The 45,991-nt window shown below is 34.9% G+C and carries 32 protein-coding genes and 3 tRNA genes; 15 read left to right on the top strand and 20 right to left on the bottom strand.

Features of this window, described 5'->3' with window-relative positions:
- Positions 1 to 286 precede the first annotated feature (286 nt).
- The 3 genes from O9307_RS07950 to O9307_RS07940 all read right to left on the bottom strand — a co-directional run bounded on the left by O9307_RS07950 (position 287) and on the right by O9307_RS07940 (position 2,669).
- Positions 287 to 913 carry a carbonic anhydrase gene (locus O9307_RS07950; protein WP_298297420.1) on the bottom strand — a complete coding sequence of 209 codons (627 nt, stop codon included), beginning with the start codon at positions 911 to 913 and terminating at the stop codon, positions 287 to 289.
- Positions 914 to 923: 10 nt separating this feature from the next.
- Positions 924 to 1,910, bottom strand: a complete 987-nt coding sequence (locus O9307_RS07945; protein WP_298297417.1) for a bestrophin family ion channel — start codon at positions 1,908 to 1,910, stop codon at positions 924 to 926.
- A 420-nt stretch (positions 1,911 to 2,330) separates the two neighbouring features.
- Complete coding sequence (locus tag O9307_RS07940; RefSeq protein WP_298297414.1) at positions 2,331 to 2,669, bottom strand: potassium channel family protein; 339 nt, start codon at positions 2,667 to 2,669, stop codon at positions 2,331 to 2,333.
- 945 nt (positions 2,670 to 3,614) lie between these two features.
- On the opposite strand from O9307_RS07940, the gene O9307_RS07935 reads away from it, so the two are divergent.
- The 3 genes from O9307_RS07935 (at position 3,615) to O9307_RS07925 (ending at position 8,293) form a co-directional block, all read left to right on the top strand.
- Complete coding sequence (locus tag O9307_RS07935) at positions 3,615 to 5,711, top strand: glycoside hydrolase family 97 protein (RefSeq protein WP_298297411.1); 2,097 nt, start codon at positions 3,615 to 3,617, stop codon at positions 5,709 to 5,711.
- Between the two features lie 861 nt (positions 5,712 to 6,572).
- Positions 6,573 to 7,943, top strand: a complete 1,371-nt coding sequence (locus O9307_RS07930; protein ID WP_298297408.1) for a M20/M25/M40 family metallo-hydrolase — start codon at positions 6,573 to 6,575, stop codon at positions 7,941 to 7,943.
- Between the two features lie 2 nt (positions 7,944 to 7,945).
- Positions 7,946 to 8,293, top strand: a complete 348-nt coding sequence (locus tag O9307_RS07925) for a DUF1801 domain-containing protein (RefSeq protein WP_298297405.1) — start codon at positions 7,946 to 7,948, stop codon at positions 8,291 to 8,293.
- Positions 8,294 to 8,351: 58 nt separating this feature from the next.
- Here the strand turns inward: O9307_RS07925 and O9307_RS07920 are convergent, their stop codons facing one another.
- Together O9307_RS07920 and O9307_RS07915 are read right to left on the bottom strand one after the other, a co-directional pair.
- Positions 8,352 to 9,587: a methyltransferase domain-containing protein gene (locus O9307_RS07920; protein WP_298297402.1), complete on the bottom strand. Its 1,236-nt coding sequence runs from the start codon at positions 9,585 to 9,587 to the stop codon at positions 8,352 to 8,354.
- Positions 9,588 to 9,724: 137 nt separating this feature from the next.
- Positions 9,725 to 11,686, bottom strand: a complete 1,962-nt coding sequence (locus O9307_RS07915) for a KUP/HAK/KT family potassium transporter (RefSeq protein ID WP_298297399.1) — start codon at positions 11,684 to 11,686, stop codon at positions 9,725 to 9,727.
- A 255-nt stretch (positions 11,687 to 11,941) separates the two neighbouring features.
- Here O9307_RS07915 and O9307_RS07910 point away from each other — a divergent pair, with 255 nt between their 5' ends.
- A complete protein-coding gene (locus tag O9307_RS07910) occupies positions 11,942 to 12,880 on the top strand; it encodes a type II CAAX endopeptidase family protein (RefSeq protein WP_298297396.1) in 939 nt (312 codons plus the stop codon).
- Between the two features lie 12 nt (positions 12,881 to 12,892).
- Positions 12,893 to 13,978, top strand: a complete 1,086-nt coding sequence (locus O9307_RS07905) for an AMP-binding protein (RefSeq protein ID WP_298297393.1) — start codon at positions 12,893 to 12,895, stop codon at positions 13,976 to 13,978.
- Between the two features lie 20 nt (positions 13,979 to 13,998).
- Here the strand turns inward: O9307_RS07905 and O9307_RS07900 are convergent, their stop codons facing one another.
- The 3 genes from O9307_RS07900 to prfB all read right to left on the bottom strand — a co-directional run bounded on the left by O9307_RS07900 (position 13,999) and on the right by prfB (position 18,076).
- The gene (locus tag O9307_RS07900; RefSeq protein ID WP_298297390.1) at positions 13,999 to 15,627 is read right to left on the bottom strand and encodes a carboxyl transferase domain-containing protein; all 1,629 of its coding nucleotides are present in this window, start codon (positions 15,625 to 15,627) and stop codon (positions 13,999 to 14,001) included.
- A 164-nt stretch (positions 15,628 to 15,791) separates the two neighbouring features.
- On the bottom strand, positions 15,792 to 16,790 hold the full coding sequence (lpxD, locus tag O9307_RS07895; protein ID WP_298297387.1) for a UDP-3-O-(3-hydroxymyristoyl)glucosamine N-acyltransferase: 999 nt from the start codon (positions 16,788 to 16,790) through the stop codon (positions 15,792 to 15,794).
- Positions 16,791 to 16,977: 187 nt separating this feature from the next.
- A protein-coding gene (gene prfB / locus O9307_RS07890) for a peptide chain release factor 2 (RefSeq protein ID WP_298297384.1) occupies positions 16,978 to 18,076 on the bottom strand; the annotation gives its coding sequence in 2 pieces (ribosomal slippage) (positions 16,978 to 18,012 and positions 18,014 to 18,076; 1,098 coding nt in all).
- 89 nt (positions 18,077 to 18,165) lie between these two features.
- Between prfB and O9307_RS07885 the strand changes: the two genes are divergently transcribed.
- Positions 18,166 to 19,194, top strand: coding sequence for a GntG family PLP-dependent aldolase (locus O9307_RS07885; RefSeq protein ID WP_298297381.1), 1,029 nt, complete (start codon positions 18,166 to 18,168; stop codon positions 19,192 to 19,194).
- A gap of 46 nt (positions 19,195 to 19,240) precedes the next feature.
- Here O9307_RS07885 and O9307_RS07880 read toward each other — a convergent pair whose 3' ends face one another.
- Positions 19,241 to 19,561, bottom strand: a complete 321-nt coding sequence (locus O9307_RS07880) for a YbaB/EbfC family nucleoid-associated protein (protein WP_064714713.1) — start codon at positions 19,559 to 19,561, stop codon at positions 19,241 to 19,243.
- Positions 19,562 to 19,705: 144 nt separating this feature from the next.
- On the opposite strand from O9307_RS07880, the gene O9307_RS07875 reads away from it, so the two are divergent.
- Positions 19,706 to 21,766, top strand: a complete 2,061-nt coding sequence (locus tag O9307_RS07875; RefSeq protein ID WP_298297438.1) for a S9 family peptidase — start codon at positions 19,706 to 19,708, stop codon at positions 21,764 to 21,766.
- A 70-nt stretch (positions 21,767 to 21,836) separates the two neighbouring features.
- Positions 21,837 to 22,877 carry a cysteine synthase family protein gene (locus O9307_RS07870; RefSeq protein ID WP_298297376.1) on the top strand — a complete coding sequence of 347 codons (1,041 nt, stop codon included), beginning with the start codon at positions 21,837 to 21,839 and terminating at the stop codon, positions 22,875 to 22,877.
- A gap of 302 nt (positions 22,878 to 23,179) precedes the next feature.
- Here the strand turns inward: O9307_RS07870 and O9307_RS07865 are convergent, their stop codons facing one another.
- A complete protein-coding gene (locus tag O9307_RS07865; protein ID WP_298297373.1) occupies positions 23,180 to 23,905 on the bottom strand; it encodes a bacteriorhodopsin-like in 726 nt (241 codons plus the stop codon).
- Between the two features lie 113 nt (positions 23,906 to 24,018).
- Between O9307_RS07865 and O9307_RS07860 the strand changes: the two genes are divergently transcribed.
- Entirely contained in the window at positions 24,019 to 24,930 is a 912-nt protein-coding gene (locus O9307_RS07860; protein WP_298297370.1) for a Brp/Blh family beta-carotene 15,15'-dioxygenase, read from the top strand.
- Between the two features lie 48 nt (positions 24,931 to 24,978).
- Here O9307_RS07860 and dnaK read toward each other — a convergent pair whose 3' ends face one another.
- A complete protein-coding gene (gene dnaK / locus O9307_RS07855; RefSeq protein WP_298297367.1) occupies positions 24,979 to 26,862 on the bottom strand; it encodes a molecular chaperone DnaK in 1,884 nt (627 codons plus the stop codon).
- Between the two features lie 368 nt (positions 26,863 to 27,230).
- Here dnaK and O9307_RS07850 point away from each other — a divergent pair, with 368 nt between their 5' ends.
- The 3 genes from O9307_RS07850 (at position 27,231) to O9307_RS07840 (ending at position 30,231) form a co-directional block, all read left to right on the top strand.
- A complete protein-coding gene (locus O9307_RS07850; protein ID WP_298297364.1) occupies positions 27,231 to 27,734 on the top strand; it encodes a hypothetical protein in 504 nt (167 codons plus the stop codon).
- Between the two features lie 61 nt (positions 27,735 to 27,795).
- Entirely contained in the window at positions 27,796 to 28,587 is a 792-nt protein-coding gene (locus O9307_RS07845; RefSeq protein WP_298297362.1) for a sulfite exporter TauE/SafE family protein, read from the top strand.
- Positions 28,588 to 28,812: 225 nt separating this feature from the next.
- Entirely contained in the window at positions 28,813 to 30,231 is a 1,419-nt protein-coding gene (locus tag O9307_RS07840; protein WP_298297359.1) for an adenosine deaminase, read from the top strand.
- A 244-nt stretch (positions 30,232 to 30,475) separates the two neighbouring features.
- Here the strand turns inward: O9307_RS07840 and O9307_RS07835 are convergent.
- The 3 genes from O9307_RS07835 to O9307_RS07825 form a co-directional block, all read right to left on the bottom strand.
- A tRNA-Arg gene (locus O9307_RS07835) sits at positions 30,476 to 30,549 on the bottom strand.
- A 7-nt stretch (positions 30,550 to 30,556) separates the two neighbouring features.
- Positions 30,557 to 30,631 (bottom strand) — tRNA-Pro (locus tag O9307_RS07830).
- 14 nt (positions 30,632 to 30,645) lie between these two features.
- Positions 30,646 to 30,729: transfer RNA gene (locus O9307_RS07825), tRNA-Ser, on the bottom strand.
- A 241-nt stretch (positions 30,730 to 30,970) separates the two neighbouring features.
- Between O9307_RS07825 and O9307_RS07820 the strand changes: the two genes are divergently transcribed.
- Positions 30,971 to 32,149: an acetyl-CoA C-acyltransferase gene (locus O9307_RS07820; RefSeq protein ID WP_298297356.1), complete on the top strand. Its 1,179-nt coding sequence runs from the start codon at positions 30,971 to 30,973 to the stop codon at positions 32,147 to 32,149.
- Positions 32,150 to 32,211: 62 nt separating this feature from the next.
- Entirely contained in the window at positions 32,212 to 32,973 is a 762-nt protein-coding gene (locus tag O9307_RS07815) for a C40 family peptidase (protein ID WP_298297353.1), read from the top strand.
- A 62-nt stretch (positions 32,974 to 33,035) separates the two neighbouring features.
- Here the strand turns inward: O9307_RS07815 and O9307_RS07810 are convergent, their stop codons facing one another.
- From O9307_RS07810 to O9307_RS07795, 4 genes are all read right to left on the bottom strand, one after another.
- Positions 33,036 to 34,046 (bottom strand): hypothetical protein, encoded by a 1,011-nt coding sequence (locus O9307_RS07810; RefSeq protein WP_298297350.1) that lies wholly within the window; start codon positions 34,044 to 34,046, stop codon positions 33,036 to 33,038.
- 470 nt (positions 34,047 to 34,516) lie between these two features.
- Positions 34,517 to 34,894 (bottom strand): PH domain-containing protein, encoded by a 378-nt coding sequence (locus O9307_RS07805; protein ID WP_298297348.1) that lies wholly within the window; start codon positions 34,892 to 34,894, stop codon positions 34,517 to 34,519.
- A 5-nt stretch (positions 34,895 to 34,899) separates the two neighbouring features.
- Positions 34,900 to 36,204, bottom strand: coding sequence for an amidohydrolase family protein (locus tag O9307_RS07800; RefSeq protein ID WP_298297344.1), 1,305 nt, complete (start codon positions 36,202 to 36,204; stop codon positions 34,900 to 34,902).
- 41 nt (positions 36,205 to 36,245) lie between these two features.
- Positions 36,246 to 39,245 (bottom strand): amidohydrolase family protein, encoded by a 3,000-nt coding sequence (locus tag O9307_RS07795; protein ID WP_298297341.1) that lies wholly within the window; start codon positions 39,243 to 39,245, stop codon positions 36,246 to 36,248.
- Positions 39,246 to 39,467: 222 nt separating this feature from the next.
- Between O9307_RS07795 and O9307_RS07790 the strand changes: the two genes are divergently transcribed.
- Entirely contained in the window at positions 39,468 to 41,003 is a 1,536-nt protein-coding gene (locus tag O9307_RS07790; protein ID WP_298297338.1) for a YifB family Mg chelatase-like AAA ATPase, read from the top strand.
- 194 nt (positions 41,004 to 41,197) lie between these two features.
- On the opposite strand, the gene O9307_RS07785 is transcribed toward O9307_RS07790, so the two are convergent.
- Together O9307_RS07785 and O9307_RS07780 are read right to left on the bottom strand one after the other, a co-directional pair.
- Positions 41,198 to 42,061 (bottom strand): neutral zinc metallopeptidase, encoded by an 864-nt coding sequence (locus tag O9307_RS07785; RefSeq protein WP_298297335.1) that lies wholly within the window; start codon positions 42,059 to 42,061, stop codon positions 41,198 to 41,200.
- Positions 42,062 to 42,094: 33 nt separating this feature from the next.
- Positions 42,095 to 45,616, bottom strand: a complete 3,522-nt coding sequence (locus O9307_RS07780) for a PAS domain S-box protein (RefSeq protein ID WP_298297332.1) — start codon at positions 45,614 to 45,616, stop codon at positions 42,095 to 42,097.
- Positions 45,617 to 45,991: the final 375 nt, after the last annotated feature.

The following is a 45,991-nucleotide window of genomic DNA, read 5'->3' as shown; positions in this document are numbered from 1 at the left end:
CACTTAATTTGCCACTTTCAAAAACAGAAACAATCTCTCGTTTAAAATCTTCTGAATAATGCCGTACTTTTCGAACATTCTTTAAATTTGCTTTCATATAAATTGACTTTTGTGGTCAACCTATATCAGGGACGTACATTGTTCTTTGTTCAGAAATAATAACACATTTTGTAGCTTTTTTTGTAATTCGAAGACAATTCACCTTGTATCGTCACCCAGCCGTATTCAATCTTAACGATAACTTTGTCTTCTAGAATTACCAATTCGATTTTAAGGTCATCATTATTTACTCCAATTTATATATTTTCATTATTTTTTCTAATTCTTTTCCAAAATCAATTTTCAAATCAATCAATTTTCCTGTGTGAATATCAAAAACCCACCCGTAAACTCTTAACCCTCTTTCTTTATGAGCTTCTTGTACAGCAGCAGTTTTAATGATATTGATACATTGTTCTTGTACATTTAACTCAATTAATCGATTATAACGTTTTGAATTTTCTTCAATTTCATCAAGTTCATCTTGATGCAAACGATATACGTCTCTTATATTTCTAAGCCAAGGATTTAGTATTCCTAAATCTGCTGATTGCATAGCTGCTTTTACCCCACCACATTCATAATGTCCACAAACTACAATATTTTGCACTTTTAAATGGCGCACTGCATAATTTAAAACTGACATTATGTTTAAGTCAATTGAAATTACCATATTGGCAACATTTCTATGAATAAAGACTTCTCCAGGATTAGCGCCCATCAAGTCTTCTGCTGTAACTCGGCTATCACTACAACCTATGTATAGGGTTTCTGGGGTTTGTCCTTTGGCAAGATTCTCGAAATAATTTGGATCTTGTGACAATTTTTCAGCAACCCATTTCTCATTATTTTTGGCAATTTGTTCAAAATTCATGTTTTGTTATTTAAAGTAATACATTTTCTATAGGATTTAACTTTTCTGGAAGATCGGTATCTCCAATTATTTCCTTGATATCAATTTCTATATTTACACAAATGGTAGAAATTGGAGTGTCATTTATCGAATTGTCAAAAGGATTTTCGGAATATTCACCTATTTGCTCCATTGTAAAAAATACCCAAGAGATTAATAACGAAAAGGGAAGTGTTAGCCAAATTCCCCAAGAAGCTAAGTTGTGTAGCTCTTTCATCAAACCGAAAGGGACTAGAGTAATAAAAATATTAACGAAAACTCTACTGAAAATTGAATACTGACGAAATAAGGGCGTTGATTTGATGCGTTCACATCCACCTTGGAGATTGAATAATTCGTTGATGTGTTTCACTAAATCACTATGCTCATATTCATCGATTTTATTTTCTCTTTTCAATTTTGTTAAATCAAAAATTTGACTTCTAAGTATGTGTGATGCAGCATTATTTTTTGCTCGAATGGCTTCATAATAATGCATTTTATTGTTTTTTTCTAAAATTTTCTTCAAACCTTCATCAAATGCTAATAATTCATCCCTCTCACCATGAAAAGTTTGATGAAAATTTTCTTTGCTTGTAGCCCACGGAATTGTTTTACGAAGTTGTAATCGCAGTATGTTAATGTATGCTATATGTCTGTATAGTAAATCTTTAGCTATGTCTTTGTCTTCCAATACTGCCATAAGTTGACAGGCATAATTTCGGCTTGTATTTGTAAATCCACCCCATAATCTACGTGCTTCCCAAAGACGATCGTAGGCTTGATTGTTTTTAAAACCTACATAAAAAGCAACGGCAGTACCAATAGAAGCTATTGGAATAAAAGGGATAGCAAGAAATTTAAAGCCACAATATTTGTATAAAACAACTGCTATGCTACTAATAATAAGTGTTTTAAATAAATTTTTTCTAGCAAAATGCCATAATATTTGAAAGGTAAAATCTTTTCCTGTGTACATAATTAATTTTAATATTTATTATTTATCAATTGCAGAACTACTAAAATTGCGCAATTTGAATATTTTGAAAAGCGCCATTAGCCTTGGCATTTTTTACTAAATCCTAGAGTTTTTCTTTTGAAATTTCATAAATCTTTGCAATTAAACTTAAATTATATTTAATTATTGTTTCAATTTAAAATTATTTTTCATGCTATATTCTATTCTTCGGCGTGAAATTTTCTACTTGAAAGGCATAACCAATTTCGTTAAGAAGTATTCTGCACGAACCAAATCGTTTAATTCTTATGAATTTGTTCTAATTCCGTCAATAAAACCTTACTGAACCCATATTACGTTTGATTTAAGTTACTACTTTTGGAAGTAGTCTACTTTTTTCTTTTGCCTTGAGATTCGTTTTTTTTTAACTTAAATTTGAATTTATTTTTTTGATGTAAATTTCGATATTATAATTCCGACAACAGCAACCATATAAAACTGTCCCGCCATACCAAAAAATGCAGTAACCAATCGGCTCATATCGGTTATAGGATAAATATCACCAAAACCAATACTGGTAAGCGTTATAAAACTAAAGTAAGACAACTCATTGTAAATTAAAGAAGGATTGCCTGTGCTAATGCCGTGGAATGAATTACTGAAATTATATTCAATTAATAAATAGGTAAATAAAGCAATCATACTCAAAAGCATGTAACCACAAAAAGAACCGATAATTACATTAATGCGAACTTCTTTAGAGTATGTTATTTGAAACATTACTTCGCTAAAAATAAAGCAATAGTAAATAATAAAAAATAAGGTTAGAATTTGTATAAACCAAAAATGTTGATTTAGGAAAATGAAGCCAAACGGCATTAAAATACTTATAATCGAAAGTATATTTCGAATTGTTTTTATTTTTTTATTGTGTTCTAAATATATGCCAAAACTTGCTATAGAGATTACTACCATATTTAATGGCCAAATGTATTTTAGATAAAAATCATTATTTGGAAAGAATATTTTATCGAAAATTAATAACAATAAAGCTGTCAATAAAAATTCAAATCGATAATTACCTAATTTGGTGTGTACTGTTTTATTTCCCATTTTTAAAATTCGTAACGAAAAAATCCGTCTCTATTATTTGTTTAAACAAAATTGATTTTTTCTTTTTTAGTTAAATCAAAGCCTATTTTAAAATAAAAATCTTCTAATTCTAGTCGAAATCTTCGCGCTAAATTTAGCTTATTTTTTTGAACTTCATTAATTGCTTAAAATAATCGTTTAAAATTCAAGTGGTTTTGCAAACGTAATTGGCCGAATCCGTTGCAGGTGCTATAAAAAGGTATCTTTGATATCATCTAATAATTGTTGACTTTTCTCCAATACCTGTAAAGACTAAAGCATCGAAATGTTTAAACCAGTTAGTCTTATTTTTATTTAAGCCAAACATTCCTTTAATCTCTTTATGTTCAAATAGTATTTGCATAGAATCTATTATCTATTCCATTTAATTGATACAAATTGCTTTCAATTTGTGAGTGTGAAATTGATCAATAATTTGAAATTATTGTACTGCTGAAGTATATCAAAAACTTATTAGCACGCAAACGTTAGAGTGGGATTTTTTACTTTCAAAGAGCATAAGTCTTACCTAATTACAGCTAAGGTTCGGGACTTTTTGCGTATTTTTATAGTTACAAAAAAAATAGAATCCAAATGAAACAATTATTTTCCTTACTGCTCCTTTGTTGTATGAACTTGGTGTCCGCACAAAGGGTGGAATCGCCAACGGGAACTTTGGCGCTTACGTTTCAGCTCACGCCCGACGGTCAACCTACCTATGCGGTGAGCTACAAAAATAAACCCGTTGTAGTACAAAGTGCTTTAGGAATAAGTCTTAAAGAGAAACAAGGTTTGGTCAATCATTTTGAAATTATTGACACAAAAACTAATTCGGTCAATGAAAAATGGACCCCCGTATTAGGTGAACAAGCCCAAATCGTGAATCACTACAATGAATTGATCGTTTCTTTACTAAATAAAGATTCAAAAGTGAAACTCAATTTGGTCTTTAGAGCCTTTGACGAAGGGGTGGCGTTTCGCTATGATTTCCCTAAACAAGAAAACCTGAACTATTTTATCATTTCGGACGAGAAGACGGAATTCAATTTGACCGAAAACAATAAAGTGTTCTGGATTCCGGGAGATTTTGACAGCAATGAATACGTGTACAACGAAACGAAATTCTCCGAAATTGACAACGAAAAACTGAACCTTAACAACGGGATAGGCGTAAAATCCATTCCCGGAAAATACACGGTGCAAACGCCTTTGCAAATGAAATCGCCTTCGGGTGTGTACCTCAATATTTTTGAAGCTGCTGTGGTGAATTATCCCGTGATGCACTTGGATGCTAACGTGCAAAAGTACACGCTAAAAGCCAATTTGGTGCCCAACGCCATTGGAGATAAAGCCTATTTGCAAGCGCCTTGCGTTTCGCCTTGGCGTACGATTATGGTCAGCGATGACGCTAGAAAAATTGTGAGCTCCAAAATGATTTTGAACCTAAACGAACCCTCTAAAATCGAAGATACTTCTTGGATAAAACCAATGAAATATGTGGGGATTTGGTGGGAAATGCACGTGGGGAAATCGACTTGGGATTACGCGGGTTCTCAAAATGCGCAAAACGCAGCGGGCAATCCAATTCCAACAGGCAAACACGGCGCAACTACCGAAAATACCAAACGCTATATTGATTTTGCCGCCAAGCACGGTTTTGATGGCGTGTTGGTCGAAGGTTGGAACGTAGGTTGGGAAGACTGGGTAGGCAACTGGAAAGAAGATGTTTTTGATTTTACGACACCTTATCCTGACTTTAATTTGGCAGAAGTTTCGGCATACGCCAAAGCCAAAAACGTAAAAATGATTATGCATCACGAGACTTCGGGGTCTGTGGGCAACTACGAACGCCACTTGGACCGCGCATTAGATTTGATGAAGAAATTCGACTATCCTGCGGCCAAAACGGGCTATGTGGGCAAAATCATTCCGCGTGGCGAATTCCACGATGGACAAGCGATGGTGAATCACTTTAATTTTGTGGCGCGTCGCTTTGCCGATAACAAATTGATGGTCAACTCACACGAATGTTCGCACCCAACAGGCTACAGCCGTACTTATCCAAACTACATCGCGGCGGAATCGGCTCGTGGAAACGAATTCAACGCTTGGAGCAACGGAAATCCGCCAGCACACGAAACCATTTTGCCTTTCACGCGTCAGTTGGGCGGCCCTATGGATTACACCCCGGGGATTTTTGAAATCAAAATGAGCTACTACGATAAAAACAAAATCGAGCAAGTACACACCACTTTGGCGAAGCAATTGGCCTTGTACGTGACGATGTATTCTCCCTTGCAAATGGCGGCCGACTTGATTGAAAACTACGAGAAATATCCCGATGCTTTTCAGTTCATCAAAGACGTGGCGATGGATTGGGACGAGAGTTTGTATCTAGAAGCAGAACCCGGCGATTATCTTACCGTGGCCAGAAAAACCAAAGGCAAAGACACTTGGTTCCTAGGCGCCATCACCGATGAAAATGCCCGAACCACCGAAATCAAATTGGATTTCCTAACCAAAGGCAAAAAATACAAAGCCATCATCTACGAAGACGCCAAAAATGCACATTGGGAGAAAAACCCAATCGCTTACACCATCAAAACACAAGTGGTAACATCGGCTAGCAAACTCAAACTGCAATTAGCCGATGGGGGAGGAACCGCCATTAGTTTCGAACCACTTCCTTAATTTTCAGGAGCATACGCAGGCGGAGCACCACACGCGTCGTCCCGCTCTCCGCTCTATCTTTTTTACATAAAAACCTAGTAGTGGGTTACTACTAGGTTTTTATGTAAAAAAGGATGCCACTGCGATTGGGGCTAGGGGACACGACTCTTTTTTATAAGAAGTTTTGAAAAAAGCTTATTTAAAAATGAAGTATCACTTACCAACCTGCGAGCTCTTTTTCGAGACCTTGTAGGTTTTCATAATTTCCCGCTTATACCTACAAGGTTAAAAAAAACCTAGCAGGAAATCTCAAAAAAAACATCGGATTAAAACCACAATCGATTAAATTCCATTCCAACAGAACTTGTACATCCGATAGAGATTCGTAGACTCGACTATTTTGTAAAGCTGGACTTGATTTAGTTTCGCTATACACCTGCAAGGTCTTTTTCTAGACCTTGTAGGTTTTGATAATTTCCCGCTTATACCTATAAGGTTAAAAAAACCTTGCAGGAAATCTCTAAAAAAACATCGGATTAAATTCCATTCCAACGGAACATATACATTCGGCAGAAAGTCGTAGACTCGACCCATTTTGTAGGACTGGACTTCAGTCTAGTCCACACAAAGCAAATCGAAAGAGCCGAAGGCTCGATGTACACCAATCACAACAACCTTAAACAATCTAAAACGACCATAAACCCTAAACAATTAACCAATTAAACTTTAAACAACCTTAAACAATTTTAAATTACCCTAAACTACCCTAAACTACCCTAAACCATAAACAATTAACCATAAACTTTAAACAACCTACCTAATATTTCATAAACTTTCCCGAAATTGCCACCAACTATAAAGTTCCAAAACCAACCTAAAACTATGAAGAAAACTTTTTTTACAGCCCTATTGCTAAGCCTTGGCGGAGTCGTTTTTTCGCAATCATCAGAGGAGTTGCAACTCAAAGCCATTTACCAATCCGCATTGACCAAAGGGCAAGGCTACCAATGGCTGGACTATCTTTCTAACCAAATCGGACACCGCTTATCAGGCTCTGATAATGCTGAAAAAGCAGTACAATACACCAAAGCACAATTAGAAACCTTAGGGTTAGATAGAGTGTTTTTACAGGAAGTAATGGTGCCAAAGTGGGTGCGTGGTGCTAAAGAAACCGCTTATATCAAAGATGGAAAAAACAAAATTGAAGTGCCAATTTGTGCTTTGGGCGGGTCGATTGCTACACCAAAAAAGGGTTTGCTAGCTCCCGTAATCGAAGTACATAGCATCAAAGAATTAGAAAGCTTGGGAACGGCTTTAAAAGGAAAAATAGTCTTTTATAACCGCCCAATGGACGCAGAACAAATCGAAACTTTTAAAGCTTACGGACATTGTGTAGATCAGCGTTCTTCTGGTGCGAGAGAAGCAGCAAAATATGGTGCAGTGGGAACGATTATACGTTCAATGAATTTACGTTTGGATGATTTTCCACATACTGGTAATCAAAGCTATGGTGATTTACCCCAATCACAATGGATTCCTACGGCAGCAATCAGTACCAATGGCGCTGAATTATTGAGTAAAAAGTTAAAAGAAAACCCGCAATTACAGTTTTACTTTAAGCAATCGTGTGAACAAAAGGCCGATGTGTTGTCTTATAATGTGGTAGGCGAACTCAAAGGAAGTACAACCCCCGAAAATATTATGGTGGTTGGCGGTCATTTGGATTCGTGGGATTTGGCTGATGGCTCTCACGATGATGGAGCAGGAGTGGTGCAAAGTATGGAAGCCCTACGTATCTTGAAACAGCTTAACTATAAACCTAAAAACACGATTCGTGTAGTATTGTTCATGAATGAAGAAAATGGCAACCGTGGTGGAAAAAAATATGCGGAACTGGCACAGCTAAACCAAGAAAACCACATTTTTGCGCTCGAAAGTGATTCGGGGGGCTTTTCGCCTAGAGGTTTCTCGTTCGAATGCAATGACGAGGAATTTGCTAAATTTAGCAGTTGGAAAGGGTTATTTGAACCCTATTTGATTCATAGTTTTGTAAAAGGACATAGCGGAACGGATATTGGTCCATTAGCATCCAAGCATATCGTCAAAGCAGGACTCAAACCCGATTCTCAACGCTATTTCGATTACCATCACGCGGCCAACGATACCTTTGATGCCATCAACAAAAGAGAATTGGAATTGGGAGCAGCTACTATGGCTTCTTTGTTGTATTTGATGGATCAAAAAGGCTTGTAACTATGAAACCCGCTGAAGCCTATATTTTCAATCAGCCGCACTTGTACCAAAGTATTATGTTGCATTTACTTCAGGTGATTCAGCAACAACTACCTGAGAGTGAAGTGATGTTCAAATGGGGCATTCCTTATGTGTATTATAAAAAGAAACCCTTTTGTTATCTCGCTCCCAATCATAAGAAAGGATTTGTCGATTTGGGTTTCGCCAAAGGATTTCAATTGCAACGCAATCAATCAGAGTTAGTGGACGAGAAGCGAAATACCGTAAAATCGCTACGTTATACTAGTTTAGAAACCATAGACCACGATGTTTTACTAGATGTGCTCGCTGAAGCCATCGATTTATACTAACGAAAAAGTCCTCGAAATGCTCGAGGACTTTTTTGTTTCACTAAAGAACTTTTTGATATTATTTGATTTCTTTCTCTTGGCTTTCTTTGCGCTCTAATAAAGCCATATAAAAACCGTCAAATCCAGATTCAGAAGCCAATATTTTATGGTCTTTGATAAAAGTAAATTCTTTTCCGATGTCTGTTCCCAAAAAGCGTTTCACCTGTTCTTGATTTTCAGAAGGTAAAATGGAACAAGTAGCATACACTAATTTACCTCCAGGTTTTACAATTTTAGAATAACTTTCCAAAACCTCCGACTGTACTTTTCGGATATTATCGATAAACTCTGGTTGTAATTTCCATTTAGCATCAGGGTTTCTTTTTAAAACTCCAAGTCCACTACAAGGTGCGTCAATAAGTACTCTATCGGCTCTTTGATGCAATTTTTTAATGACTTTAGTCGAATCAATAATGCGGTATTCAATATTGAAAGCTCCGTCTCTTTTGGCTCTTAGTTTTAATTGTTTGAGTTTACTTTCGTACAAATCCATGGCAATTAATTGTCCTTTGTTTTCCATCAAAGCGGCAATATGCAATGTTTTTCCGCCTGCACCCGCACAAGTATCTACTACTCGCATCCCAGGTTTTACATCTAGAAAAGCGGCTACAAGTTGTGAATTAGCATCTTGAACTTCAAACAAACCTTCTTTGAAAGCATCGGTCAAAAACACATTCGCTCTTTCTTTTAAGACTAAAGCTTCTGGTTGATCTTTCAACATTTCAGTATCAATGTTTAGATCCATTAAGATGGCTCTTAATTTTTCTCGAGTTGTTTTCAAGGTATTTACCCTTAGTACCACTTTGGCTGGTTGGTTTTGAGCGGTAATTTCTTTCGACCAAACTTTTTCTCCTAGTTCTTTAACACCAACTTCGTCCATCCAATCTGGAATCGATTCTTTGAAGGTTCTGATTTTGGAAAGTTCGTCAAAACGTCCTTTAATTTTACGTTCTGGTGTGCCTTCTAATTGTCTCCAATCTGGAATTGGATATCCTCTTAAAACCGCCCAAACGGCAAAAATTCTCCAAAGATTATCTCTGTCAAATGGTTCTTTTACTTCGGCAATCTCAGCATATAGTCGTTTCCATCGTACAATCTCGTAGATGGTTTCGGCAACAAATTTACGGTCTGCACTTCCCCAACGTTTGTCTTTTTTTAAAGAACGGGCTACTACTTTATCGGCATATTCTCCTTCATTAAATATGGCATTTAAGGCATCAATAGTAGTATAAACTAAATTTCTGTGTAATCTCATTTTGAATTATTGAACTGCAAAGGTACTATTTATTGATTGAAAGTTAAATTTTTAGTTGGTAATGTTGTTCTTAATGTTTTTTGAGGATAAAAAAAAGCACTGCTTTTACAGTGCTTTTTAAGGTATACCTAGAATTGTTATTTGATTCTTTTAAGTCCTAAACTTTCAGGAGCATGCAGTACCATTGGGAATTTTTCAATTTTTACAGAACTGCTATCCAATCCAAAAGCACTTTCTTCAGATAAACTCAACTTTTTGATTAAGAAATAAGAGTTCATGATGATTTTTTCATGCCATAACAAATCAGAATCATTGGATAAGAATTTTTCTGAAAGCACAAATTTGAAATCGCCTACAATATTGTTTTTATTAAGAGATTCATATCTACTAGTAACATCTACTTCACCTTTTTTTACCATGTCAACAATTACTTCACGGAACATTAGATTGATTTTTGTTGGTTCTCTGAAACCAAGATTAAAATCGACTCTGTAAATATCATCTTTAACAATTTCAGTGACTTTATATTCCTTTTTATAAGGTTCATTCAATACGTTTACATGAACAAACCAATAAATATCCGCTCTTTTGGGTCTTTTTTGAAGAATAGAATAAGTGACTTTTTCTTCAATCTCATCTACACGACCTGCATTAGTCATATACACCAAGTGTGTAGCATATTTTGGGATTGATAAGTCATGACTTAATTCCACCAATACTTTTTTAAAGTCTTCAATTTTGACAATTTTAGTATAGTTCTTGTTGATTTTTTTCGCTAAATACCAAATAGTCATTACAGAAATTAGGAGTATGGCTATAAATAATGTAACATAACCTCCTTCGGCAAACTTGGTAATGTTAGCAGCTAAGAAACTGAATTCTATAATGAGATAAATAGTAATCAACGGCATGAAAAAGTACCATTTTACGCGTTTCATGATTAAGTAATAATTCAGCAAAATAGTGGTCATAATCATGCAAAGAATAATGGCTAAACCATAAGCATGTTCCATGTTGCTAGATTCTTCAAAATGCAGTACAATACCTATACATCCTACTAATAATAGCCAATTGATAGATGGAATATAGAGTTGTCCTTTTAATTCCGTTGGGTATTTAATTCTTACTTTTGGCCAGAAATTTAATCTCATGGCTTCATTTATAAGCGTAAATGAACCACTTATTAAAGCTTGTGAGGCAATAACGGCGGCCAGTGTAGCTACCACAATACCAAAAGGTTGAAACCAACTTGGCATTATTAAGTAGAACGGATTTCCGTTTTCTCCACCTAAGGCTTGTAGTGTTACTCCTCCATGTTGAATTAGGTAGGCAGCTTGTCCAAAGTAGTTTAAGACTAATGCTGTTTTTACAAAAATCCAACTTATTCTGATGTTTTTTCTACCACAATGTCCCATGTCAGAGTATAAGGCTTCTGCACCTGTTGTACATAAAAATACAAAGCCTAGTACAAAGAAGCCATCGGGGTGAATGGATAGTAAATGATAGGCATAATAAGGATTTATTGCTTTAAAAACTTCTGGATGAGAAGTGATTTGAATAGTACCTAAAATGGCTAACATCAAAAACCAAATGGTCATCATTGGAGCAAAAAATTTCCCTACTAACTTTGTCCCAAATTGTTGTATCGTAAACAAAATCACTAAAATTCCTATTACAATGGGAACAGTATTGATTTCTGGATTAAACGTTTTGATACCCTCTACTGCCGACGAAACGGATATGGGTGGAGTAATGATTCCATCGGCTAGCAAGGCACTACCTCCAATAATTGCAGGAACGATTAGCCATTGAATTTTCGTTTTTTTGACAAGTGCATATAGTGCAAAAATCCCACCTTCTCCATGATTGTCAGCGCTTAGGGTAAGGATTACATATTTTAATGTGGTTTGAAGCGTAAGTGTCCAAAACACACAAGATACTCCTCCTAATACAACATCTGGGTCGATGATGTGTTCGCCAAGTATGGCTTTCATTACGTATAAAGGTGATGTCCCAATATCACCATAAATGATTCCTAATGAAATCAATAAACCACCTAACGTTAATTTGCTGTGTAGGTCTTTGTGCGATGTGCTCATGGATAATTTTTATAAAACTGCTTCAAATTTACTGCTTTTGTATAAAATAAAAGATGTATTTATTAAAAAGAAACATGGTGTTTCAAGAAATAATTTTAGAAAGTAAATTTTTCTTTATTTTTCAGTACTTTATAGAGTGTTGTTTTTGCTTTTTCATTTTTTTGTAAAATTATGAGAATTAAATAGGTACTTTTAAGGAGTATAAAATAGGTATACAAACTAGGCCATTAATTCATTTAACAAATTGTAAATACTATGTTTTTAGAACAAGGAGTTACTCCACAAAATCATTTTTATAAATATCTATTAGGATCATTGATTATATTCTTTATGGCTTTTGTTGGTCAAGTTCCTATGATGATTGCGTTTTTTTTTAAGGCAGCAAAAGATCATAAAACTGTTCCAATGACCAACGAGGGGTTGATGCATTTTTTTGAACCTAATACTACTTTATTTTTAATGTTACTCTCCTTTGTTTTTGCTTTAGTTGGTGTTTTTATAGTGATTAAATATATTCATAAACAAACCATTTTGTCAGTAACAACAGCGAGATCCAAAATGGATTGGAATCGTGTATTTTTTTCATTTGCGCTTTGGGCAATAGTTGGAATAGCGAGTACCTTAATAGAATGGTTTGTCACCCCAAATCATTTCGAAATTAATTTCAAACCTATCCCTTTTTTGATTTTAGCGATTATTGGTTTGTTGTTGATTCCCATTCAAACTACTACTGAAGAATACGTTTTTAGAGGCTATTTGATGCAAGGATTTGCTAATTTGTCCCGAAATAAATGGATTCCTCTCCTTATGACTTCTCTGATTTTTGGATTGATGCATTTGTCCAATCCTGAAGTTGTTAAAATGGGAAATGGTATTATGATTTATTATATTGGCACGGGTCTTTTTCTAGGTGTTATCACTTTGATGGATGATGGAATGGAATTAGCACTAGGTTTTCATGCTGCAAACAATTTAATTGGGGCTTTATTGGTGACTTCTGATTGGTCGGCTTTTCAAACGCATTCCATATTGAAAGATGTTTCAGAACCTACCTTTGGTTTTGATGTTATCTTGCCTGTAATACTTATATACCCAATACTTTTGATTATCTTTGGTAGGAAATACAATTGGAATAACTGGAAAGAAAAACTTACAGGAAATATACACAATAACGTCCTTACTATAAAAGAATAAATTACTACTACTATGAAAACAGTAACCTATAAGAATGTTCATAATCATTTTAAATTTAATGGTGTTCACTTAGATCGCGAACAACTATGCATGGTGGCCTACTCTTTTGTTAAAGAAGGTGCTGATTTTCAAAAATCTCTTGGTGATTTTTTAATTGATTGGTTTGATAACAAGTCATTTATCGAAATGAACACCTCTGGAACTACTGGAATTCCAAAATTGATTCAAATAGAAAAAGAAGCAATGGTTAATTCGGCTTTGGCTACAGGAGATTTTTTTGATTTAAAACCTGGCGATAGAGTTTTGCATTGTCTTCCTGCAGATTACGTTGCGGGTAAAATGATGTTTGTGCGTTCTTTTATATTAGGTTTGGATATGGATTTTGTAGAGCCGAATTCGAACCCTTTAGAATATAATGATGAAAAATATGATTTTGCTGCGATGGTTCCATTACAGGCCAAAAACGCTTTGGATAAACTAAAAAATATTAAAAAAATCATTATTGGTGGTGTGAAAATTAATAATTCTCTCGAGCAAGAATTAGTGAAATTGCCGAATGAAATTTATGAAACCTACGGAATGACCGAGACAATTACTCATATTGCTGCTAAACGAGTGGGGGAAAAAGCGTTTAGAGTACTTCCTAATGTAACGGTTTCTACTAACGAGCATAATTGTTTGATTGTTCATGCCAAAAATATTAGCACTGAACCCATTGTAACTAATGATATTGTAGAATTAATTTCAAATAAACAGTTCGTTTGGTTGGGGCGTTTTGATACTGTGATTAATAGTGGCGGAATTAAGTTAATTCCGGAGAAAATAGAAGAGAAATTATCTGCCCACATTCCAAGTCGTTATTTTGTGCATGGACAAGCCGATGATGTTTTGGGAGAAAAAGTGGTGTTGTATGTTGAGGGTGAACCAATGTCAATTAACGAAGCTGTTTTTACTTCATTAGACAAATATGAAAAACCAAAAAATATTGTTTTCATTCCAAAGTTTAAAGTGACGGCTACAGGCAAAATAGTTCGAAAAGAGAGTATCGATTCATTATTACTTGCTAAAACAATAGATAAAAAAAGAGCTGAAAAATAATCAGCTCTTTTTTTTATAGTTTATGTTTGAATCACGCCTAAATTAAATTTTTTCTCAATGGGAGCGTGATTGGCAGCTTCAATTCCCATCGAAATCCATGTTCGTGTATCTAAGGGATCAATGATAGCATCGGTCCATAATCTAGATGCGGCATAATAAGGAGAGACTTGTTCGTCATATTTTGCTTTAATCTTAGTAAATAATTCGGCTTCTTTTGCTTCATCTACCACTTCACCTTTTGCTTTTAAAGAAGAAGCTTCAATCTGTGCCAATACTTTTGCAGCTTGAGCGCCGCCCATAACTGCTAATTCTGCACTAGGCCATGCGAAAATTAATCTAGGATCATAAGCTTTGCCACACATAGCATAATTACCAGCTCCATAGGAATTTCCAACAATTACAGTGAATTTTGGTACTACAGAATTAGATACTGCATTAACCATTTTGGCTCCATCCTTAATGATTCCGCCATGCTCAGATTTTGAACCTACCATAAATCCAGTAACATCTTGTATGAAGACTAATGGGATTTTCTTTTGGTTACAATTGGCAATAAATCGAGTAGCCTTATCAGCAGAATCCGAATAGATAACACCACCAAATTGCATTTCCCCTTTTTTGGTTTTGACTACTTTACGTTGATTCGCAACAATGCCTACTGCCCAACCATCTATTCGAGCATATCCTGTAATAATCGTTTGTCCATAGCCGTCTTTGTAGGGTTCAAATTCAGAGTTATCAACCAATCGTTTGATAATTTCAAGCATATCATATTGTTCGTTTCTCGCTTTCGGAAGTATTCCGTAAATTTCTTTTTCATCTAAAGCGGGTTTTTCTCCTTTGATGCGATTAAATCCAGCTTTTTCAAAAGCTCCAATTTTACTAACAATGTTTTTGATTTTATCCAAAGCATCTTTGTCATCTTTGGCTTTATAATCTGTAACTCCTGAAATTTCGCAATGTGTTGTCGCTCCACCTAAGGTTTCGTTATCAATACTTTCGCCTATGGCAGCTTTGACCAAATAACTTCCGGCCAGGAAAATACTTCCAGTTTTATCTACAATTAAGGCTTCATCGCTCATGATAGGTAAATAAGCGCCACCAGCCACACAACTTCCCATTACTGCTGCGATTTGCGTGATTCCCATGCTGCTCATTTGGGCATTATTTCTGAAAATCCGACCAAAATGTTCTTTATCTGGGAAAATTTCATCTTGTAAGGGTAAATATACTCCTGCACTATCTACTAAATAAACAATTGGAAGTCTGTTTTCCATCGCAATTTCTTGTGCGCGTAGGTTTTTTTTACCCGTTATCGGAAACCATGCTCCCGCCTTAACAGTGGCGTCATTGGCAACAATAATGCATTGTTTGCCTTGAATGTACCCAATTTTTATAATTACTCCTCCCGAAGGACAACCGCCATGTTCAGTATACATTCCATCTCCGACAAAGGCGCCTATCTCAATGCATTTATTTGGGTCGTCTACTAAATAATCGATTCGTTCTCTGGCTGTCATTTTGCCTTCGGCATGCAGTTTTTCTATTCTTTTTTCGCCTCCGCCTAATTTTACTTTTGCAAATTTATGGCGTAATTGGGATAAAAGAAGTTTATTGTGATCTTCGTTTTGATTGAAGTTTAAATCCATAAGGGTTAGTTAGTTTTTTTAGTTAGCTAATTTACGAAAAGGATTGAAATCTTTTTAATTGGTCTTTTGCTTTGGGTGAAAAAGAAAATGTTTTTTTGTTTTTTACGCAAAAAAAGCAGAAAATTAATCCTGCTTTTTTGAGAATTTATTAAAAAATATAGCGTCTATTTTCTAGTTTCGTTCACTAATCGTTTAAGAATTGCCCATTGTCTGAGGGCATCTTTGGCAGCTATTGCTGGATAACCTAAAACTACTTTGCCAGCAGGGACATCGCAAGTAACGCCAGATCCAGCGCCAACAGTGGCTCCAGCACCAATAGTTGTGTGGTCTTTAATAGAGGCGCTTCCGCCAATTACAACGCCGTCTTCTAAGGTTACAGAACCAGCAAGGCCACTATGACCCGCCATAATGCAAAAACGTCCCAATTTACTGTTGTGACCAATTTGAACTAAATTGTCTATTTTGCATCCATCACCTACAACAGTTGAGCTGAATTTCCCTCTATCTACACAAGAATTGGCTCCAATTTCTACATTATTTCCGAGTACAACATTTCCAATTTGTGGAATTTTAACTAAACCCTTTTCATTACAAAAACTAAACCCAAATCCGTCTGCTCCTATAGTGGCATTGGGATGCAGGATACAATCATTTCCGATGTGGCAACGTTCTCTAACCACAACACCTGACCAAATCGTACTTCCGTTGCCTATGCTTGAATAATCTAAAAGTGTTACATTGGGATAAATGGTAACATTTTTTCCAATAACTACATTGGGTCCAAGATAACAGCCGGCTCCAATTTTGGTGCCTTCGCCAATTATGACTGTATCATGAATACAGGCTGTTGGATGTACATCTATATCAAATTGAGGTGGGGCTGGAGCAAAAAGTTCTAGCAATTGGGACATTGCTAATTCGGCATTTTTTACTTTTATAAATGCTCTATTGGTACCAGGTTCAATGCCTATATCTTCATTTACTATTGCAGCACTAGCTTTTGAACTGTTCCAGTATTTTTCATACTTTTTATTTCCTATAAAAGAAATTTGATTTTCTGAGGCAAGTTCTAATTGTTCTGGCGAAGTAATGTTTTGAGATAATGTGCCAATGAGTGTACCTTTTAGAACATTATTAATTTCTTGAATTGAGTATGATTTCATGAATTTGGGGGCAGTATTTATAATATTAGCCATCAAATTAAGCGAATTACTATTGAGTTACCTAATTTTTAACGTTTGAAAATGTAAAATAATATTTAAAAAACAGAAATTCTGTAAGTTGCTTTTTTTGAAAAAAAAAACGACTACTTTTTATAGTAGTCGTTAGATGGCTTATATGGATTTTCGTTTACTCTTCTTCTTTTTGCCCCATCATCATGAGAAAGGCTTTCAGAAATGGGTCTATATTGCCGTTCATTACACTGTCGACATCGCTTGTTTCATGGCCAGTGCGAACATCTTTAACCAGTTTATAGGGATGCATCACATAGTTTCTGATTTGTGAACCCCATTCAATTTTCATTTTTTTAGCTTCGATTTCATCTCTGAGTGCTTGCTTCTTTTTTAACTCAATTTCGTACAATTGCGATTTTAACAACTGCATGGCTTTGGTTTTATTATCTAATTGAGAACGTGTTTCTGAATTTTCGATAATAATTCCAGTAGGGTGGTGGCGCAAACGTACTGCGGTCTCTACTTTGTTTACATTTTGACCTCCAGCACCACTGGAACGCATGGTTTCCCACGAAATATCGGCAGGATTAATCTCAATTTGAATGGTATCATCTGCAAGGGGATAAACATATACGGAAGCAAAAGAAGTATGTCTTTTGGCATTGCTATCAAAAGGGGAGATACGAACCAAACGATGTACACCATTTTCTCCTTTTAAATAACCAAATGAATAATCACCTTCAAATTCTAAAGTAACGGTTTTGATTCCAGCGGATTCTCCCTTCTGGAAATTCAGTTCTTTAATTTTGTAACCGTATTTTTCGCCCCACATGATGTACATGCGCATCAACATTTCGGCCCAATCACAACTTTCGGTTCCACCAGCTCCAGCAGTAATTTGTAAAACAGCACTTAACGTATCTCCTTCATCCGAAAGCATATTTTTAAATTCTATGGCTTCGATGTGATTTTCGGCTAAAGTGTATTGTTCATCCAGTTCTTCAATGCTTAGTTCCCCTTCTTTATAAAAATCATAAGCAAGCTGTAATTCCTCGGTAAGAGAAGCGGCTTTATCGTAATCTTCAATCCACTTTTTCTTATTCCGTAAGTTTTTTACAATGATTTCAGCTTCTTTTGCATTATTCCAAAAGTCAGGAGCAAAAGTTTTTTCTTCTTCGTTGGTGATTTCAATGAGTTTGGCATCAACGTCAAAGATACCTCCTCAACGCACCAAGGCGCTCCACAATACCTTTAATTTGTTCGGTAGTTGTCATAAATTATTATTAATTTTGTTTTGCAAAAATATAAAAAAATTACCACAGCACAAGCTAAGGACTTGCTGTGGCTGATATAAATACTACTTATGGAAATTAATTTAGTGAGTGATACTGTGACCAAACCTTCTCCAGAAATGTTGCAATATATGTTTAGAGCAGTTGTTGGTGACGATGTTTACAAACAAGATCCTACAGTAATTGAATTAGAAGCTCGCGTAGCCGCTATGTTTGGAATGGAGGCTGGGTTGTTTTTTCCTTCAGGTACTATGGCGAATCAAACGGCTATAAAATTACACACCCAACCTGGTGAACAATTAATTGCTGATAAATATGCTCATGTTTATAATTATGAAGGTGGTGGAGTTTCGTTTAATAGTGGAGTTTCTTGTTGTTTATTAGATGGAAATCGCGGAATAATTACGGCAAACCAAGTTGCAGAAGCTATCAATGATCCCGAATTTTATCACAGTCCGAAAACAAGTTTGGTGTGTGTAGAAAATACAACGAATAAAGGAGGCGGAGCCTGCTATGACCTCGAAACCTTGCAACAAATCAAGCAAGTTTGTGATGGCAATAATTTAAAGTTTCACATGGATGGTGCTAGAATTTGGAATGCTTTGGTGGCCAAAAGACAAAATCCTAAAGAATATGGAAAGTTGTTCGATACTATTTCAGTGTGTTTGTCCAAAGGGTTAGGTGCGCCAATTGGTTCGGTTTTGTTGGCCGATAAAGAAACCATTCATAGGGCCTTGCGAGTGCGCAAAATTTTGGGAGGCGGAATGCGACAAGTAGGCTATTTAGCCGCTGCGGGGATTTATGCTTTAGAGAATAACATTATGCGATTGACAGAAGACCATCGCAGAGCCAAAGAATTAGGACTCTTATTGAGTAGGCTTTCTTGGGTAGAATCAGTAGAACCTGTTGAGACAAATATTTTGATTTTTAAAGTAATTCCAAGTTTAAGCGATGCACTTTTAATTGAAACATTACGTCAAAAAAACATAGCCATTAGTTCACTTGGAAAAGGGAAACTTAGAATTGTGACGCATTTGGATTATCGCGAAGTCATGCATTCTTATGTAATAGAGACTTTGCAGCGTTTATTTGTAGCATAAAAAAAAGGATTTAGAGTTTTACTTTAAATCCTTTTTTTATGACTTGTTATTTGAATAAATTATCCATTCCAGGTATCATCGGCATGTCCATTTTGGCTACAGCATCTAATTCTGTTTGATTTACTTGATTGGCTCTTGTGATAGCTTTATTGAGAACTAGTATCAAATAATCTTCAAGTTGTTCTTTGTCTTCTAGCAATTCATCAGCTATGTTTATTGATTTTATAGCAGTATTTGCGGTAACAGTAATTTGTAATAAACCATCAGAACTTTGTTCGTCAATCAAAATAGTATCTAGTCTTTTTTTAGTGTCTTCTATTTTTTGTTGGGTCTCTTTTAGCTTACCCATCATTCCCATTAAATCCATTTTTTGTTTTTTTTAAAATTATTGGTACAAAATTACTATATTGCTTATTGATAATCAACACAAAAAATAATGAAAAATTCTATTCGTTTGGTTTTGCTTTGTGTTATTTTTGCATTAACAATTACTAAGGCAAAAGCACAAAAAATGGCTGAAAATATACAAGCACCTGTAGCTAAAATTATTCCAAAACAACTAGTAAAGCACAACGATACTAGAATCGACAATTATTTTTGGTTAAACGAAAGAGAAAACCCAGAAGTGATTTCTTATTTGAATCAAGAGAACGATTATTACAACGCCAAAACAGCTCATACCAAACAGTTTCAAACCGAACTTTTTGAAGAGATGAAAGCGAGAATTAAAGAAGATGATCAGTCTGTTCCTTATTTTTATAATGGCTATTTTTATTTGACTCGATACGAAAAAGGTCAAGATTATCCTATTTATACCCGAAAAAAAGGAAGTTTGACCGCTCCTGAAGAAATTCTTTTTAATTGTAATGAATTGGCGAAAGGACATTCTTACTTTCAGCTAGGAGGGATGAGTATCAGTCCTAATAATAAGTATGCTTCTTTTGGAGTAGACACTAAAGGAAGAAGAATCTACACCATTCAAATTAAGAATTTAGAAACAGGTGAAATTCTTTCAGATAAAATAGAAAATGTCACCGGAGGGTCTGTTTGGGCCAATGATAATGCGACTATTTTTTATACCCAACAAGACAAAGTTACCTTAAGAGCTGATAAAGTATATCGACACAAATTAGGGACTGACGCCAAAAATGATGTGTTGGTTTTTGATGAAAAGGATGATACCTTTAACGTTTATGTAAGCAAAGAAAAGTCAAAAAAATACATTGTTATCGGTTCAGGAAGTACGTTAACTAGTGAGTATAGAATTTTGGATGCCGATAAACCAGAAGGGGAGTTCAAGGTGTTTCAACCAAGGGTTCGTGGTTTAGAGTATAGTATTTCTCATTATGGAGACTCGTTTTATGTTTTGACTAATAAGGACAAAGCAACCAATTTTAAATTGATGAAAACGCCGGAAAATGCTACTTCAAAAGAAAATTGGAAAGATTTAATTCCACATCGTAAAGATGTTTTATTAGAAGGCATCGAAATATTTAAAAACTACTTAGTTGTTGAAGAACGTTCTAATGGATTGAACCATATTAGAATCATACCTTGGAGCGGAAAAGGAGATTATTATCTTCCTTTTGATAACGAAACCTATAGTGCTTATACCACTACAAATGTTGATTTTGATACTGATATTCTCAGGTATGGTTACCAATCAATGGCAACTCCTTCTTCGGTTATTGATTTTAATATGACCACCAAAACCAAAGAGGTTTTAAAAGAACAACAAGTATTGGGGGGTAAGTTCGATAAAAGTAATTATATCGAAGAAAGAGTTTGGGCTACGGCAAACGATGGGACTAAAGTGCCAATTTCAATGGTGTACCACAAATCCATTAAAAAAGATGGTAAAAATCCATTGTTGCTCTATGCCTATGGCTCTTATGGGAATACGATGGAACCTTATTTTTCTTCTACACGATTAACTTTGTTAGACAGGGGTTTCGTTTATGCGATTGCTCATATTCGTGGAGGAGAGGATTTAGGAAGACAATGGTATGAAGATGGTAAATTGTTTAAAAAGAAAAATACGTTTACCGATTTTATTGACTGTTCTAAATTTGTAATCCAAGAAAAATACACCTCACCAGAACATTTGTACGCTGAAGGTGGTTCTGCTGGTGGATTATTAATGGGTGCAGTAGTAAATATGGCTCCTGAGTTATACAACGGAGTAATTGCTCAAGTCCCTTTTGTGGATGTTGTAACAACAATGTTAGATGATAGTATTCCGCTTACAACAGGAGAATATGATGAATGGGGGAATCCAAATGACAAAAAGTATTATGATTATATGCTATCGTATTCGCCTTATGATAATGTGAAAAAGCAAAAATACCCAAATTTGTTTGTTTCTACAGGCTTACATGATTCACAAGTTCAATATTGGGAACCGGCAAAATGGGTCGCCAAATTGCGCACAATGAAAAAAGATGAAACAGTTTTATATCTTGTTACTAACATGGATGCTGGTCATGGTGGGGCTTCAGGTCGATTTGAGTCATTAAAGGAATTGGCGAGGGAGTTTAGTTTTTTACTAGATTTGGAGAAAATTAAAAAGTAATTCGATTTTTTTTGTTAAGTTTGCAACCTATCTAGGTAGTTTATACTCAGCTTAGATTAACTATTTTTTTATGAAAGAAGAAATAAACGCTTATAATAATATTTTAGAATTAATAGGTAACACTCCACTTATTAAGCTAAATAGAGTTACTCAAGAATTTGAAGGTAATTTCTATGCTAAGATAGAAGCTTTCAATCCAGGACATTCTTCAAAAGATAGAATTGCATTATATATTATAGAACAAGCTGAAAGTAAAGGTATACTTTCGCCAGGTGATACAATAATAGAAACAACTTCTGGTAATACAGGATTTAGCTTAGCGATGGTAAGTATAATAAAAGGATATAATTGCATACTCGCAGTGAGTTCTAAATCTTCCAAAGATAAAATAGATATGCTTAGAAGTTTAGGTGCAAAAGTATATGTTTGTCCTGCTCATGTTTCTGCTGATGATGAACGTTCTTATTACAGTGTAGCCAAAAGATTGCACGAAGAGACCAAAGGATCTGTATACATTAATCAATATTTCAATCAATTAAATATAGATGCTCACTATTTGTCAACTGGTCCAGAAATTTGGAAACAAACCAATGGTAAGATAACACATTTAGTAGCCTGTAGCGGAACAGGAGGGACTATTTCGGGAACTGCAAAGTATTTAAAAGAACAAAATCCAAATATCAAAATTTTAGGTGTTGATGCGTTTGGTTCTGTTCTAAAAAAATATCATGAAACCAAAGAATTTGATAGTGCTGAAATTTATCCATACAGAATTGAAGGTTTGGGTAAAAACTTAATTCCAACAGCAACTGACTTTGATGTTATTGATAAATTCATGAAAGTAACAGATGAAGAAAGTGCACATTCTACTAGAGAATTAGCTAGGAAAGAAGGTCTTTTTGTAGGATATACATCAGGAGCAGTGATGCAGGCAATCAAGCAGTATGGCGAAGAAGGAGAGTTTGATAAAAATAGTAATGTAATTGCTATCTTTCCAGATCATGGTTCTCGTTATATGAGTAAAGTGTTTAGTGATGATTGGATGAATGATCAAGGTTTTTTTGATAGTGTAAATGAAGAAGAAGAGCAAAAAATTGAGTTTGTAAAATAAAATTTCAAGCAATTGCTAGATCTTGAATTTCAGGTATGTTTAATACTATTTAAGACTATATTTATTAAATAAAAGGAGTATAATTTTAGGATTTTACTCCTTTTTTTTATAACTAAATTTTTTGTTGTTTTTTTATACTCAAAAAAAATCTCTTCAATCTGTGGATTTAGAATGATGGTAAAGTGTTTTTTAGTGGGCGCTAAAGAGGGAAAGTATAAAAAAATCGAGTCAGAAATGACTCGATTTTTATTTATAAAAGAGCGCAAAAAGCTGTCTTTTATTATAATAGTTGAAAGGATTAATTATTCTTTCTGTGATTTAACCGCTAAATTATAAATAACTAAGCCAAATCCAATTTTATTGATGGCATCGGCAATGTTGTATACTACATCTATATTTCCGGAAGGAATTACTCCATTATACCAACCTTTAGTTCCCATCATGTAACCCAGTGGGTAAATAGCCCATCCTACCAATACAAACCAGCACAATATTTTGTGGGATTTTTGAATTTCACCACCAGCTGCTGCAGCTAATTTTGAAGCTTCACCTAACCAAATTTCATACACAATGGCAAAATATGCTGCTCCTGAAATCGCACCCCAAAATGCGGCGCTATCTGGTGCGACAACTTCTCCAAAATAACCTGTGATTAACATGACTAATGAATAAATAATCATTTTCCATAACAATGATGTTTTGGCTCCAGCCACTTTTAGAATTAAATAAAACTCAACACACATCAACGGTACAGTTAGAACCCAGTCTACATATCGAAAGAATGTAGGAGATTCTCCAAAAGATGCCCAATAATCTCTCATGTAGAAATAATGGACAGCTGCAATAAAAGTAATCAGCCCAGAAACCAATACTGATGTACGCCATTTTTTATCAAACTGACTTAATGATAAAAAGAAAAAGGCTGATGCAGCCATCATGGCCATGCAACCAACAAAAAAAGTAAAACCAACATAATCTGTAGGAGATAATTTTCCTATTAAACTAGAAATAAACATAAAATTTTTCATAAGTAAATAATTTTAAATTGTTATTTGTTTAATCAAATTTAATAAAAATTAAACAATAAATAATTCATTTTTTTTATTTTTTTGGTTAACTTTAAATTTATTAAAAAAAAATTATGAAAAAATACACGAAAATTGCAATTTTAGCCAGTTTCTTCGGGCTTTGGTTGGATTCTTTTTTGAATACAAATTTGCAGATTCTGTTAGGCTTTCTGTTGATTTTTTCATTTGGAATACTGCATGGTGCAAATGATTTGCTTTTAATAAAAAAAAGTAGCGCAATAAAATATTCTAATTCGACACTAAAGTGGTTAGGCTATTATTTAATTGTACTGCTAATGGGAATAGTCTTATTTTTTATTTTACCTCAAATAGCACTCATCCTTTTTATAATAGTTAGTGCCTACCATTTTGGTGAACAACAATGGCAAAATTTACAGAACTTTTTTCCGAAATGGCTTATCACGCTCTTTCAGCTTTCATATGGATTAGTCATTTTATTATTATTATTTACCATACACCTCCATGAAGTAAAAGAAATCATGTTTGGTATTACCAATAGCCTTGTTCCAAATCATTATTTTTACATAGTATTCTATTGCTTTAGTGCAGTTTTTCTTTCTCTTATTAGCTATTTCTATTGGAAAACCAATAAGATCAGAACACAAATACGCTTAGAATTGTTTCATTTGCTAATTTTTGCTATCATTTTCAAATCATCAAGTTTAATCTGGGGGTTTGCAATTTATTTCATAGTATGGCACAGTATTCCTTCAATTATTGATCAAATAAGCTTTATAGAGGGTACATTTTCATTGAAACATTTTACTACTTACTGCAAATCGGCATGGCTATATTGGTTGATTTCCATAATAGGAATAATCACTCTTTATAGTGTTTTTCGAGAGACACATTTATTCAACGCCTTATTTTTTTCTTTTCTGGCTGCCATAACTTTTCCGCATGTGATAGTTATAACCCGTATGTTCTATATTAAGAAAGCACAAAAAAAACCGAGCCATTACTGACTCGGTTTTATAACCATTCCCTTATTTCCCCTTTGGGGGCGAGGGGGATTATTTTACTTCTTCGAAATCAACGTCTTCAACATTGTCTCCTTGTGCTTGAGCTTGTGGCTCAGCAGCAGCTTGACCTTGTTCTCCTTGAGCGTACATTGCTTCAGTTGCTTTTTTCCAAGCAGCGTTGATGTTATCCAAAGCAGTTTGAATAGCTGGAATGTCTTGAGATTGGTGTGCCATTCTCAATTCAGTTAAAGCGTATTCTACAGCCACTTTGTTATCGTCAGATAATTTATCACCAAGCTCTTTCAATTGAGATTCTGTTTGGAAAATCATACTGTCAGCTTCGTTCAATTTCTCTGCTCTTTCTTTTGCAATTCTATCTGCATCAGCATTTGCTTCAGCATCTTTTTTCATTTTCTCGATTTCTTCAGCAGTTAATCCAGAAGAAGCCTCGATACGAATATCGTGAGATTTACCAGTTCCTTTGTCAGTAGCTGATACTTTGATGATACCGTTAGCATCAATGTCAAAAGTAACTTCAATTTGAGGAACACCTCTTGGTGCTGGTGGAATTCCGTCTAAGTGGAAACGACCGATAGTTTTGTTATCCGCTGCCATTGCTCTAGCTCCTTGCAATACGTGGATTTCAACAGATGGTTGAGAATCAGCAGCCGTAGAGAAAACTTGAGATTTTTTAGTTGGGATAGTAGTGTTAGCTTCGATCAAAGTAGTCATTACACCACCCATAGTTTCGATACCTAAAGATAAAGGCGTAACGTCAAGTAACAATACATCTTTTACATCTCCAGACAATACACCACCTTGGATAGCAGCTCCAATAGCTACAACCTCATCAGGGTTAACACCTTTAGACGCTTTTTTACCGAAGAATTTTTCAACTTCTTCAACGATTCTTGGGATACGAGTAGAACCACCTACCAAGATAACTTCGTCAATGTCAGAAGTGGACAAACCAGCATCTTTCAACGCTTGTGCTACTGGAGCCATAGAACGTTTTACTAAAGTATCTGCTAATTGCTCAAATTTAGAACGAGATAATTTTTTCACTAAGTGTTTTGGTCCTGAAGCTGTAGCCGTAACGTATGGCAAGTTGATTTCAGTTTCTGCAGAAGAAGACAATTCAATTTTTGCTTTCTCAGCAGCTTCTTTGATACGTTGTAATGACATTGGGTCTAAACGCAAATCAATACCTTCTTCAGCTTTGAATTCGTCAGCTAACCAGTCAATGATTACTTGGTCAAAATCATCACCACCTAAGTGAGTATCACCATTAGTAGACAATACTTCGAAAACTCCGTCTCCTAATTCCAATACAGAGATATCAAAAGTACCTCCACCTAAATCGTAAACAGCAATTTTTTGGTCTGTTCCTTTTTTATCCAATCCGTAAGCCAAAGCCGCAGCAGTTGGTTCGTTGATGATACGCATAACTTTTAAACCAGCGATTTCACCAGCCTCTTTTGTAGCCTGACGTTGTGCATCGTTAAAGTAAGCAGGAACAGTAATAACTGCTTCAGTTACTGTTTGACCTAAATAGTCTTCAGCAGTTTTTTTCATTTTTTGAAGTGTCATAGCTGACAATTCTTGAGCAGTGTACAAACGACCGTCAATATCCACACGTGGTGTATTGTTGTCCCCTTTTACAACTGTGTAAGGAACTCTTTTTGCCTCTTCTTGAGTTTCAGCAAAAGTGTGTCCCATAAAACGTTTGATAGAAGCAATAGTCTTAGTTGGATTAGTTACTGCTTGTCTTTTTGCAGGATCACCCACTTTAATTTCTCCACCTTCTACAAAAGCGATGATAGATGGCGTTGTTCTTTTTCCCTCTGCGTTAGGAATAACAACTGCTTCATTACCTTCCATTACAGAAACACAAGAGTTGGTCGTACCTAAATCAATTCCGATTATTTTACCCATTTTTATTATATTTAATTTTTATTGTATACTCGTTTTAACAACTCGAGGTCGTTAAGTCAAGGACTGTGCCAAGCCGATGTCAGTCTATAAATTGTCAGTTTGCCCCAAAAATGGCGGAAAAAAATATGACAAGATGACATTTCTAAATCCTAATTTCTAAATCCTATTTTTTTGGTCGCTCTTTCCCACCCGCAAAAAATAGTCACTCTAGCCAGAGCGTTTTCACTCCCATCAGCACTAAATTAATGCATAAAGACACGATTTTTGATCCTCTAATTCAAGGAATGATGCATAAAAATGTGCTAGATTACAGTCAATTAAAATAAATAGATAACTTTGTGCCTCTATAACTTTAAAACCCAAAAAAAATGAAAAAGAGTATCGTAAAAGTAGTAGCAATAGCAAGTTTCTTATTTATTGCTTGCCAAAGCAGTCCCAAGACGGATAATAAAGACGAGATTAACAACACAGAAGTTCTTAAAGCACAGGGTATCTCTAAAACAACCGATATTTCTTTTGTTTTAGCCAAGAATTATTTTGTAAAAAATACAATTGATAAATTAGATAATCCAAAGATTGAAACGGCTGAAAAGTTTAATGAAATCTTTGGTATGGCGACCACGATGGGCAGGGATGGAAAACCTACAGAAATTGATTTTAATAAGCAATATGTTATTGCAGTTGTTTTACCTGAAACGGACTTGATGACAACTATTGATCCAGTTAGTTTGCAAAAGGATGGTAATGGAAAAATCACATTGACCTATAAGAAAGTAGTAGGGCAAAAACAAACGTATACAATAAAACCAAGTTTTGAAATTATAGTAGACAAGACCGAAAATGGAACTATTGAGTTGAAAGAACAAAAATAATAAAGCTCAATCAAAAAGGTAAATAAGTAGTGGTTTGCTTTAAACAAATGATTATGATTTAATGATTCAATATCAAAACATGGATTATTTTTTGATTTGTTTGGTTGCGTTTTTGGGGTCTGGATTAACATTGTTCTCGGGCTTCGGCTTGGGGACATTGTTAGTGCCTGTTTTTGGTTTGTTTTTTCCTATCGAAATGGCTATTTTGTTAACTGCCATTGTACATTTTTTAAATAATATTTTTAAACTTATGCTATTAGGTCAAAAAGCGAACAAACAAGTACTGCTGTCTTTTGGGATTCCAGCAATCGTTTTTGCTTTGCTTGGTGCCTATTTTTTATCTTGTATGGACGGCATGCAGCCGATCGGAAGCTACGTTTTTGGGAATCATACATTTATTCTTTTACCTATTAAAGTTTGTATTGGCATTGTTTTGTTGTTTTTTGCCTTGTTCGAAATTATTCCAAGTTGGTCACGATTTACTTTTGATAAAAAGTATTTGCCATTGGGCGGAATGTTGAGTGGTTTTTTTGGCGGATTATCTGGTATGCAAGGGGCTTTGCGTGCGGCTTTCTTGATTCGATCAGGTTTATCAAAAGAATCTTATATAGGAACAGGTGTGGTTATTGCTTGTTTGATCGATCTTTCGAGAATGGGTATTTATGTGCAAAACTGGTCACAAAACACGGAAAAAATTGCCTATCCTTTAGTTCTTTGTGCTGTAATTTCGGCTTTTTTAGGAGCTTTTTTAGGGAATCGTTTGTTGGACAAAGTAACATTGAAAAGCATTCAATTGTTGGTAGCTGTGCTGCTGATGGTATTTGCAGTATTGTTGGGTTTAGGGGTTTTATAATCTACAAAAAAACGTTGATTATCAATTTGTAAATCAATACTATTATAAGAGATATGATACTCTTTGATGTGGGACTTTATCATCAAAAACAGATGTAGTTTGTGTTACTTTATTATGTTTTAGTTAACCATTTAAAAAGCAAATAGTTGCAATTTTAATATTTGCCTCATAAAACTGATGTTTTTTACCTATTTTTGCACCCCAAATCGACAAAATTTAAAAAGTATGAAAAAAATTTCGCTCTTTTTACTTCTCTTAAGTACTGTATTTGGAACCGCTCAAAGTATCGAAAACTATTTTGAAACCATACGAAGTAACGAAGCTCAACTCACAGCTTTTTTCTCTCAGATGCCCAAAGGGGGCGATTTACACCATCATTACTCCGGATCTGTTTACGCTGAACCCCTTATGGCTTATGCTATAAAAAGTAATTTCTATCTCAATCTAGAAACTTTAGAAGTACAGTCAGAAAAAGGCAAAGATGGGATTTGGGAGACCTTTGAAATGATTCAGAAAAAAGGGCTGCTGCCTGTGTATCAACAAAAAATCATCGAGAAATGGTCAATAAAAGACTTTAATGGTGTGAGTTATCCGTCAGACAAGCAGTTTTTTGAGTCTTTTGGGAAATTTCAGGCTACGATTATTCCAACTTTTGAACAAGGGTTGTTGGAGTTAAAAAATCGAGCCATTAAAGAAAATGTTAGCTATATCGAAACTCAATTGTCTACTATTCCGTGTGATATGAATACCGCTGACTTATTTTCTTTCAACGAACAACTACGCAGTTTGGTTGCTCAAAAAGAGGAGAAAAATGTTTTCAAAGTATTGGATCAATTGTATGATACTTTTGTAAAAAGAGACGCGGCAAAATATGCTGAAAAATTCAATACTGCTTTTGTGGCACGCATGCATAAAGACTTGAAGATGGATGACGCGCAATTTACGATGCGTTATCAAAATTTTGTATTGCGTTTTATGGAACCTGTAGATTTGTTTAAAAATTTGGTGATTGCTTTTATTTCCTCTGATACTAGTCCGCTCCTTACCGGAGTGAACATTGTTTCCCCCGAAGACGGAGCAACTTCGATGAAAGATTATGAATTGCATATGTTAATGTATAAATACTGTCACTCCAAATTTCCGAAGGTAAAATACAGTATGCATGCTGGCGAATTGACACTTGGGCTAGTTCAACCCGAAGAGTTAACTTGGCATATTAACTCGGCAGTATTTACCGCTGGCGCAAATAGAATTGGACATGGCGTAGATTTGGCTTACGAAAAAAATAATTATGAACTCCTACGTTATATGGCAAAGAATAAGATTGCTATTGAGATTAATTTGGTAAGTAATGAGTTTATTCTGAAAGTAAAAGAAAATCGACATCCGTTTACTTTATATAAAGAATTTGGTGTGCCTATCGTGATTAGTACAGACGATGCTGGTATCTTAAGAACCAATCTCATCGAACAATATGTGCTTTTGGCTAAAAGATATCCACAAGTTAGCTATAAAGACATCAAAGAATATGTGTACAACGGTATAAATTTTAGTTTTATAGAAGAGGAGGCTGTGAAGCAACAATTATTGAGCGATTTAGATCGTCGATTTAAAGTTTTTGAAGCACAATTTCCGTTGCGATAAGCTTAATCTAAGATAGAACTTGAGGTGTTTCCGACTTATTCGTGTTTAATCTAACTTCTATTTTCATAATTAAGTCGCAAAAAAGTTGCAAAAAATGCTTATTTTTGCTTAATCCCCAACTTTCGAACTTGATCCCTATTTTTGCTTAATTCCCAACTTTTGAACTTGATCCCTTGATCCCATAAAAGTAAAACAAAAAAAGTGTAGAAACAAAAAAACCCTTGAAAAATCAAGGGTTTTGAAGTGAACGCAGAAGGATTCGAACCTTCGACCGCCTGCTTAGAAGGCAGGTGCTCTATCCAGCTGAGCTATGCGTCCATTGTTGTCGGGGTGGCAGGATTCGAACCTGCGACCTCCTGCTCCCAAAGCAGGCGCGATAACCGGGCTACGCTACACCCCGAGTGCAAATATTTGCGGAGAGACAGGGACTCGAACCCTGGCGACGGTTACCCGTCGACAGATTAGCAATCTGCTCCATTACCGCTCTGGCACCTCTCCCAAACCAAGAAAGCTATCTTGTTTTGCGGTTGCAAATTTAAGTCAACTTTAGGTTTCTCGCAACTATTTCGATGCTTTTTTTTAAATAAAATTCAATATATTTATAAAAGACTTAACAATCAAATAAATACGATTAGCAACACTTAGGTTTCCTTTGGTTAAATACATATTATTTTATGAAAATATGAAATAGTTGCAAAAAAGATTAAATTTGCTAAATAAATCAACATATTTTTACATTATGAACAAGAAAGTAGTTATAGTTTCCGCTGTAAGGACTCCTATTGGGAGTTTTATGGGAGGATTATCCAATATTACCGCTCCAAAATTAGGAGCCATAGCTATAAAAGGAGCTTTAGAGAAAATACAACTAGATGGTAATTTAGTTGATGAAGTTTACATGGGTAATGTAATTCAAGCTGGTGTTGGTCAAGCTCCTGCTAGGCAAGCTGCCTTATTTGCTGGATTGTCTAATGAAGTGGCTTGTACAACTATCAATAAAGTATGTGCTTCTGGTATGAAAGCGGTTATGTTAGCTTCCCAAGCTATTCAATGTGGAGATGCAGAAATTGTTGTTGCCGGCGGAATGGAGAACATGAGTTTGATACCGCATTACATGAACCTGCGTACTGGAACAAAATTTGGCCCAAGCACTATGGTTGACGGAATGCAAAAAGACGGTCTTACCGATGCTTATGATAATACTGCGATGGGTGTTAGTGCCGATTTATGTGCCTCTGAATATGAAATCACACGTGAAGAACAAGATGCCTTTGCCATAGCATCATATAAAAGATCTTCTGACGCTTGGAGTCTGGGTAAATTTGATAATGAAATTGTTCCAGTTGCTGTTCCTCAAAGAAAAGGAGATCCAATTATAATTTCTAAAGACGAAGAGTTTACCAATGTTAATTTGGACAGAATACCTACTTTGAGTCCTGTTTTTACTAAAGATGGAAGTGTAACCGCAGCAAATGCTTCAACAATTAATGATGGTGCAGCTGCCCTGGTGCTTATGAGTGAAGAAAAAGCAGTATCTTTAGGACTTAAACCATTGGCTTATGTAAAAAGTTATGCTGATGCGGCTCAAGAACCTAAATGGTTTACGACAAGTCCTGCAAAAGCATTACCAAAAGCGCTTGAGAAAGCAGGTCTTGCTATAGAAGATGTTGATTATTTCGAATTCAACGAAGCTTTTTCGGTAGTTGGTTTAGCTAACTCAAAAATTCTTGGCTTAGATCATAATAAAGTAAACGTCAATGGTGGAGCGGTTTCTTTAGGACATCCACTTGGTTGTTCTGGGGCTAGAATTATAGTAACACTCTTAAATGTTTTGCAGCAAAATAATGCTAAAATTGGTGCAGCCGCAATTTGTAATGGTGGTGGTGGTGCATCAGCTATAGTAATTGAGAAAATTTAAAAAAACAAAATTGAATTGTTGTTCTTTAGCGGCTACAAATCTTAATTTGTAAATCAAAAATAATGTTTGGAATCTGTAATTTAGCCATCATACCGCTTCGCTTTGAGCCTAGTGATAGAAGTGAAATCGTATCACAAGTTCTTTTTGGAGAGCATTTCGAAATCATTGATAAGCAAAATCAGTGGTCTAAAATTAAACTCCAATACGATGAATATGAGGGCTGGGTTGACAGTAAGCAGTACCAATTAATTTCTGAAGAAAACTTCAAACGACTTTCTACGGATAGTATTGTTTTGAATGCAGACTTAATAGAATACATCACAGGACCTAATAATTTACTAATGCCTATTCCTTTGGGGGCTAGTTTGTCGTTTTTGAATAACGATGAAATAAATACAGCCCAATTTGATTTTGAAGGGGCCAAAATAAGTGGGGTTAAGGATAAAGCTAGTTTAATAAAAACGGCCTATATGTATTTAAATGCTCCTTATTTATGGGGAGGAAAAACGCCATTTGGTATTGATTGTTCTGGTTTTACACAAATGGTATATAAACTCAATGGATATAACCTAAAAAGAGATGCCTCACAGCAAGCGTTACAAGGAGATCCGTTAAGTTTTATTGAAGAAAGCGAACCTGGTGATTTAGCTTTTTTTGATAACGAAGAAGGGAAAATTATTCACGTAGGTATAATAATGTCTGATAATTACATTATTCATGCTAGTGGAAAAGTGAGGGTTGATCGTTTAGATCATTTAGGGATTTATAACATGGAAACTAGTAAGCATACACATAAGTTAAGGGTTATCAAGAAAATAATTTAGGAAAATACTTTTCCAAAAAAAAGTTGTTCTCTCGAACAACTTTTTTTTGGAAATGTTTGAAATTACCCTTTTGCCTTCAATGCATCATATTTATCCGTCATATCTAAAGAGCGATAAAGATTAAGAAGGAGCTTAGAAACGTCTTTATTATTTGGATCTAAAATTAGTGCTTTTTCAAGATAATTTACTGCAGTTTTTACTTCCGCATCTTTTTTTGCCTTTAATTCATCATACTTTTTCATATCTTCAGAAGAAGTTCCAAGCAGGCTCATTTTATCAGCTATTTCTTTTTTACGATCAAGCTTTACATAAGCTAAATCAATATAGGTTTCTATATCACTTGGATTGATATTAATAATTGCTTTATAGTTGCTTTCTGCACTTGCGATATCTCCTTTTTCTGTTTGGATATATGCCAGTCTTTTTAATATTTCAGCTTTCTTAGATTTGGATTTTGCATTTCTTGGTTTGTCATGTGAACCTTGTTTTACTCCTAAATCCCTATTTGAAGCCGAAACAAAAAGCTCTTCTTGATTGTTTTTTTTGTTTGTTGCATAATACTCCATGCCATTACCTGAATACTTTATGTTTTTTAGTACTTCATAACTTTTCAATGCTAAATCATACTGTTTTGCATTGAAAAAATTAGACGCTGCATTATATAAGTTGACAGTATCTTTTTTGTCCATTTCGTATAAATACATCATTTTATCTGCAGCTTCAGAAAATCGCTGTGCATTATTGTCTTCAACAGAACTACGCTCTAAAGCACTTTTGATTTCCTTTATTGATTCTCTAGCTTGAACTGCATATTTTAGATTTCCAGAATCAACTTCGGCAGTAATCAATTCATTATAACAAGCAACAGCTAATGACATGTTCTTAGAGCTGTCTATTTTTTTATTGGCTAGGGCTGTATAAGTTTTTGCCTTGATAAAATAATAATCAGATTTGTCTTCATCTTTAGCATTGGTGATCAAATACTCGATGTCATTCAAAATGGTTAAAGCTCCTTGAACATTTCCTTTGGTTAGTTCTGCTTGAGCAGTCTTGATTTGCTCTTTTTGAGCCATAATTGAAAACGTAACGCTAAACATTAGCAGCGTAAAAAAGTACAATTTCTTCATAGCAGGTTTTTTGGTAAGATTAGGTTTGATAATTTTGTTTTGTGTAAAAACTCAATAAATTAATAAAAAATTAACATGACCAAAATAGAATAATATTTTGATTTTACAAATACATTAGTAAAAAAAATATCTATTAAAATTGAAAATGCATAAATAAATGATATCATTTTTTATAGTATAACAAATGTATTTGTAGTAATGCAATCACTAGGAAGTATTTATGTAATTAAAGAAATAATATATTAATTCTTGTGATTGAAGTTTTTGCCAATAAAGAAAGGCTGTAAAATGGTTTAAACCTCTGATTGTAGCTGTTTTTTTTTTTTTTTTTGTAGTGATTGACTCGTTTTCTATAATCATATCAAAAGGAGGTGTCTTATAGTAGACACCTCCTTTTATGAAGATTAAGTTATTATTTATTTTAGTGTATGTTGACTTAAAATACGATACACCTCATTGATATTATTACTCCCTTTACCAAATTGTTTGGTAATAGGATTGGGTTCGTTGTTCAGCCAAATTTTTAAATCGGCATCCATGTCTAAGATTCCGGCACTTTCTTTAGAGAATTTTTTGATGTTTTGGTAGGGAATGGATAAGTAATCCACTTTTGAACCCACTAATTGTTTTTCGACTAGTATTAATCTTTTGTTGGTAAAAACAAACATATCTTTTAGTAATTTAAAGGCTTTTTCGATTACTTCGCCTTCAATTAATATTGGTTCAAACTCTTTAGAAGCACTTTCGATAGTTACTTCTGAGGCGTTTCCTAGAATGGCATTGAATAGTCCCATAGTGTTTATTTTTGATTGTATTTAGCTTTGTATTTATCGCTTAGTTTTGTTTGATGCGTCGCCAAACTAATCATTCTTCCTTGAATAAAGGCATGGGTTAGTTTGTTAGTTCTCATATCTAAAGCATCGCCTTCTGAGATGAAAAGTGTAGCATCTTTGCCTTCTTCTAAAGAACCACATTGTTGGTCAATTCCTAATATCTTAGCGGTATTCAAAGTGATTAATTGTAACGCTTTTTCTTTGTCTAAGCCATAAGCTACACAAGTTCCTGCTAAAAAAGGGAGATTTCTTGAACTCATTCTTTCTTTACTTCCGCTATTTTCTAGACCAACCAGAATTCCTTTATCAGTTAATATTTTGGCCATTTTATAGGGTAAATCGATATCTTGGTCTTCATTGGTTGGAAGGTCGTGAATTCTTCTTAAAAGTACACCAATATTGTTTTTAAGTAAAAGTGGCGCTGCTTTATAAGCTTCAAACCCTCCAACAATCACCATTTTTTTAATTCCGTTCTCAAGAGCTAATTGAATACCATCCGTTATTTGTTTTTCTTCATCAGCGTGAATGAACAAGGTTTGAGTTCCGTCAAATAAGCCTTTTGTAGCTTCAGTAACTAAATTTCTGCTGTCTGAGGTACCGCCCAAATAAGCTTTCGCACTTTTGAAAAAAGCATCTAATTCTTGAAGTTGTTTGTTGTACTCTTTATTTGGCTCGATAGAACCTGGTTCTGCCCACCAGCCCCCTCTTCTAAAAGTAGCAGGAAGATTAATGTGGATACCATCGTTCTCTTTTATTAGTGCTTCTTTCCAGTGCCAAGCATCTAATTGTACAATAGAAGAACTACCAGAGATTCGTCCTCCTCTAGGTGTGATTTGCGCCATCAAAATTCCGTTAGGACGAACGGTTTCAATTACTTTTGAATCGGCTGTGTAGGCCACAATACTTCTTACGTTGGGGTTAAAAGTTCCAATTTCTTCCTCGTCGTCCGAAGATTTTATCGCGTCTATTTCTACCAATCCCAAAGTAGAATTGGGTACTATAAATCCAGGGTAGACATGTTTTCCGCTTCCGTCTATGGTAACATCGTAAGCGTCTTTGGCTATTTTTATTTGTTGGGCATTGGCTACCAAACTAATTTTTCCGTTTTTGAAACCAATGGCTGCATTTTCTATGACTTCACCAGTTCCTAAATGAGCAGTAGCATTAAGAATTATTATCGATTGGGATTGTGCAGGTGCTGGAATTTGCTGTGCTTGACTAAGAGTCGAAAAACCTAGAGTGGCAAATAAAAGTGCTATTTTTATGTTCATCTTTTTTAAAATTTGGTGTTCGTAGTGCATACTAGATTGGATTACAATTCTTCCATTGTATCGCATTCGTACTCTGGTTTGATTGATTTTTTAGGAGCTTGTGTGGCCATTCCTTTGTTTTTTTCTAACAATAACTGACCAATCAATTGAGCTCTTTCTTTAGCATTTGCAGCTCTTTTGGCTTCATCTACTTGGCTGTCAAAATACACTACACCTTCGATTAACGTTTTTTCTGCTTTGGCATAAATAGACAAAGGATTGTTGTTCCAAAGTACCACATCAGCATCTTTTCCTACTTTAATACTTCCTACTTTGTCGTCTATGTGTAATAATTTTGCTGGATTTAAAGTCACAAATTTCCAAGCTTCTTCCTCCGAAATGTTACCATATTTAACTGCTTTTGCAGCTTCTTGATTCAATCTTCTTGACATTTCGGCATCATCGGAATTGTAGGCTACTACTAATCCGTGGTTATGCATAATCGGACCGTTTTGTGGAATAGCATCGTTTACTTCGAATTTATAAGCCCACCAGTCAGAGAAAGTTGAGGCTCCAACACCGTGTTCTTTCATTTTGTCAGCCACTTTGTATCCTTCAAGAATGTGGGTATAGGTGTTAACTTTGAAGCCCATTTTGTCAGCCACATTCATCAACATCAAGATTTCTGATTGTACATAAGAATGACAGCTTATGAATCGTTTGTTGTTCAAAATTTCTGCTAAAGTCTGTAATTCCAAATCGGTTCTTGGTGCTTTTGCTTTGTCTTTTTTACCGCTTGCATTGAATTTTTTCCAAGCTAAGTCGTATTCTTTGGCTCTTTGGAAATAATCTGTAAATACTTGTTCTACTCCCATACGAGTTTGAGGAAAACGAGTTGGATTCGCATTACCCCAGTTGGATTGTTTTACGTTTTCACCCAAGGCAAATTTGATGAATTTTGGTTGGTTTTTGTATAACAATTCTTCTGGTTCCATTCCCCATTTCCATTTTACAATAGCCGAGCGACCACCGATAGGGTTAGCAGAACCGTGTAGTAATTGTGATGTAGTAACACCTCCCGCTAAATCTCTGTAAATATTAATGTCTTCGGAGTTGACTACGTCTTCGATTGTTACTTCGGCACTAGAGTTGTGTCCTCCTTCGTTTACACCATTAGAAATTGCGATGTGAGAGTGTTCGTCAATGATACCGCTAGTTAAGTGTTTTCCTTTGGCATCAATGATAGTAGCTCCACCATCTGAAAGATTTTTCCCGATGGCAGCAATTTTACCGTTTTTAACCAATACGTCGGTTTGTTCTAGAATTCCTTCTTTTTCGTTGGTCCAAACCGTTGCATTTTTGAACAATAGCGTTTGTGCTTTTGGGATTTCAGTATTTCCGTATGCAATGTTTGGATAAGTAACAGGCTGAACCGCGAATGGTTTTTCAACGGCGCTTGAGTCTTTTACAATCTTAAATGGCGCAGTTTTTTTGGCATACCAAGTCACTTCTGAACCATTGTCTAAAATGGCTTTTCCAGATAAGTTTTCGGTAGTGTCTACCAAGCCATTTAATCTTGAAAAATTGGTTTTTACATCGTCATTAGATTTGATTAATAGCGTAACCCATTGATTCGCAAAAGTCAAATTCGATTTTACTTTCTTTTTATCAGCGGTTGTAATATCCGATTTTGGTTTGGCAACTTCTCCTTCAATTTTTAACTTATAGGTTTCATTACTTACGGTCAAATCGTACTCTCCACGAATATCTTTTACAGTCCAATCGTTAATCACATATTTATTGCCTTGTACCCAGTTTTCGAAAACGATGGTTTTTTCGTCAAAAATGGCTCCTGAAGTAATGATGAAGTTGGCATAGCTACCTGTTTTTAAACTTCCAATTTCATTGCTTTTTCCAAGTAATGCAGCTGGAGTAGTAGTCAAAGCTTCTAAGGCTTTTGTCGGGTCAAAACCAAATTGAATGGCTTTTAATAAATTCCCTCTAAAGTCTTCTATCTTTTTTAATTTATCTGTAGTTAATGCGAAAGTAATTCCGTTTTCAGATAGTACTTTTAAGTTGCTAGGTGCTTGATTCCAAAAACGCAAATCGGCCAACTCCATTTGGTTCGCATTGAACGGATTTGAAACATCGTAAGCTTCTGGGAAGTTAATAGGAATGATAAAACTAGCATTCGTTTTTTTGATTTCTTGAATGCGTTCAAATTCGTTTCCAGCTCCTTTGAGGATATAATTTAAGCCAAATTCTTTTGCAATTTTTGAGGCTCTTAAACTATTCAATTTGTCTTCTGCTGTAAAAATTTGAACTAATTTTTCGTTAGCAATCAAAGCTTCTAAGGATAAATCTTTGTTTGTAGCATTTCCATTTTTGTACCATTCTTTGTCGTGATACATTTGACGAAGCAAAGCCATCATTCCCATTAAAGAAGAAGGGTAGGATTGATTGGTAGTTACACTACGAGTAAAACCAAAGTGTTGGCTGGCTTTGTTGCTCAAAATTCGATTGGTTTTATCGCTGTTATTCAAAGCTACTATGGCTCCAGTTCCTCTGGCAATACCATCTTGAATATGAGTACCTACAACACCAAATCCGGCTTTTAATAATTCTTCAGCTTTGGTTTCGTCGTAAGCGAAAGTTTCGTAAGCATTGATTTCTGAGCGAATGTTTTCGTTCCAATAATAGCCTGCACGTTTGGTATCATAAGAAGAACCTCTTTCGCCAGATGCCGCTCTTTTTGGTTTTTCAGCACCAAAACTCGTATACATATCGATGAAGGAAGGGTAAATTGATTTTCCTTCGGCATCAATTATCATTGCGTTTTTGGGGATAGCAACTGAGTTTCCTGATGCTACTACTTTACCGTTTTGGATTAGTAAAGTACCTTTTTCAATGATTTGAGTAGGGGTAACATAGATTTTTGCGTTGGTAAAAGCAGTGTAATAATTGTTTTTGTTTGGAATACTTTCGTTATTCGGAAAGTACTCTTGTGCTTGTGTTTTCGCTATAAAAACACCAAAAAAGAGTAGAATTATAAGTTTTTTCATAATGGGTTAGTTAATTTTTTTAAAATTACTAAAATTAATAACACTTGGAAGGGCTATTTAAATTTTAACGTCTGTTTTATAGCTGGATACTATTTTTTGCTAAAATTTTATTTTTTTGTGACTTATTATTTTAAGTTTTTGAGAATACTTTTTAAATTTAACAAGTTGATTACTGTTATAGTGTCTATTTTTATTTTACTTTTATTCAAAAAGATTATTTATATGCTCGTTAAAGTTTTTGGAAGTGCCGTTTTTGGAGTCGAAGCTACAACTATCACTGTTGAGGTTAATATTGATAATGGTGTTGGCTATCATTTGGTGGGTTTGCCAGATAATGCGATTAAAGAAAGTAGTTATCGCATTGCGGCAGCGCTCAAAAATAATGGGTATGCCTTGCCCGGAAAAAAGATTACGATTAATATGGCTCCGGCCGATTTACGAAAAGAAGGTTCTGCTTACGATTTGACCTTGGCGGTGGGTATTTTAGTGGCTTCCGCTCAGATTTCTACTGCTGTTTTGGATGAATATGTCATTATGGGTGAATTGTCTTTGGATGGAAGTTTACAACCTATTAAAGGTGCATTGCCCATTGCTATAAAAGCCAAAGAAGAAGGTTTTAAAGGTTTTTTTCTGCCAAAGCAAAATGTAAAAGAAGCTGCTATAGTTGCAGGATTGGATGTGTATGGCGTCGAAAATGTACAAGAAGTTATTGACTTTTTGGAAGGGAAAGGAACGCTTGAACCCACTAGAATTGATACAAGAGCAGAATTTTATAAAACCTTAGATTTTCCTGAATTTGATTTTTCGGATGTAAAGGGGCAAGAAAGTATTAAGCGATGCATGGAAATTGCTGCTGCTGGTGGACATAATATTATTTTGATTGGACCTCCAGGTGCGGGAAAAACAATGCTGGCGAAACGCTTGCCTAGTATTTTACCTCCAATGACACTCAGAGAGGCACTTGAAACCACGAAAATTCATAGTGTTGCAGGCAAATTGAAAGAAGTGGGACTAATGAATCAACGCCCTTTTCGAAGTCCGCATCACACTATTTCGAATGTGGCTTTGGTAGGTGGAGGGAGTTATCCTCAGCCTGGTGAGATTTCGATGGCGCATAATGGGGTGTTGTTTTTGGATGAATTGCCCGAGTTTAAAAGAGATGTTTTAGAAGTGATGCGTCAGCCTTTGGAAGATAGGGAAGTAACGATTTCTAGAGCAAAGTTTACTGTGACTTATCCTTCCTCGTTTATGTTGGTAGCGAGTATGAATCCAAGTCCGAGTGGGTTTTTTAATGACCCTAGTGCTCCTCAAACGTCTTCACCACACGAAATGCAACGCTATTTGAGTAAAATATCAGGTCCACTTTTGGATCGAATTGATATCCATATCGAAGTGACTCCGGTGCCTTTTGAGAAATTGTCGGATGATCGAAAAGCAGAAAGTAGTGTGGATATACGAAAACGTGTTACAGCTGCTAGAGAATTGCAAAGTCAACGTTTTGATTCGCTCGAAAATATTCATTACAATGCTCAAATGAATACGAAGCATATTCGGGAGTTTTGTGCTTTGGATGCTGCTTCAAAAGAGTTGTTGAAAACGGCTATGGAACGTTTGAATCTCTCGGCACGAGCTTATGATAGAATTTTGAAAGTTTCTAGGACTATTGCAGACCTTGAAGCGTCTCCTAACGTAATGTCTTCGCATATAGCCGAAGCTATACAATACCGTAGTTTGGATAGAGAAGGGTGGTTGGGGTAATTTTTTGAATGATTACTGATGAATCAAATTGTTTCTTTTTAGCCCCGATCGTAGTGGAAATCCTTTGTTGCCGGGGTTCGGCAGCAAAGATTGTAACGGAGAGCGGGAACCCTCTTTGCAAGTAAGCCTATTGATGCCGCTTCAAAAAAAGAGAGCTACTTATTGAGGATAAATAGCTCTTTCGTTTTTAGTAGTTACTGAATGTAATTAAAGGTATTGCCTTGTTTGATGTCGCCGGATTGAAAACCTTTTTGAAACCAATACATGCGCTGCTCTGAGGAACCGTGGGTAAAAGAGTCAGGTACGACTTGACCTTGCATTTTCTTTTGGATGGCGTCGTCACCCACGGCTTGCGCGGCGCTTAGGGCTTCCTCTATATCACCAGGTTCTAATATGCTATTTTGTTTGTCGTCATAATGTGTCCATAACCCTGCATAGAAATCGGCTTGGAGTTCTAGGGCGACAGAGAGTTTATTGGCTTCGGTTTCGCTTTTTCCTTGTTGGAGTTGACGCATTTTTGTTGAAGTTCCCAATAGATTCTGAATGTGGTGACCGTATTCATGACCAATTACGTAAGCTATAGCAAAGTCGCCACCTTGCGCTCCAAATTTTGTTCTCAATTCCTCGAAAAAGGACATATCCATATAGATTTTTTGATCTGCTGGGCAATAAAACGGTCCCGAAGCGGAGCTGGCTCCACCACAAGCGGTTGCTACTTCTCCGCTAAAGAGTACTAATTTTGCCGGTTCGAAAGGAAGATTGTTTTCTTGGAAAATTTTGCTCCAAGTGTCTTCATTTTCTGCAACAATTGTTTTTACAAATTTTCCTTCATCAATTTCGCTTGGCGTTAAATCTCTTTGTTCTGTAGCGGCACTTTGTGATTGATTGTTGAATTGTTCTAAAACAGGCGTTATCATTTGAGCGTTTTCGCCACCAAAAACATTGATGAGTAAAATGATAATGCCTATTATGCCGCCGCCTACGATTGATTTTCCTCCGGTAGACATGCCACGACGATCTTCTACATTATCGCTTTGTCTTCTTCCTTGCCATTTCATAATTTGTTGTTTTTGATGTTGTTCGGAATAAAGTTACTTAATTTTAGTAATCCATTTCAAGATTACTTCTTCTATAATACCTTTTATGATTGGTTTTGGGATGTAATCATTCATTCCTACTTTTAGGCATTTTTTGCGTTCTTCTTTCTCGGTTCCAGCGGTGATGGCAATGATTGGGATGTCTTTTCCGTGTTTAAGATTTCTTAAGGCTTTGGTGGTTTCGTAGCCGTTCATTATTGGCATTTGAATATCCATGAATATTAGCGTTGGTTTTAGGGACTCAAATTGTTCAACGGCTTCTTTTCCATTTAAAAATTCGAATACCTCAACTTCGACAAACAAATTCTTTAAAATGGTTTTTAAGAGTAACATGTTTATCTTATTGTCTTCCACAATCATTATTTTAAGGTTGGAAAGGTGGTGTTTTGTTTTTAAAGGCAGTGGAGCAGAAATGTTTTTTTTAGTTGTATCATAAGCTTCTTCGGTTTCCGTTACATTTGAAGTTTTTAGCTCAATATCAAAATAGAAAGTACTGCCTTTGTTGATTTTACTTTCTAATTGTAACTTGCTATTCATCAGGCTTAATAATTGATTGGAAATGGTGAGTCCAAGCCCTGTTCCTCCAAATTTTTTGGAGGTGGAGCTGTCTTCTTGAGAGAAGGCATTGAATATTTTTTTCTTGTTTTTTTCTAGTATTCCAATTCCGGTATCGATAATCGCAAAACGAAGGGTTTGTTGTGTCTCGTTATCTTTGTTGATTACCCCAACCTCAAGTGTGATGCTGCCTTTATCTGTAAATTTTACTGCATTAGCTAGAAGGTTGATTAAAATTTGTTTTAAACGAACAGAATCTACCCAGACAAATTTGGGGACTTCTGGTGCGATTTTTAAGAATAAGTCTAATTTTTTTTGGTTGGATTCATAAAAAATAAGATCGATAGTTTGGTTTAAAATTTCGGACAGTTCTTGTTTTTCGATGAAAAGATCTAGTTTTCCAGCTTCAATTTTAGAAAAATCTAAGATATCGTTGATGATATCTAATAAAGACATTGCTGATTGATTAATCGTAGTCATGTATTTTTCTTGAGTACGATTAAGATGGGTTTTCATGAGCAAATCGGTAAAGCCAATGATTCCATTGAGCGGAGTTCTAATCTCGTGACTCATATTGGCTAGAAAATCAGATTTTGCTTTATTGGCTGCTTCCGCGAGTTCTTTTTCTTTTAGAATGCTTTCTGTTTCCTTTTGGTTAGTAATATCGAAAAGAATACCTCCAATAAATTCTATCGTATTGTCCTTTTTAATTGCATCGCTAAATTCTTCTATCCAAACATATTGACCTGATTTTTTTTTGATTCTGTAGCGGTCATGATTAGGTCTTCCGTTGTTGAAATTCCTGTTTTGTTTTTCGATGACGAGTTCTCTGTCTTCGGGATGTATTAAATTGATTAAAAATATTTTTTGTTCTAAGAAATCATTTTTTGAATAGCCAGTAAGTTTTTCTATAGAATCATTTATATATACTTTTGAGGCGTATTCATCAAATTTTGAGAGATAAACAGTTCCAGGAATATTATTGGCAATAAGTTTGAATTTTTCTTCACTTTTATGAATGAGCTTCTCATTTTTATCTCGTTCTAAGGCATAAGAAATATTACTAGCCAATGTTTTTAAAATAAAGCTTTCTTCTTTGGACCAATTTCTTTCATAAGAACAATCATCCATACCAATGAATCCAGTAAGTTCATCATTATAAAAAATAGGAACAACTAAGATAGATTTGATGTCATTGGCAATTAATAATTGTTTGAAAAAGGAGTTTTTGAGTTTGCTGGTTTTGGTTTTAAATGTTTTTTTAATTGACGTTTTATTAGTAATATCTAGCAAATCTTCATCGTTAAAATCTTGTAATGGGGTGATTTGTAAGGGTATTCCCTTTTTAGCCCATTTATATTTTTGTCGGATCAATTTGGTATTAGGGTCTTTTTCATAATAAAATAAGTGATCGGCTTGCGTTGCATTACCCATGATTTCAAAGGTGTCTTTAAACATCTCATCAAGGCTTTTGCTTAATAAGAATTTTTCTGTGCAAAGAGCCATTTCGGCAAGGAGGTGGCTTTTCTTTTGAAGCTTTTTCTCTGCTTCAAATTGTTTTTGTGTAGCTAAGGCAAGCGAGAGAATATCAGCAATGGTTCTTGCAAAAGTAAGATCTTCTTGGTCCCAATTTCGTTGATTGGTTGTAGTTTCGAACGATAAAACGCCAAGCAATTCACCATTAAGTAAAATTGGGGTATCTATAGCTGATTTTATATTATGAATGCGGTAATACGATTCGTAAAATTCATTGTTTTCGGCATCTCTTTTAATGTCATCTTTATGCAGTTGTATGCCTTGTTTTATTTTTTGAGTATGAACGGGATAATCGTCTTTTTTTAAGGTTGTTTTCTTTCCAAAACTTTGATTTTTAGCATGATAAATGCACATGCAAATAATGGTTTTTTCACGATATCTCCAGTAGCTTACTCGATCACATTTAGAGATGTTCGAAGCCGTTTCAATGATATGCTTAACCACATTGTCAGTATTTTGAAAGTTTCTAAAATTAATTGTAAATAAGTTCCTGATGGTCGCATTGTACAATTCAATTTTTTGTTGACGCTCATTATTTTTAAACTCGTTGTATTTTATTCGTGTAATGTCTCTACCAATTCCAGAATAGCCAATTATTTTTCCGTTCTCTTCTTTTCTAATGATTACTTTTAAGGAAATCCAGATGCTTTCTCCAAATTTGGTATCAATTGGGAATTCAATTAATGGATAATTGGTGTTTCTTTTAAAAATGTTTATAATTTCATTAAAATAATCTGTTCTAATTATTGAGGTTAAATTTTTTCCAAGCAGTTCATTTTCATTGTATTGTAGTGTTTTAAGAGAGAAATCATTAATGAAGGTAAAATTTCCACGAGCACTAGTTTCAAAAATTAGATCATTAGCATTTTGTATAATGTCTTTGTATTTATTGTGAATATTTCTTTGCTCCGTAACATCTTGTCCTATGCTCACAATAATATTGTCAGCAAACTTTTTATCTGTCCATTGAATAAATTTATACGATCCATTTTTACATTTTAGTTTTCGGATGTAAATTTTTCCATCTACAAAAACATCATTATAGGGCAGTCCAACAAAATCAGGATCTTCTGTCAATCTCCAAAACTCAAAACCCATTACTTCTTTGGGCGTATATCCAAGAATTTTTTCAATCGTATCACTACAATAAATTACCTCACCTTGATGATTGCAAGCAAAAGTTAGTGAGTTTCCTTTATTTATGATTTCTTTAATAAAATCATTCTCTTTTGTTTGTGCGTCATCAATAGTTTTGCGAATAAAATTTACAATAATTACTACAAATGAATTGATTACTAAATTAATTCCAACGGGTTTTGGAATGGCCTCTAAAAAAGTAAACAGACAAATTGAAACTATTGTTAATCCAATAAAATAACCATAGAGTCTAGACTTTTTTAAGATATCAAATGATAAAAAAAGCAATATCGTGAAAGCGATTTTAGGAATAAAATCGGTTTGGTGTTCAATAAGATTTAAAGTAACATAAATGAAATAGAAGATGAAAGCTGTGACAAATACAGTTTTGATGTTGTTATAGATATAGGGTACTTTTTTTGATAAAAAGTAGATAAATATTATAACTAACGCGATCGCTGTATTTTGATACAATAAACTTTGTGGGCGAATCTGGAAATAATCAAAAAACAATTCCAAGGCAATTATAAAAGTACCAAAAAGGAGTAAACATATCTGAAACTCTTCCTTCCCTATGGCTTTGCCATGTAAAGCATTATTCTTTTTTATTTTTTTAAAGGATATATAAATGTATACAAGTAAAACAATAAAAAAAGTAAACAC

The organism is Flavobacterium sp. (genome assembly GCF_027531905.1).
GTDB lineage: Bacteria > Bacteroidota > Bacteroidia > Flavobacteriales > Flavobacteriaceae > Flavobacterium.
Note: the sequence above shows the minus strand (reverse complement) of the source record. Positions and strands in the feature narration are given on the sequence as shown.

Excerpts from the sequence above, each read along its gene's own strand:
- O9307_RS07910 (WP_298297396.1), top strand. The coding sequence starts at position 11,942 with ATGTTTTTAGAACAAGGAGTTACTCCACAAAATCATTTTTATAAATAT.
- O9307_RS07950 (WP_298297420.1), bottom strand. The coding sequence starts at position 913 with ATGAATTTTGAACAAATTGCCAAAAATAATGAGAAATGGGTTGCTGAA.
- O9307_RS07920 (WP_298297402.1), bottom strand. The coding sequence starts at position 9,587 with ATGAGATTACACAGAAATTTAGTTTATACTACTATTGATGCCTTAAAT.
- O9307_RS07885 (WP_298297381.1), top strand. The coding sequence starts at position 18,166 with ATGGAAATTAATTTAGTGAGTGATACTGTGACCAAACCTTCTCCAGAA.
- O9307_RS07795 (WP_298297341.1), bottom strand. The coding sequence starts at position 39,245 with ATGAAAAAACTTATAATTCTACTCTTTTTTGGTGTTTTTATAGCGAAA.
- O9307_RS07840 (WP_298297359.1), top strand. The coding sequence starts at position 28,813 with ATGAAAAAAATTTCGCTCTTTTTACTTCTCTTAAGTACTGTATTTGGA.
- O9307_RS07810 (WP_298297350.1), bottom strand. The coding sequence starts at position 34,046 with ATGGCTCAAAAAGAGCAAATCAAGACTGCTCAAGCAGAACTAACCAAA.
- O9307_RS07865 (WP_298297373.1), bottom strand. The coding sequence starts at position 23,905 with ATGAAAAATTTTATGTTTATTTCTAGTTTAATAGGAAAATTATCTCCT.
- O9307_RS07820 (WP_298297356.1), top strand. The coding sequence starts at position 30,971 with ATGAACAAGAAAGTAGTTATAGTTTCCGCTGTAAGGACTCCTATTGGG.
- O9307_RS07870 (WP_298297376.1), top strand. The coding sequence starts at position 21,837 with ATGAAAGAAGAAATAAACGCTTATAATAATATTTTAGAATTAATAGGT.
- O9307_RS07880 (WP_064714713.1), bottom strand. The coding sequence starts at position 19,561 with ATGGATTTAATGGGAATGATGGGTAAGCTAAAAGAGACCCAACAAAAA.
- O9307_RS07785 (WP_298297335.1), bottom strand. The coding sequence starts at position 42,061 with ATGAAATGGCAAGGAAGAAGACAAAGCGATAATGTAGAAGATCGTCGT.
- O9307_RS07800 (WP_298297344.1), bottom strand. The coding sequence starts at position 36,204 with ATGAACATAAAAATAGCACTTTTATTTGCCACTCTAGGTTTTTCGACT.
- O9307_RS07845 (WP_298297362.1), top strand. The coding sequence starts at position 27,796 with ATGATTCAATATCAAAACATGGATTATTTTTTGATTTGTTTGGTTGCG.
- O9307_RS07925 (WP_298297405.1), top strand. The coding sequence starts at position 7,946 with ATGAAACCCGCTGAAGCCTATATTTTCAATCAGCCGCACTTGTACCAA.
- O9307_RS07860 (WP_298297370.1), top strand. The coding sequence starts at position 24,019 with ATGAAAAAATACACGAAAATTGCAATTTTAGCCAGTTTCTTCGGGCTT.
- O9307_RS07940 (WP_298297414.1), bottom strand. The coding sequence starts at position 2,669 with ATGTTTCAAATAACATACTCTAAAGAAGTTCGCATTAATGTAATTATC.
- O9307_RS07935 (WP_298297411.1), top strand. The coding sequence starts at position 3,615 with ATGAAACAATTATTTTCCTTACTGCTCCTTTGTTGTATGAACTTGGTG.
- O9307_RS07930 (WP_298297408.1), top strand. The coding sequence starts at position 6,573 with ATGAAGAAAACTTTTTTTACAGCCCTATTGCTAAGCCTTGGCGGAGTC.
- O9307_RS07805 (WP_298297348.1), bottom strand. The coding sequence starts at position 34,894 with ATGGGACTATTCAATGCCATTCTAGGAAACGCCTCAGAAGTAACTATC.
- O9307_RS07915 (WP_298297399.1), bottom strand. The coding sequence starts at position 11,686 with ATGAGCACATCGCACAAAGACCTACACAGCAAATTAACGTTAGGTGGT.
- dnaK (WP_298297367.1), bottom strand. The coding sequence starts at position 26,862 with ATGGGTAAAATAATCGGAATTGATTTAGGTACGACCAACTCTTGTGTT.
- O9307_RS07790 (WP_298297338.1), top strand. The coding sequence starts at position 39,468 with ATGCTCGTTAAAGTTTTTGGAAGTGCCGTTTTTGGAGTCGAAGCTACA.
- O9307_RS07945 (WP_298297417.1), bottom strand. The coding sequence starts at position 1,910 with ATGTACACAGGAAAAGATTTTACCTTTCAAATATTATGGCATTTTGCT.
- O9307_RS07850 (WP_298297364.1), top strand. The coding sequence starts at position 27,231 with ATGAAAAAGAGTATCGTAAAAGTAGTAGCAATAGCAAGTTTCTTATTT.
- O9307_RS07815 (WP_298297353.1), top strand. The coding sequence starts at position 32,212 with ATGTTTGGAATCTGTAATTTAGCCATCATACCGCTTCGCTTTGAGCCT.
- O9307_RS07875 (WP_298297438.1), top strand. The coding sequence starts at position 19,706 with ATGGCTGAAAATATACAAGCACCTGTAGCTAAAATTATTCCAAAACAA.
- O9307_RS07900 (WP_298297390.1), bottom strand. The coding sequence starts at position 15,627 with ATGGATTTAAACTTCAATCAAAACGAAGATCACAATAAACTTCTTTTA.
- O9307_RS07905 (WP_298297393.1), top strand. The coding sequence starts at position 12,893 with ATGAAAACAGTAACCTATAAGAATGTTCATAATCATTTTAAATTTAAT.
- lpxD (WP_298297387.1), bottom strand. The coding sequence starts at position 16,790 with ATGAAATCATACTCAATTCAAGAAATTAATAATGTTCTAAAAGGTACA.